Source organism: Solibacillus silvestris (assembly GCF_051967575.1).
GTDB lineage: Bacteria > Bacillota > Bacilli > Bacillales_A > Planococcaceae > Solibacillus > Solibacillus silvestris_B.
Genome location: NZ_JBQCJW010000033.1, coordinates 1 through 40941 on the forward strand (window position 1 = coordinate 1; position 40941 = coordinate 40941).

Annotated in this window: 41 protein-coding genes, 1 other RNA gene and 1 other annotated feature; of the genes, 8 read left to right on the forward strand and 34 right to left on the reverse strand. The window is 40.8% G+C overall.

The features are described from left to right. Positions 1-124: 124 nt before the first annotated feature. The 3 genes from ssrS to hisS form a co-directional block, all read right to left on the reverse strand. A non-coding RNA gene (ssrS, locus tag ACTHOQ_RS15650) (6S RNA) lies at positions 125-325 on the reverse strand. Positions 326-479: 154 nt separating this feature from the next. Beyond that, a complete protein-coding gene (gene aspS, locus ACTHOQ_RS15655; protein ID WP_440497080.1) occupies positions 480-2258 on the reverse strand; it encodes an aspartate--tRNA ligase in 1779 nt (592 codons plus the stop codon). A gap of 11 nt (positions 2259-2269) precedes the next feature. Next, a complete protein-coding gene (gene hisS, locus ACTHOQ_RS15660) occupies positions 2270-3541 on the reverse strand; it encodes a histidine--tRNA ligase (RefSeq protein WP_440497081.1) in 1272 nt (423 codons plus the stop codon). A 79-nt stretch (positions 3542-3620) separates the two neighbouring features. Further along, positions 3621-3853 (reverse strand) — a binding site (T-box leader). A gap of 228 nt (positions 3854-4081) precedes the next feature. Here hisS and ACTHOQ_RS15665 point away from each other — a divergent pair. Beyond that, a complete protein-coding gene (locus ACTHOQ_RS15665; protein ID WP_440497082.1) occupies positions 4082-5689 on the forward strand; it encodes an N-acetylmuramoyl-L-alanine amidase family protein in 1608 nt (535 codons plus the stop codon). A 61-nt stretch (positions 5690-5750) separates the two neighbouring features. Here ACTHOQ_RS15665 and ACTHOQ_RS15670 read toward each other — a convergent pair whose 3' ends face one another. The 3 genes from ACTHOQ_RS15670 to ACTHOQ_RS15680 all read right to left on the reverse strand — a co-directional run bounded on the left by ACTHOQ_RS15670 (position 5751) and on the right by ACTHOQ_RS15680 (position 8485). Beyond that, on the reverse strand, positions 5751-6950 hold the full coding sequence (locus ACTHOQ_RS15670) for an iron-containing alcohol dehydrogenase (RefSeq protein ID WP_440497083.1): 1200 nt from the start codon (positions 6948-6950) through the stop codon (positions 5751-5753). A 345-nt stretch (positions 6951-7295) separates the two neighbouring features. Continuing rightward, complete coding sequence (locus tag ACTHOQ_RS15675) at positions 7296-8081, reverse strand: vWA domain-containing protein (protein WP_440497084.1); 786 nt, start codon at positions 8079-8081, stop codon at positions 7296-7298. A 182-nt stretch (positions 8082-8263) separates the two neighbouring features. After that, positions 8264-8485 (reverse strand): phosphate-starvation-inducible protein PsiE, encoded by a 222-nt coding sequence (locus ACTHOQ_RS15680; protein ID WP_440497085.1) that lies wholly within the window; start codon positions 8483-8485, stop codon positions 8264-8266. A gap of 255 nt (positions 8486-8740) precedes the next feature. Between ACTHOQ_RS15680 and ACTHOQ_RS15685 the strand changes: the two genes are divergently transcribed. Continuing rightward, a complete protein-coding gene (locus tag ACTHOQ_RS15685) occupies positions 8741-9613 on the forward strand; it encodes a hypothetical protein (RefSeq protein ID WP_440497086.1) in 873 nt (290 codons plus the stop codon). A gap of 81 nt (positions 9614-9694) precedes the next feature. Here ACTHOQ_RS15685 and ACTHOQ_RS15690 read toward each other — a convergent pair whose 3' ends face one another. The 13 genes from ACTHOQ_RS15690 to ACTHOQ_RS15750 form a co-directional block, all read right to left on the reverse strand. After that, the gene (locus ACTHOQ_RS15690) at positions 9695-10258 is read right to left on the reverse strand and encodes an NUDIX hydrolase (protein WP_440497087.1); all 564 of its coding nucleotides are present in this window, start codon (positions 10256-10258) and stop codon (positions 9695-9697) included. Between the two features lie 210 nt (positions 10259-10468). Then, positions 10469-10897 carry a GatB/YqeY domain-containing protein gene (locus tag ACTHOQ_RS15695; protein ID WP_440497088.1) on the reverse strand — a complete coding sequence of 143 codons (429 nt, stop codon included), beginning with the start codon at positions 10895-10897 and terminating at the stop codon, positions 10469-10471. A gap of 79 nt (positions 10898-10976) precedes the next feature. Then, a complete protein-coding gene (locus tag ACTHOQ_RS15700; RefSeq protein ID WP_440497089.1) occupies positions 10977-12203 on the reverse strand; it encodes a hypothetical protein in 1227 nt (408 codons plus the stop codon). Beyond that, complete coding sequence (locus ACTHOQ_RS15705; protein WP_440497090.1) at positions 12196-12693, reverse strand: sigma-70 family RNA polymerase sigma factor; 498 nt, start codon at positions 12691-12693, stop codon at positions 12196-12198. Before ACTHOQ_RS15705 ends, ACTHOQ_RS15700 begins: the two co-directional genes overlap by 8 nt. Positions 12694-12843: 150 nt before the next feature. Continuing rightward, positions 12844-13497 carry a phosphate signaling complex protein PhoU gene (gene phoU / locus ACTHOQ_RS15710; protein WP_440497117.1) on the reverse strand — a complete coding sequence of 218 codons (654 nt, stop codon included), beginning with the start codon at positions 13495-13497 and terminating at the stop codon, positions 12844-12846. Positions 13498-13516: 19 nt separating this feature from the next. Continuing rightward, complete coding sequence (pstB, locus tag ACTHOQ_RS15715; protein ID WP_440497118.1) at positions 13517-14260, reverse strand: phosphate ABC transporter ATP-binding protein PstB; 744 nt, start codon at positions 14258-14260, stop codon at positions 13517-13519. Between the two features lie 81 nt (positions 14261-14341). Further along, positions 14342-15220 (reverse strand): phosphate ABC transporter permease PstA, encoded by an 879-nt coding sequence (pstA, locus tag ACTHOQ_RS15720; protein ID WP_440497091.1) that lies wholly within the window; start codon positions 15218-15220, stop codon positions 14342-14344. Between the two features lies 1 nt (position 15221). Next, positions 15222-16166 carry a phosphate ABC transporter permease subunit PstC gene (gene pstC, locus ACTHOQ_RS15725; protein ID WP_440497092.1) on the reverse strand — a complete coding sequence of 315 codons (945 nt, stop codon included), beginning with the start codon at positions 16164-16166 and terminating at the stop codon, positions 15222-15224. Between the two features lie 138 nt (positions 16167-16304). After that, complete coding sequence (locus tag ACTHOQ_RS15730) at positions 16305-17276, reverse strand: PstS family phosphate ABC transporter substrate-binding protein (protein WP_440497093.1); 972 nt, start codon at positions 17274-17276, stop codon at positions 16305-16307. A gap of 160 nt (positions 17277-17436) precedes the next feature. Then, positions 17437-17850 (reverse strand): response regulator, encoded by a 414-nt coding sequence (locus ACTHOQ_RS15735; protein WP_440497094.1) that lies wholly within the window; start codon positions 17848-17850, stop codon positions 17437-17439. A gap of 54 nt (positions 17851-17904) precedes the next feature. Further along, entirely contained in the window at positions 17905-20115 is a 2211-nt protein-coding gene (locus tag ACTHOQ_RS15740; protein ID WP_440497095.1) for a peptidoglycan D,D-transpeptidase FtsI family protein, read from the reverse strand. 188 nt (positions 20116-20303) lie between these two features. After that, entirely contained in the window at positions 20304-20747 is a 444-nt protein-coding gene (locus ACTHOQ_RS15745; protein ID WP_440497096.1) for a universal stress protein, read from the reverse strand. A 129-nt stretch (positions 20748-20876) separates the two neighbouring features. After that, the gene (locus ACTHOQ_RS15750; RefSeq protein WP_440497097.1) at positions 20877-21635 is read right to left on the reverse strand and encodes an SDR family oxidoreductase; all 759 of its coding nucleotides are present in this window, start codon (positions 21633-21635) and stop codon (positions 20877-20879) included. Between the two features lie 152 nt (positions 21636-21787). Between ACTHOQ_RS15750 and ACTHOQ_RS15755 the strand changes: the two genes are divergently transcribed. Beyond that, positions 21788-22354, forward strand: a complete 567-nt coding sequence (locus ACTHOQ_RS15755) for a TetR/AcrR family transcriptional regulator (RefSeq protein WP_440497098.1) — start codon at positions 21788-21790, stop codon at positions 22352-22354. Positions 22355-22396: 42 nt separating this feature from the next. On the opposite strand, the gene ACTHOQ_RS15760 is transcribed toward ACTHOQ_RS15755, so the two are convergent. From ACTHOQ_RS15760 to ACTHOQ_RS15770, 3 genes are all read right to left on the reverse strand, one after another. After that, positions 22397-22834 carry a DUF1801 domain-containing protein gene (locus tag ACTHOQ_RS15760; RefSeq protein ID WP_440497099.1) on the reverse strand — a complete coding sequence of 146 codons (438 nt, stop codon included), beginning with the start codon at positions 22832-22834 and terminating at the stop codon, positions 22397-22399. 184 nt (positions 22835-23018) lie between these two features. After that, a complete protein-coding gene (locus ACTHOQ_RS15765; protein WP_440497100.1) occupies positions 23019-23624 on the reverse strand; it encodes a superoxide dismutase in 606 nt (201 codons plus the stop codon). Between the two features lie 214 nt (positions 23625-23838). Then, positions 23839-24318: a DUF456 domain-containing protein gene (locus tag ACTHOQ_RS15770; protein ID WP_440497119.1), complete on the reverse strand. Its 480-nt coding sequence runs from the start codon at positions 24316-24318 to the stop codon at positions 23839-23841. A gap of 132 nt (positions 24319-24450) precedes the next feature. Between ACTHOQ_RS15770 and ACTHOQ_RS15775 the strand changes: the two genes are divergently transcribed. From ACTHOQ_RS15775 to ACTHOQ_RS15790, 4 genes are all read left to right on the forward strand, one after another. Next, on the forward strand, positions 24451-24957 hold the full coding sequence (locus ACTHOQ_RS15775; protein ID WP_440497101.1) for a DUF1189 family protein: 507 nt from the start codon (positions 24451-24453) through the stop codon (positions 24955-24957). Positions 24958-25031: 74 nt separating this feature from the next. Further along, entirely contained in the window at positions 25032-25367 is a 336-nt protein-coding gene (gene yqfZ / locus ACTHOQ_RS15780; RefSeq protein ID WP_440497102.1) for a protein YqfZ, read from the forward strand. Between the two features lie 131 nt (positions 25368-25498). Next, complete coding sequence (ispG, locus tag ACTHOQ_RS15785; protein ID WP_440497103.1) at positions 25499-26602, forward strand: flavodoxin-dependent (E)-4-hydroxy-3-methylbut-2-enyl-diphosphate synthase; 1104 nt, start codon at positions 25499-25501, stop codon at positions 26600-26602. An 18-nt stretch (positions 26603-26620) separates the two neighbouring features. Next, positions 26621-27196, forward strand: a complete 576-nt coding sequence (locus ACTHOQ_RS15790; RefSeq protein WP_440497104.1) for a hypothetical protein — start codon at positions 26621-26623, stop codon at positions 27194-27196. A gap of 62 nt (positions 27197-27258) precedes the next feature. Here the strand turns inward: ACTHOQ_RS15790 and ACTHOQ_RS15795 are convergent, their stop codons facing one another. From ACTHOQ_RS15795 to ACTHOQ_RS15850, 12 genes are all read right to left on the reverse strand, one after another. Continuing rightward, the gene (locus ACTHOQ_RS15795; protein ID WP_440497105.1) at positions 27259-28080 is read right to left on the reverse strand and encodes a C40 family peptidase; all 822 of its coding nucleotides are present in this window, start codon (positions 28078-28080) and stop codon (positions 27259-27261) included. 6 nt (positions 28081-28086) lie between these two features. Further along, positions 28087-28854 (reverse strand): serine hydrolase, encoded by a 768-nt coding sequence (locus tag ACTHOQ_RS15800; protein ID WP_440497106.1) that lies wholly within the window; start codon positions 28852-28854, stop codon positions 28087-28089. Between the two features lie 4 nt (positions 28855-28858). Then, positions 28859-29797: a S66 peptidase family protein gene (locus tag ACTHOQ_RS15805; protein WP_440497107.1), complete on the reverse strand. Its 939-nt coding sequence runs from the start codon at positions 29795-29797 to the stop codon at positions 28859-28861. 3 nt (positions 29798-29800) lie between these two features. Further along, on the reverse strand, positions 29801-30751 hold the full coding sequence (locus ACTHOQ_RS15810; RefSeq protein ID WP_440497120.1) for an oligopeptide/dipeptide ABC transporter ATP-binding protein: 951 nt from the start codon (positions 30749-30751) through the stop codon (positions 29801-29803). Continuing rightward, positions 30744-31790 carry an ABC transporter ATP-binding protein gene (locus ACTHOQ_RS15815; protein WP_440497108.1) on the reverse strand — a complete coding sequence of 349 codons (1047 nt, stop codon included), beginning with the start codon at positions 31788-31790 and terminating at the stop codon, positions 30744-30746. Before ACTHOQ_RS15815 ends, ACTHOQ_RS15810 begins: the two co-directional genes overlap by 8 nt. 15 nt (positions 31791-31805) lie before the next feature. Next, on the reverse strand, positions 31806-32792 hold the full coding sequence (locus tag ACTHOQ_RS15820; protein WP_440497109.1) for an ABC transporter permease: 987 nt from the start codon (positions 32790-32792) through the stop codon (positions 31806-31808). After that, complete coding sequence (locus ACTHOQ_RS15825) at positions 32792-33736, reverse strand: ABC transporter permease (RefSeq protein ID WP_440497110.1); 945 nt, start codon at positions 33734-33736, stop codon at positions 32792-32794. Before ACTHOQ_RS15825 ends, ACTHOQ_RS15820 begins: the two co-directional genes overlap by 1 nt. 99 nt (positions 33737-33835) lie before the next feature. After that, positions 33836-35644 carry a peptide ABC transporter substrate-binding protein gene (locus ACTHOQ_RS15830; RefSeq protein WP_440497111.1) on the reverse strand — a complete coding sequence of 603 codons (1809 nt, stop codon included), beginning with the start codon at positions 35642-35644 and terminating at the stop codon, positions 33836-33838. A gap of 23 nt (positions 35645-35667) precedes the next feature. Continuing rightward, positions 35668-36753 carry a dipeptide epimerase gene (locus tag ACTHOQ_RS15835; RefSeq protein WP_440497112.1) on the reverse strand — a complete coding sequence of 362 codons (1086 nt, stop codon included), beginning with the start codon at positions 36751-36753 and terminating at the stop codon, positions 35668-35670. A gap of 13 nt (positions 36754-36766) precedes the next feature. After that, on the reverse strand, positions 36767-37561 hold the full coding sequence (locus ACTHOQ_RS15840; RefSeq protein WP_440497113.1) for a M55 family metallopeptidase: 795 nt from the start codon (positions 37559-37561) through the stop codon (positions 36767-36769). After that, positions 37558-38289 carry a M15 family metallopeptidase gene (locus ACTHOQ_RS15845; RefSeq protein ID WP_440497114.1) on the reverse strand — a complete coding sequence of 244 codons (732 nt, stop codon included), beginning with the start codon at positions 38287-38289 and terminating at the stop codon, positions 37558-37560. Before ACTHOQ_RS15845 ends, ACTHOQ_RS15840 begins: the two co-directional genes overlap by 4 nt. 311 nt (positions 38290-38600) lie before the next feature. Further along, positions 38601-39647: a DmpA family aminopeptidase gene (locus tag ACTHOQ_RS15850; RefSeq protein ID WP_440497115.1), complete on the reverse strand. Its 1047-nt coding sequence runs from the start codon at positions 39645-39647 to the stop codon at positions 38601-38603. Between the two features lie 611 nt (positions 39648-40258). Here ACTHOQ_RS15850 and ACTHOQ_RS15855 point away from each other — a divergent pair. Further along, complete coding sequence (locus ACTHOQ_RS15855) at positions 40259-40750, forward strand: 23S rRNA methyltransferase (protein ID WP_440497116.1); 492 nt, start codon at positions 40259-40261, stop codon at positions 40748-40750. The last annotated feature ends 191 nt before the right edge of the window (positions 40751-40941 follow it).

Here is a 40941-nt window from a genome sequence, read left to right on the forward strand (position 1 = left end):
ACGACTGGAGTATTTTTTTTGTCCATAGCTAAAAGCTTTTTAGAACCCCCCGCATAGCAGGGGGTTTTCGTTTTCAAAAAATACCCTTCTACTTCATTAAGTAGAAGAGTAAGTCAAGGAAAAGACGAATCCCAACTATGCCGTCTTGCTAACAACATCGTTTTGATCCCGCATTCTTAGCAAGGGGGTGCACTAATCGCAGCGTTAAACGTCCCGCTCCAAATAGGGGCATGTTTGCTTCTGCGGTAATAAGTAGCTCCCAACGATTTAATGTTCGGTCAAAAGTGTTAAGTAACAAATATAGCGACGAACATGTCAGGATTCGTGTTAAACATATACTAACATCAAATTTCTGATAATTCAATCAAAAAACATATATTACATTAAATTATTAGAATTGCACTAGTTTAATTGAAATAAATAGAAAAAATTAAGAAAGCTGCCTTAAAAGTTGTTCACTTTCAAGACAGCCGTCAATCCTAATTGCTTTCTTGTTTCGCCACGGCTACACGCAAGCTTAATTCTTCAAGCTGCGCATCGGAAACCGCTGATGGTGCATCTGTTAATAAGCAGCTGGCTGTTGCCGTTTTCGGGAATGCAATTGTATCGCGCAAGTTTGTACGCCCTGCAAGCAGCATGACTAAACGGTCAAGACCCATCGCCAAGCCACCATGTGGAGGAACACCGTAGTCAAACGCTTCTAGTAGGAAACCGAATTGGGCACGTGCCTCTTCTTCAGAGAAGCCAAGCAATTCAAACATTTTCGCTTGTAATTCCGGTTCGTAAATACGCAGTGAGCCGCCGCCTAGTTCGTAGCCGTTTAATACGATGTCATATGCTTGAGCACGAACTTCTTTAGGATTTGTGTTCATTAACTCCAAATCATCATCGAAAGGACGGGTGAACGGGTGATGGGCTGCATAATAACGACCTTCCGCTTCATCATATTCGAACAATGGCCAATCTACAATCCATAAAAATTCGAATTTCGACTCATCGATCAAACCTAATTCTTTTCCTAATTTCAAACGTAATGCACCTAACGCATCCGCAACAACGGAGGATTTATCCGCTACGAATAATAATAAGTCGCCAGCTTCCGCTTCAGTTGCAGCGATGATGCCGCTTGCCGAATCCCCTTCAAAGAACTTCGCAATCGGACCATTTAAGCCTTCTTCAGTTACTTTCAACCAAGCTAAGCCTTTTGCCCCGTAGCGACTAGCAAACTCGCCTAAAGCATCAATATCTTTACGGGAGTAATTTGCTGCTGCTTGCTTCACATTGATTGCTTTTACTTCACCGCCATTGGCAACGGCATTTGCGAATACGCCGAATGCTGAGTCTTTTACGATGCCCGAAAGCTGCTTTAGCTCTAAACCGAAACGAACGTCTGGTTTATCTGAACCGAAACGCTCCATCGCCTCTTTATAGCTCATGCGCGGGAATGGAGCAACAATGTCAATTCCTTTTACCTCTTTCATCACTTGTGTAAGCAGACGCTCGTTCATTTCGATAATTTCATCCATTGATAAAAATGATGTTTCAATATCGACCTGAGTGAACTCTGGTTGACGGTCTGCACGTAAATCTTCATCACGGAAACAACGAGCAATCTGGAAATACTTTTCAAAGCCGCCGACCATTAGCAGCTGCTTAAATAGCTGTGGTGATTGAGGCAATGCGTAAAATTCACCGTCATGTACACGGGAAGGCACTAAATAGTCGCGTGCGCCTTCTGGAGTGGATTTCGTTAAAATCGGTGTCTCCACTTCCAAAAAGCCTTCATTTTGCAGGAAGTTACGGATTGTGCGCGTTACATCCGAGCGCATTTTAAATGTGTCGTACATGACAGGACGGCGCAGATCCAAATAACGGTATTTTAAACGTAATTCTTCAGAAACTTCCACATTATTGTCAATGGCAAACGGTGGATTTTTCGCTTCGTTAATAATTGTCAGCTTCAAAGCAGCAACTTCAATTTCGCCTGTTTTCATATTTTTGTTTACTTGTGAAGCATCGCGTAAAACGACTTTCCCCACAACTTCAATCACATATTCATTGCGAATTTTTTCGGCTGTTGCCAATGCGTCTTTTGCTTGGTCGCCAAACACGACTTGTACGATGCCTTCACGGTCACGCATATCCACGAAAATCAATCCGCCTAAATCGCGGCGTTTTTGCACCCACCCTTTTAATACAACTTCCTGTCCTTCATGTGCAGCGGTTACTGAGCCGCATGCATGTGTTCTTTGTGCCATTGTCATTCCTCCTAAGCTTTTTTGTCCAATACATATTGTACGAGCTGACCAAATTCCACTTTTGCTTGGTCCCCTGTTTCCATTGTTTTTACGTTTACTGCTTGCTCTTCCAGCTCTGTCTCGCCTAGCACGATGACAAATTTCGCATTTGCGCGGTCTGCCGCTTTCATTTGCGCTTTCATTTTACGATCTAAATAATCCATATCAGCTGAAATGCCTTTAGCGCGGAATGAACTAACGAGCTCCACTGCTTTTAGTTTTGCTTCCTCACCGATCGCAACAACATACAGATCTAGACCATCCTCAATGTTTAATACCACACTTTCTGCTTCAACCGCTAAAAGAAGTCGCTCAATTGATAAAGCGAAACCAATGCCCGGCATATCCGGACCGCCGACTTCCTCTACTAAACCATTGTAGCGACCGCCGCCGCAAAGTGTCGTAATTGCCCCAAAACCTGATGAAGTCGACATAATTTCAAATGCGGTATGGTTGTAATAATCCAAGCCTCGCACTAAGTTTGGATCAACTTCATAAGAAAGGCCTAAAACATCCAAATAGCTTTTTACTTGGGCAAAATATGCCGCTGAATCTTCCGTCAAATAATCAGTTAAAGCAGGAGCTGAAGTCATTAACGGATGTTCGCGGTCTACTTTGCAATCTAAAATACGCAATGGATTTTTCTTTAGACGCTTCTGGCAATCTGAGCAAAATTCCCCGATCGATGGCTCGAAATGATTGATCAATGCTGTACGGTGTGCATCACGAGTTTCTTTATCCCCTAAAGAATTGATGACTAATTTTAAATCTTTTAATCCGACCGATGCGTACACATCCATCGCAAGCGCAATTACTTCCGCGTCAATTGCAGGGTCAGCCGAGCCGATCGCTTCCACTCCGAATTGCACGAATTGACGGTAGCGCCCTGCTTGCTGACGCTCATAGCGAAACATTGGGCCTGTATAATAGAGCTTTACAGGTTGATCAGCCTGACCGAACATTTTATGCTCGACATATGAGCGCACTGCTGATGCTGTACCTTCTGGACGCAATGTTAAAGAACGTCCACCGCGATCTTCAAATGTATACATTTCTTTTTGTACTACATCTGTCGTTTCGCCTACACTGCGCTGAAATAATTCTGTTGATTCGAATATCGGTGTACGAAGCTCTTTATAGCGATATACATGGCATAAATCACGAATCGTTTGCTCTACTTTTTGCCATTTTTCCGATTGACCCGGTAAAATGTCCTGTGTTCCTCTAGGTACTTTAAAATTCATGTAAAGCACTCCTTTCATATTTGACCAAAAGTTTCCGTATATAGAAAAATTAAAAAGCTTCCGCCCCTTGCAAATAAATGCAAGGGACGAAAGCTTATATATTCTTCCGCGGTTCCACCCTAATTGATGTATTTCTACATCCTCTCGTGCTCGGATAACGGCCGATTCCGTTTTCCCCTACTAAAAATTTTTTCGAGGAAACGCCTCTCAAGTGTTGTTCACATGCTACATGCTGCAGGAAAGATTTCAGCCGGTGTCTTTCCCTCTCTTGTCAGCCTAGGTAACCGCTACTTATTTGGTCATTGGCAATGTTGCTTTTGTTAAATTAACACTAATCTTAATGATGTCATGACAAGTTGTCAACCATTTTCAAAAAAACGCTATATTTTTTGTCATAATTACTTTTATAATGTAGAGGTATATAGTTAAAATCATGACAAATTTAAATTTTTCCGGAAAAGCATATTTCCCGCTATACTTGCTCGAAATACTGTCTTTTCCTATGCGGATTTTTTTTATCCGTCTAAAAAGGAGGCTACTATGGACAAAAATAAAATAGTAATCGGATTAACATTTTTATTATTATTCACTGTTATTTTTCCTTACAATTTACCCACCCGGCACGCATCGGCAAACGGTGAGCAATTGTATGTAAACGCTGAAATTTTATATTTACGCGAGGGCCCTGGTCTTTCATATCCGATTCTTGATACATTGAAAGAAGGAACAGAACTTATATCAATCGAAAAAGAAGGCGATTGGCACCATGTCAAAATCGGTCAGCAAAAAGGCTGGGTCGCGTCTTGGCTCGTCAAATCTGCTGAAAGTAAATCGGCCGCTAAATCTGAAAAAACGGTCATAGCCCAAGTGAATGCTCTAAATCTTCGCGCTGCACCTTCATTGTCGGCTGCTGTGCTGGCGAAAATTTCTTCCGGTACAGAAAGTGAATTTTTGCGTCAGGAGCAAGATTGGATTCAAATTCAATATGGCGAAACGACAGGCTGGGTATTTGCGGAGTATGTGACGATTAAAGAGGCGACGATATTGGAAGCTCCTTCTTCTCCCGCGGAAGAGGAAAAAAATGAAAGCCCATCTGTACAGTCTCCACAAAATGATCCAAACATATTCACAATTAATGTAAATGCCGTAAATATTCGAAAAAAAGCCGATTTAACTTCAAAGAAACTGGGGGTTGCAACGAATGGACAGCAATTTAAAGTTGTAAGCCGGAACCATAATTGGGTTGAAATCGAATACAAAAAAGGAAAAAAAGGCTGGATTTACAGCTTTTACGGAACTTTTGCTAAGCAGGAACAACATGTCGACTCCAATGAAAAGGAAGAAGAAAATAACTTTGTAACGATTATTTACAATGGGACAAATTTAAGGGAATCGGCTTCCACTTCCTCAAATGTTGTGACACGTGCAGATGCTGGCCATACATATCCAATCGTTGAAAGTGAAGATGACTGGTTTAAAATCGAATTAAATGACGGGAAAACAGCTTATGTAGCAAACTGGGTTGTAACCGAAAATAATACAGATGGGTATGCGGCACAAAACCAAGCCGATCAATTAGCTGAACGAAAGCAAGGTACGCTTAAGGGTGTGACGATTGTACTCGATGCAGGACATGGCGGAAATGATCGCGGCACTACTGGAGCCCGCGGGACAGACGAAAAAGACATTAATATAATTACAGCGGAATTGCTCCGCTCAAAACTTCAAGCTGCCGGAGCGAATGTTGTAATGACACGTGAATCCGATATATTCGTCGACTTGCGAAAGCGTGTCGCTATTTCCCATCAGGCCAATGCGGATGCGTTCATCAGTATTCACTACGATGCACTAGAGGACAGCTCTGTTCATGGGTTTACGACATATTATACAAATGGCTATCAGCAAGAACTAGCCGAATATGTACATGCAGGGCTTGCAGCTAAAATCAGCTTAAAAGACCGCGGTGCACGCTTCGGGGATTATTTGGTGCTGCGCGAAAACCGTCAAAATGCTATTTTACTTGAGCTCGGTTATTTAAGTAACCCTGCTGAGGAACGTGCGATAACGACAGATTACTATCGAGAACAAGCAACCCTCGGAATTTATCAAGGGCTATTAAATTATTTCGATGCACAACTTGAACAGTAAAAGCATTTTGGCAAAAGGCAGTGAGAAAAAGTCGATTTGACTGTCCTCACTGCCTTTTACTTTACTCCTGGATTATTTGATATAAATAAAACATTTCATCTTTATTCAAAATTTGCGGCACGGGGTACAACGGATTGGCCTCCTGCAAAGCGCGTTCCACCATTAACGGCACGTCCCGGTTAACGATCCCTTTAATTTTTGAAGGTATGCTCATTTTTTTATTAAGCTCCTCAATTGCCTCGATAAATAACTCTGCCTTTTTTTCGTCGCTGTCTGTAATCTTCCCGATTCCGACTAAATTTGCAAGCTCTGCCAATGGCTTTGCCGCACTTTTTCCGTAAAAGCGAAGCACATGCGGTAATATGACGGCATTTGCCAAGCCATGCGGAACTTGATAAAAACCGCCAAGTGTATGTGCAATTGCATGAACATAGCCAACATATGCGCGTGTAAACGCCAATCCAGCTAAATATGCCGCACGTTGCATTTCGGTGCGCGCTTTCATGTCAGAGCCATCTTCATATGCACGGGCCAAGTATTTAAAAATTATTATAACAGCCTCACGGGCATATTTTCTCGTTTCCTCGGTATTGCTTTTTCCAATATATGCTTCCACTGCATGTGTCAACGCGTCCATGCCTGTCGTTGATGTAATATGTCGCGGCAGATTAACGGTTAATAGCGGGTCGAGCACTGCATAATGCGGCACGAGCACAGAGTCCATCATGGCAAACTTCTCATGTGTCTCACTGTTTGATACAACTGCTGCAATCGTCCCTTCACTTCCTGTACCAGCTGTTGTCGGGACTGCGAAGAGCGGCGGAACTTCTTTGCGTATTTTGAAAATGCCTTTAAGCTGGGCAAGCGATTTCTCTGGACGCGCGATACGTGCTGCCACAGCTTTTGCACAGTCAATTGGCGATCCCCCGCCAAAAGCGATAATTCCCTCACAATTATATGCATGATAAAGCTCCAACGCTTCGGCAATATTCGTAAAAGTCGGATTCGGTACAGTTTTGCTGTAAACAACGAATGTAATATCCAACTGTTGCAATCCTTCCAATAAGGGAGCCGTTAGTTGAAGCTTATTAATCCCTTCATCGGTAATGATCAATAGTTTATTTAAATTCAAGCTCTTTACAAGCCCAGGCAATTTTAATAAACTATTCTCCCCTTGCAATAATTCAGGTTGTCTCCAATTCATCAGCTTCATACCTACGCGCATGGAACTTTGAAATGTTCTGCAATAAGCTGTATACATCGTAACACTCCATTTCTCTCTAATTATCTTCTCTACAATTAAATATTCCGCATGCCGATTGCTAATTCCTTGTTATTGCTCGATAAGTTTTCCAGGACGGCAATACTAAAGCATATAAGGATTTATCCTTCTGTATATATTTAAAAGAAATCTCTAATTTAGCGCATAATTAAGTTAAGTTGTTTTTTTTGGCCGAACCGCATAGCTACAATAAAAGCACGCAACGTACAATGCAGCTTTATTTTCTTCTTTGCTAACATCCCCATCATTCAAAGTGGTTCGCAATGCCAGTATCTGTAGTTTCCTATACAACAAAAAAACGAACCCGTTTTGGATTCGTCCACATTATTCATTGGCAAAAAACACTTTATCCGCAAATGGTATTGGCTGCACCTGGAAATCGGCCTCACTCATCGCAATGACTGATACATCCAATGAAAGATCACATATCCGTTCAGTAAATTCTTGCTCAATAAGCTCATGGAAATCAGTAAATTGATTATCCGTTATAATCATCAAATCACGCTGATTGCTAATTTTATCTTGTTCAAATATTTCAAACCCCATCTTCAATGCCGGGACAAGTTGCGCTTCCCCTTTTAAGTGGTTTTGCAAAAATTTATCAAACATAGCTACATGTAGTGTGCCATTTTTGAAAAGGAAAGGCTTTTCGGCTTTGTCACTAAAAGGTATGATGATCAAATCACGCTTTTGCACCGCGCATAAGTTAAACAACGGGAATATCGTCCCTTTGCAAAACGCTTCAAACTCATGCATCGAATCAGATTGCTGTACGATAACAACCATCGGGGAAAATAAATTTTCAAGCTCCTCAAAAGGTATATGCAATACATTGTCAGAAACGACTGTCCGATTTTTCAGAAGCTGCTTTTGCCGTTCCTGAGGAAATAGAAAATCTTTATGCTGGATTTTTGGCATCGTCGCCTCTACTTCGACAATCACTTCTTCAAGAGCGATGGAAATTTCAATCATTTCCTTAAATAACCGGTGTTGCTTGAATTGGCCCAAAAACTGTTGCTGCTCCGTTTCCTTCAACGCCTGAAACGATGTATTACGATATAAAAAATGAAGAATTTCATCTGTAAAAAAAGTCTTGTATTCATTAGTCATGCGAAACCCCTCCATCTGTTTTCAAATCAATATCGCTAGTATAGCGAAAATCAAAATTAAAAAGTAGTAATTTAAACTGAATATGTAGAACAAATTTGTGGCAACCATTCGTTTAGCAGCATTTAGGCATGAAAAAGCGGCACCCAAAACCCGGATGCCGCACCATACGTGAAAGTATGCAATTATAGTTTTTGAGTTAAGCCATGCAAAGTGTCTTTCAAATCCCGGTCATGGTTTGATAGCTCAATTAAGTTTGCTAGGCGTTCATGCAAAATCGGGCGCTCGATTACTAATTGCTCATCTAAAACTTGTACTAATAACTCAAGAAGCATACGATTTTGAACGATTAACGCTTCTTCCACACGCTCTTGGTTAATTGTATATTCTTTCACTTTCTTTGCCATTTAAAAACAGCCTCCCTTTTGTTTATACAACGTTATTTTAGCACACGACCATTTATTTTTGTGAAATTATTTCAAATTCATCGAGGCTTTCGTATATTTTTATGCAAATTACTCATTCAAATTTTTTGAGGCGCGAAACGATTCTCAAACAAAATATTCATTTTCAACATTATACATATGCTATAATTATTTATACCTATTTTTGAATATGTATTTCTATTTAATGAGTACCGCCTTTATGAAAGGAAGATTTATTTGCTGCCAAAGATTTCTCAAGTGGATTATGAAATTCGTTTAGTGACACATTTGCTCTCTATCCGATTTTTGCGCCCATTTAACGGAAAATTAGCGACATCTCGTGCCATTTCAGATGATACGTATGGCTTTGAAACAGAAGATAGCTTATGCAGGGAATGGCTATTGTCCATATATAATAGTTATTCATTTTACGAAGGTTTTGAGACATTGGAAAGTTGTTTATCCTATATTCATTCAACGAACTATGATAATGATATATACCGAATTGTCAAATTCTCCGATCAATATTATGCGGTCGTTTACGAAAATTCGCAACATCAGCAAGTAATCGGGAAGGAAGTCTCATACTTTACAAGAAACAATCTATTTTTAAGCGCGAAACGTCCCCCATCAAACTTAATGATAAAAGATCGCCATAAATTACCGCCTATTCCACTCATTTATTATGAATTGAATGCATTTGACCCTGCACTAACAATTTATAAGTTAGTAAAAAAAAATTCCATTGATTATATGGAATTGCCGGTGGAAGAGGCAATCGAATATGCCGTTTTGCTCGGTGTATCCTTTAAGGATATTTGGTATAAATGCGATTCACCACATGCCATTGCACATAATCGGGCCATCTTGAATTTATATTTCGCGAAAGGTCATAATTTAACATTGTTCGGAAAATATTCGAAAGCTATCGCGATCAATCCTTTTCAGCGTCTCGTCTATTTGCAGAAGGGACGGATTGAGCCATTTCAAATGGATGTGGAAGATATTCGCGCACAGCAGCGGTTATTGCCTTACCGGGAAGTGCGGCGCTTTCACGAAAATATTCGTACACGCCCTGTAAACTTCAGCATAAACGACAGCGATTCATAATGTTCTGACGTTGATGCTGCAAAATTTACTCAATAAAAAAGATGTGTTGATTAATAAAATTTTCAACACATCTTTTTACATTCAGCTTTCGATTTTCTTTACTTTTTCAATTATTTTTTCATAGATCGGAATCATATGCTGCTCTGTGCATTTTCGGGCGATTTCGCTGATTGGAATCCAGCCGACCGCGCTATTCTCATCGAGTTTCGCTTTCAATGATGCATCGTTCGCAACTTCAAACAAATACGTCACATTAAAATGTAAATGTGCTGCTACATATTTCCCGTTTTTCATATGGCCAATCACCGGTAAAATGTCAACGGATGCAATATCCTCGTGTATCGCCTTCACTTCTGTAAGACCCGCTTCTTCCAGCAGCTCTTTTTTCGCTACTTCGAACAAATTCGGATTGCCGTCCGCGTGCCCGCCTGTCCAGCTCCACGAGTTGTATATATTATGATAGACCATTAATATATGTGTGCGACCAGGATTCAATGCAAAAGCCGAAGCGGTGAAATGCACTACTTCATTGTTCCGTGTCAGAACATCTGATAATGTCGCCATTGCACGTAAAATGATATCTTTGTCTTTTGCTTCTTGTTCATTATATGGTACGTATAATTTAATTTGGTCATGTAAATTCATCGTAATCCTCCCTATAATTATCCCTTTTCTCTATTGCAAGTATTGAAACTGTAAAAATATAGTGAAAGTCGTGTCCGAAAATCGAAGTCAGAACACGTCCTTTACAATGAGGACAACAGAAATCTATTCCGACTAACATAAAATCGATAGTTGGAGAGGGTGTGCAAAAAGCGGAAAACCTTTTTGCATATCCCCGTCATCCGGGCAAATTTACGCAATCAGCATTTTTGCGATTTTTGAAATTGTTGCCCCATCTGCCTTGCCATCCAATAAAGGCTTCGCGATTTTCATAGCGTCTCCCATATTCATGCCTGATGTAATTCCAGCTGCTTTCAGCTCTGCAATAATCTCTTCTTCCGTTAATTGTTTCGGCAAAAACGATTTTAAAATAACTAATTTAGCTTCCTCTTTTTCGATTAAATCGCTTCGTTCCGCTTGCTTTGCGCCTTCCAGCGATTGATTTGTTTGTTTAATTTCACGATTGATGACTGCAGTTTCTTCCTGCGGCGTCAATTCTGCGCCTTTTTCCTTTTCGGCAGAATCAAGTGCCGACTTTACTAGCGTCAATACCCCTTTTGCCAATGCGTCTTTATTTTTCATCGCTTGTTTTAATTGTTCAAATACGGTTGTTTTTAACATAGTCCAAACTCCTTTATATTGAATAAGCTTTGTTATTCAAGTTTCCCCTATTGTACCATGTATACAAACAATGCATGAATTATTTAGTCACGAATTGCTGTAAAAACGCTTCGACTTTTTCTGTTCGACCTTGTGTTAATTTCGCGATTTTTGATTCTCCATAGGGAACGATTAAATAATTTTTATAATCATTTTTGAATATTGTATACTTTTGATTTTCCACATTGACTATATAAAGTGGCTTAGAAAAGTTATTCACCACTTCCTGTGATTCCCAGCTTACATCTTTAATAAGTTCGAGCCACTGTGCCACGTCCGAACCCGCCACGTCAATAGATTGTATTGCATCTGTATGTGCAGCTGGCAACATCACTTCCAATCCTTCACTTAAAGCATTGGCATAGCTGGAAGAGTCATTTCGATACGTCCCGCTAATTGAAACTTTCACATAATCCCCTACCGCTACGGGAATTTCATCGATATTTACGATCCATGCTTTGATTTTGCCGTCTTCAGGGCGAAACTTTTCCTCATCGGATATATATTGAAGTTCCTCACGCGTCATATTTTGAATGAAAAACAGCATATTTCCTTCAATCGCTGCAATGACACCCGACTTCGGCACGCCGATTGAATGATTGGACGCTGTTTCATGTCTTTTCTGCAATGCGAAATATTCTTCTTCAAAATGCTCCAATAAATATTTATGCGCTAACTGATACGTATAGCCAGTCGCAAATTCAGAAAGCATTCGAGGATTTTGTTCTAACCAGATCGCATTTAATTTATCCAAATATATTGTATGTCTGATTAATTGCGGTTGCACATATTTTTCATATTGAGCTATGGACAAATTCGCCAATGACAGCAATTGCTGCCTCACTTCCTCATTCACTACATTATCTGAAAGCTTTTTTTGTTTCTCGTACTCCGCTTCGGAAATTTGAAGGTGATGGCTTTCGGCCAATTGCTCCACCCCGATAATTTCCGCATAATATGAAAATGCCGCATCTTTTTCAGACTGGCTCACTTCAAGATCAGGTGTGAACATCTTTTGTCGTCCGATGAAATAATCATATAAATAATCATTATTGAACAGACTGTCTGCCTGCCTATCATCCGCCTGATTTGGAAGGAGCCACAGTGTAAAGCCAATGAAGCATAAAACCATCACAAATGCCGGTATAATAAAGATTTCTCTCCCTTTTCTTCTGCGCTTTTTATATAAAACGGCATTTTTTACAGCACTTTCGCTGGCGGACATATCACCTGCAACATCGATTAATGCCTTTTTGAGTTCATTCATGACGAAGCACCTCCCATTCTTCTTCAAGTACAGGCCGCAACTGTTCACGCCCACGCTTTAGTCTCGTCTTTACTGTGTTTTCGTTTATCTGCAAAATATGCGCGACTTGTATAACTGACATTTCTTCATAGTAGTACAATATAATCGGCTCCCGATATTTTAAAGGCAGTTTTAAAATCGCCGCCCCAATGTTTGAACGTTCCTCCTGTTGTACGATATGGTCACGGTCCGTCGTTTTCATCCACCATTTCGATTCAAATTGCATTTTCCGATATGCCCAGCTTTTCAAATAGTCTTTGCTGCGATTTACCGTCATTTTCGCCAAATAAGCACGAAGTTGACCGCGTTCCGAATAGTTTGACTGGATAAACTTAATAAATACATCTTGCACAATATCCTCTGCAGCATAACGATTTTTCGTATAAAAATAGGCGATTCGCAATAAATGCGTACTGTATTCATCTACAATTTGTTCGATTTCACTATTCATATTACGCCTGCCCCCTTTCCTACATTGTAAACGATTGCCAAATAGAGCGCGTTTCAAAATTAAAAAATAATCTTCGCATACAGCTACCTTTAAAGCTCCTTTTTCCCACTAAAAAAAGTATAAGAAGTTTCCTCCCTATACTTTGAATAATCAGTTATTCAATTCATAATGTTTTCCTTTTACAAGATAGAATAAATGTTCGGCGATGTTTGTCGCATGGTCTGCCGAACGCTCAATACAACGGCAGACGAAGGATAGGTTCGTGACCTGGGCCACTTGCTCATTTGATACCGTTAGCTTCATTAAATTGCTGATTGTATTTCCTGTTAGCTCATCGACCACATCATCCATCTTGGCAATCTCTTTTGCCTTTGTAGTGTTTTCCTCCAAAAATGCATCAACAATTTGACGCAGCATCGAAATCGTTTTATGGAACATTTCTTCAATTGGCTCAATGCTCGTCACGAAAGGCTCTTTGCCAATGCGAATCGTTTCCTTTGCGATGTTTACTGCATGGTCGCCAATGCGCTCCATATCTGTTGCAGCTTTAATGACGACGATTAACCGCCGCAAATCGGTCGCAACAGGCTGCTGTTTTGCGATGAGTAAAATGACACGATCATTAATCGTTTCCTCTAAGCGATTAATTTTCAAATCGGTTCCGATTACTTGGAGTGCCAAATCGATATCCTTTTTAGTAAAAGCTTTAAATGCCAGCTGCAAAGAGTCGATGCTTAAGTCGCAAAGCTCCATTAGATCCTGCTGTACTGCAATTAAATCATGCTCAAAACGTTCACGAATCATATTAGCCATTTTTTGCTCCTTATCCGAATCGACCTGAAATATAATCTTCTGTTCGCTGATCTGATGGTGTAGAGAAAATCGTATCTGTCTTATCATATTCTACAACTTCGCCATTTAGGAAAAAGGCTGTTTTGTCGGAAATACGTGCAGCTTGCTGCATATTATGTGTAACGATAACGATGGAATATCGCTCCTTCATCTGTTGAACAAGCTCCTCTACTTTCAATGTTGAAATTGGATCAAGTGCTGAAGTCGGCTCGTCCATTAAAATGACATCCGGCTCAATTGCTAAACAACGTGCGATACAAATACGCTGCTGCTGGCCACCTGATAAACCATACGCATTTTGATTAAGGCGGTCTTTCACTTCATCCCAAATTGCAGCACCGCGCAGTGACTTTTCCACAATCTCATCTAAAATCTTTTTATTCTTTATGCCGTGAATACGCGGCCCGTACGCGATATTATCGTAAATCGATTTCGGGAAAGGATTTGGTTTTTGAAAAACCATGCCGACTTTCGTGCGCAGTTCTTCCACTTCGTATCCGTTTGCGAAAATATTGCGTCCCCGGTAATTGATTTCACCTGTCGTCCTCACAATTGGCACAAGCTCGACCATACGATTTAATGCTTTAATATATGTTGATTTTCCGCAGCCTGAAGGCCCAATAATCGCCGTTACTTCATTTTCCTTCATATCCAGATTAATATCTTTCAATGCATGATGATCACCATACCATAAATTAAAATGATTCGACTGCATTACGACCGACTTCTGATCTTCTATATGAATTGCCTGCACTGTATTGTCTTTCGTTAAAACTTGAACCATTCCACTTCACTCCTAATAACGTTTTTGGAATTTATTCCGAATAAAAATTGCGATCGAATTCATCGTTAACAGCACGATCATTAATACGATGATTCCTGCGGATGCCACATACTGGAACGCTTCTTGCGGACGTTTTGCCCAGTCGAAAATTTGCATCGGCAATGCTGTAAACGTATCTAAATAACCAGTAGGCAAAAATTGCAAAATTACAGGTATACCAATTACGACTAATGGTGCTGTTTCACCGATTGCACGTGATAACGCTAAAATACTGCCTGTCAAAATCCCTGGAATTGCTGCTGGCAATACAACACGGACAATCGTTTGCCATTTTGTCGCACCCATTCCGTATGATGCTTCGCGCTGCTCTTTCGGTACCGAGCGGATCGCTTCTTGAGCAGCTACAATAATGACCGGCAAAATTAATAAACTCATCGTCAGCCCGGCTGCTAAAATACTTTTTTCAAACCCGAATAACCGGACGAAAATCGTCAGCCCTAGTAAACCGAATACAATCGAGGGAACGCCCGCCAAGTTTGAAATATTCATGCGGATAAAATCATTCATTTTATTTTGCTTCGCATATTCCTCCAAATAAATCGCAGTGCTGACACCTAAAATAATGGAAACAGGCGCAACGACCGACATTAGCCATAAGGAGCCGACTAAAGCTGCTTTTATCCCGGCATTTTCAGGTATGCGTGAAGCGAAATTCATTATGAAATCCAAATCCAAATAACCTGATCCTTGCGATAAAATCCGGTATAACAGCATCCCCAATGAAACAAGGGCAAAGCTTGTGGCAATGATAAACACCCATTTCCACATTTTATTTGAAACGAGTCGTTTGTTCATTCGCTTCATGACTAAATCGTCTTGAATATAGCGCATATTAATACTCCTCTCTGAAGCGTTTTGAAATGTATGTTGCGAGCAGATTCATCGTTAATGTAAAAATAAACAATGTGAACCCCACTGCATAAATAGAGTAATAGATTGTCGTTCCATAACCCGCATCACCTGTCGTTACTTGGACAATATATGCAGTCATCGTCTGAATCGAATCCGTAAACCCAAAATCAAACTTCGGTGTAGAGCCGCCTGCCAAAGAGACGATCATCGTTTCGCCTATTGCGCGGGAAATACCTAATACGACAGAAGCAATAATGCCTGATAATGCAGCAGGCAATACAATTTTAACCGCCACTTCAAATTTTGTGGCACCCAATCCTAAAGCCCCTTCACGAATCGAACGAGGAACTGAGCTCATCGCATCTTCAGACATTGAAGTGATCATCGGCAAAATCATTATTCCTACGACAATACCCGGACTGATCGCATTGAAAATTTTCAGATTCGGAATAATCGCCTGGAAAATCGGTGTAATAAACGTTAATGCAAAGAAACCGTAAACAATCGTCGGGACACCCGCAAGTACTTCCAAAATCGGTTTAATAATTTTCCGTGCACGATCCGAAGCATATTCGCTTAAATATATCGCTGCTCCTAAACCGAATGGCACGGCAACAATAATCGCAATTAGCGTAACTTTAAATGTCCCTAATATTAATGGCAGTATTCCATACAAAGGTTCCTTTCCAGAGAACGGCAGCCATTCCGTACCGAATAAATAATCCGTAATCGACACCCGCGTAAAAAATTCTATCGTTTCAAATATTAATGTGAACACAATCCCAAACGTCGTAAGAACCGAAATCGTCGCTGCTAGAAATAAACCAATAGGTACTAACTTTTCGATTACTTTCTTTCCTTTGCGATTGCGCGAGCGCTCGATTAACTGCTGGACGCTTACTTGCTCATGTTGTTTAAGAGCCATGAACGAAAACTCCTTCCACTATTCGTCTATACTGATCAAGGTTAATCAGGCACTTTTTCATTGCACGATTTCACCTTAGTTACTCTCACTAAAAAATGTGCGGGGCATGAGAGCCACCCCACACTATTGATCCTGCACCTATTTTAAGCCTTCCAAAACTTCCAAACTTGCTTCATACTTCTCTGATGGTAAGCTTACATAACCTACAACTTCCGCCATTTCACCGGCATTTTCCAATGTGAATTTAATGAAGTCATATGTTGCTTCATTATCTTTTATCGCACTGTTTTTCACATAGACGAATAATGGACGGGATAATGGAGAGTATTCCCCTGACTCGATCGTATCGTTCGTAGGTTCCACACCATTTACAGTCACGACTTGCAGCTTGTCTTTGTTTTCTAAGTAGTAAGCATAGCCAAAGTAGCCGATCGCATTTTTGTCCGCTGTTACACCTTGCACCAATACATTGTCATCCTCAGATAGTGTTGCTGATTTCACGATGTCTTCGCCGTCTAAAATTACTTCATCAAAGTAATCATAAGTACCTGAATCGGAGCCTGGTGAGTAGAAGACGATTTCTTCAGCCGGCCATGATGGGTCGATATCAGACCATTTTTTTGTAGAGCCGTCTTCCACCCAAATTTGTTTTAATTGATCGACTGTTAAATCTTTTGCCCATGTGTTTTCTGGGTGTACGACTACCGATAACCCATCGTATGCTAATTCAAATTCTGTGTATTCTACGCCTGCATTTTTTAGCTCTTCAACTTCCGAATCTTTAATTGGACGTGAAGCGTTTGAGAAATCCGTCTCACCATTGATGAATTTTTCGAATCCGCCGCCTGTACCGGATACACCAACTGCTACACGTACATCTTTTTGTACCGCTGCGTATTCTTCAACCAATGCTTCTGTAATCGGAGCAACTGTTGACGAACCATCGCCTACTACGTTACCTGTTAATTGTGCGCTGCCAGTTTCAGCTTGTTCAGTTGGAGTTTCGGCAGATGTTGACACCTCTTCTTCATTCTCTTCTCCGCCGCATGCTCCTAAAAATAATGCTGAACCTAGTAAAGCTGTTGATGTGAAGTACTGCCACTTTTTCATTTGTAATTCCTCCGCTTGTTTAAAAAATGTTTTTTCTTACAATTTCAACTATAAGGACAATTTATTGAGCACATATATTCCGCTCGTTAATAGACTGTAAAGGTTTGTAAAGAAAAAAGACAATTTGCGTGCATCTTTCGCAAATTGTCTCAATTTCTTATTATTGAACTTTTTTTACACTCTTTATGTTAATTAGTTTAACCGCATGTTCAGTAAAAGTTGGTTTCTCTTTCTTTGTCTTTACAGTATGTACATGCAACAAAATCGATTTCGCATCTTTTGTATGCGCATAGCCTTCAAATGTTGCATTGTAGAGCACAGTACCATCGCGCAATGTTACTGTAGCTTTTTTCGCGTCGACCAATTCCCGCAAAAACGGGTATGCCTTTACATTCCGCTCCCGTTCTGCACGTACAAGCCGCGGCTCCAATACTAAAAGCAGCCCTTCGAAAATTACGATGTAAATAACGGACATTAAAATAATCAGCCATGGCGGCATATCCATTACTGCTAAAATAACCGCATTGCTTAATGCCCCGATTATTACAACAGTATGCAGAATTTTCTTTTTCATTGAATATTTCTCCTTTAAAAAAATCCCGCAGCATGAAACTACGGGACTTTTATTTTATTCATTTACAGTTTTGACTTCTTCATCCTCATCCAGCTTTTCATCGGAATGATTAATGATCGGTTTTTCCACCTTGCTTGCAGATAGGCCTTCTTCTGCATATTTATCTTTCAGTTCAAAGTAGGAATCCAGTAATTCACGCGCTGTCAAATTCGCCTGAGCTAAATAATTGTTCTTGAAGATTGTTGTCGCCCATGGGTAAATAATTGCATAGGCAATTTCCGGATCATCAAACGGTGCATAGCCTACATGCACAATATTGATCGTGTTTGTTTTCCATTTATCGCGTTGCGGACCATAGTAAACTACCTCTGCCGTACCTGTTTTGCCGGCCGCCGTATAGTCAGCTGTTGCAAATTGTTTTTTTGCTGAACCATTCGTCCCGAAGTATACGCGGCGCAGCCCTTCCTGCACATGCTCAATTTCTTCTTTACTATTTTCGATTTTATTTAAAATTGTCGGTGAAACTTCATCAACAATTTGCCCTAAATGTTCGCCATCTTTGGACGGTTTGCGGATTTCCTTGAGCATGCGCGGCTGGATGCGGTATCCGCCGTTTGCAATCGTTGAAATATATTGTGCCAGCTGCATTGTCGTATACGTATCAAACTGCCCGATCGCCAAGTTGAGCAATTTCACATCCGTATCCGGATCAGCTTGGTAGCCGACTGTTTCACCTGGTAAATCAAGTCCTGTCGGAACCCCAAGTCCGAATTGGGCATATTCATTACGCATCGTCTGCAGCGTGCCTTGCGCCAAGCTGAAGCGCATTCCCGGTGAGTATGTACGCCCGCCGATTCCCATTGCAATCTTAAACATGTAGACATTTGATGAACGCTCCAACGCCGTTAAATCATCCAACATGACACTGCCATGCTGGTTGAATAATGTATTCAGCGTAATATTCCCGATGCGCATCGGAGCATCAAGCATGACAGTTCTCGGCTTAATAACACCCTCGTTATACCCCATTAAAACAGTTGCGGCTTTTACTGTAGAACCAGCTTCATATGCTGTCGTAAATGTGCCGTAGGAATAATCGACAATATATGGCTCCCCTGTTTCTTCATCCTTTTCGATTTTTTTCCCTACAACCGATAATAGCTCGCCCGTTTTTGGGTTCATCGCTACTAAAAACGCACGATCCAGCAATTCCGAGCCACGAAGGGACTTTAAATCAAGCAATTGACGCTCAACAATTTCATCGGCCTTTTGCTGAAGCTCAACATCCAATGTCGTTACTAAATCTTTTCCTGGCTCGCCATCAAAGGTCGTCATCGTTTCCACTACTTGGCCTTTTTTATTCGTGATGTTTTTAACGACGGATTTCTCGCCTTGCAGAATTTCTTCATACTGTGCTTCAAAATAACTTTCCCCTACACGATCATTACGAGAATAATCGCGCGCTAAATAAAAGTTCAATTTCGATTTAGGCACACCTTTACTCGGTACAGTCGTACGCCCTATAATGGCTAAAGGCGACAAACGCACACGCTTCCAGTCTGTCGTTGTGTTCACACCCGGCAATTCGGCCAATTGTTCAGAAACCCGCGCAAATTCCTCATGTGTGACATTTTCTCCTTTAATAATTTGCGGCGATAGGCTGTACCCCGTCATCATTTCGCGGTAAATGGCGAGCACTTCCAAATCAAAGTCGGAAAGCTGCTCAAGTTCTTCATCCGTTATCCGCTCACGAATACGGCGGTCATATTCCTGATTGATTTCCTTTGTCTCTAACTCTTCATTTTCGTTTCGGTACTTCGTCATTTCCTCTTGTGTCACTTTTTCTTTTGCATCGTTAGGATTACGTAAAATCCAAAAATCCAATTTATCCCGATGTGTCACCTTTTCTGTAGGCTGTTCGATTAAGTGTGCTAGCTTTTCGGCTATTTCCAGCATTTCAGAAGATTTTGTCGTTTGCATTTTCGTGTATGTAATCGCATTTTCAGGCTGATTATCCACTAAAATTCGACCATAGCGGTCAAAAATCCGCCCGCGCGGCACACTCGTATTCACCCGGACTTCCTCTGTACGTTCCAATTCGCGCACATAATCCTCGCCTTTTACAATTTGTATATATCCTAGACGGAAAATAAGTACAGAAAACAGAACAAATATGGAAAAGAAAAGGACGTTCATCCGAAACGTTAAACTTGCCCGCTGCTTTGCCTTCGGATTTTGCTGACGGTTTTGCGTAATTTTGCGCAAATGAAATTCCCCTTTCTTACTTTATGTATGCTGTACATGAATGCTTAGTCATGCCCTCTAGTATAACACTGAAAACCCGTTGAAAAAAGAGTTCAGATTTATATTGTTCATCTTTTAGACGGCTTGGCTCTCGTAAAGTTTCACAAAAAAGAAGCTGCACGGTAATTACGTGGAGCTTCTTGGATTATTTATCGATTTCTTGCAACAAGGACGTCACAACGTGCTGTACGTAAAATCCCTTCGGATACAGAGCCAAGGAATAAACGTGCAACTTCCCCTTTTCCTGTGACACCGCAAACAATTAAATCAATTTGTTTTTGCTTCGGAATGTCGCGCGCTATAATATGTTTTGGTGTTCCGTATTCAATTATTTTACCAACCTGCCCGACGCCTGATTGTTGCGCAATTTTTTCATATTCATCCAGCATATCCTTCCTGCTATTAGCCAACTTATCCGCTGAATCAAAATTATAGCCTTCTGAAAATGCAAAGGAGCGAGTATCAATTACGTGGACAATATACAGCCTGCTCCCGACATTATTGAGTGCAACTTGCACTGCTCTCCTAAAAGCGATCATCGATTCTTTTGATTGGTCCACTGCGACTAATATATTTTTGTACGTCATGCTCATTTATTCCTCACCTCTTTATACTTTATTCAATAAACGTTTATTTTATATGTATTTACCTCTTCAATTGGATGGTTAAAACAAAAAACAGCTTTGCAACCGAAGTTACGAAACTGTTTTGAAATTAAAATATTAGTAAGTTGTCCAACCTGCATCTGCTGTAATAATTTGACCGTTGATGAAGCTTGAATCTTCCGAGCCTAAAAATACAGCCAATTTTGCGATTTCCTCAGGGCTCCCAACTCGCGGAATTAATGCAGAGCCTTTTTGTTGTTGAGCTGCACCATATTGACTTACATTTTGCATTGATTGCTGGATGTTCGTCATAACAGCACCTGGTGCGATACCGTTTACACGAATGCCTGATTGAGAGAACATGAATGCCGTATTTTTCGTCAAGCCAACGACCGCATGCTTAGATGCTGTATATGCTGCTCCTGCGCGGCCCCCGTTTAAACCGCCCGCAGAAATATTATTTACGATGACACCATGGCCCTGTTTTAGGAACATGTCTGTTGCAATACGCATTGATTTCATTACAGAAGTCGTATTTACTGCGAAAATCATATCCCAGTGTGCATCGGTAATTTCGTTTACCGGCTCAAAACCGTCCATAATCCCCGCATTGTTTACTAAAATGTCTAATTGACCGTATTTTTCAACTGTAGTATCGAATAATTTTTGCAAATCCTCGTCTTTTGCTACATTCGTTGCGATGGCAATTGCCGTGCCGCCATTTGCATTAATTTCATCAGCAACTGTTTTTGCCCCTTCTCCATTTAAATCCGATACGATTACTTTTGCCCCTTCTTTTGCATAAGCTTCCGCGATTGCTTTCCCCATTCCTGAAGCCGCACCTGTAACGATTGCCACTTTGTCCTGTAATTTCATTGAAAATCTCTCCTTTAATATAGAAGTTATTGTACAACTGTTCAATAAAAATTATAATCTAAACAATAAGAGTGCACAAACAACGGAATATTGTTTTCTGTTTATTATTCAACATTTTTAAAAATACTGTTCAGTAAAGGAGAAAATTTTCCATGGATTTACGTGTAAAAAAGACGCATGAAAGCATACAGCGCGCTTTGCTTATATTGCTGAAAGAAAAATCGCTTGAAAATATTTCGATTGCGGAGCTTTGCCGGATCGCAGAAATTAACCGCGGCACCTTTTACTTGCATTATAAAAATGTACATGGAGTTTTTGAGCGCTATTTTAATGAGATTGTCAAAGATTTAAAAACATCGTACGAAATTCCATACGATTTGACGCGCGATAATATTTCTGATTTAACACCGGAAATGATACAAATTTTTCATCATGTAAAAAAGTACGAACCATTTTATCGGATCGTACTCGACGATAGAATTCCGATCAACTATTATAAAATGCTGTTTGAAACAATTCGATCATTTATCCACTCATGCCATAACCGGCATTTAATTGATATGAATGATGAGCAATTGAGCTTCTTTATAAGCTATTCCGCAAATGCGATCATTGGTTTAATATTGCAATGGCATAACGATGATTATAGACAATCACCGGAAAAGCTGAATAACTATTTAATGACCATCATTCGTGTGAAGCAGTTTGATGTGCTTTAAAAAAGGCAAGTTGCCCAATTCAAGACAACTTACCTCTTATTATTACCGGGCAATTCCGCGTTCATAAATTTCGATCCATTGCTCAGCGGTCATTTTTTTGCAAAGCTCGCCAATCAGTTCATATGGGATATGCTTCGTCGATGTCCAGCGAATACAGCTTTTTCCCAAATTCAGTTTTGTCGGAACCGCCTTTGCATAAGCTTCCTGGAACCACGCGAGCAGTTCCGGCTCACCATAAATGCCCATATGATACAACGCTAAATGCCGCTTTTGGGGCGCAATAGCCAAAAAAGGCAATGGTGTATTAGGTGTTACGTGATACCCCTTCGGATAAGCCGCTAAAGGTACACTATACGCCATCATATTCCGGTCCAATGACTTTTCAAACCCCGGTGGCAGATTTTCTTCGATTGTTACCATTAATTTAATAAAAGCATCATGCCATTTCCCATCAATTTGTGCGATAAACTCATCAAACATCCATTGCACCCCAATCCGATTTATTATAAACAAGCGTAGCAGAAATCCGTAATAAAATACATAAAAGAAGCATGAGAAATAATGAAACTTCTCATGCTTCTTGAAATTATGAATATGATGCATCTGCCGCTTCGCTTTCGATGCAAACTGGTTAATCGTTCAGTAAAAAGTTAATTCCTCGCAATTATTTAGCAGCTTGGAATTTAGCTTCTACTACGTCCCAGTTCACTACGTTCCAGAATGCCCCGATGTAGTCTGGGCGACGGTTTTGGTAGTTTAAGTAGTAAGCGTGCTCCCAAACGTCTAAGCCTAGGATTGGTGTTTTGCCTTCCATTACCGGAGAGTCTTGGTTTGGAGTTGAAGTTACAGCTACACCGTCGCCCTCAACGATTAGCCAAGCCCAGCCTGAACCGAAACGTGTAGTAGCAGCTTTCGCGAATTCTTCTTTGAAAGCGTCAAATGAACCGAATTTTGCATCGATTGCTTTAGCTACTTCACCTACTGGAGTGTTAGAACCGCCTGGAGCGATTACTTCCCAGAATAATGTGTGGTTGGCATGTCCGCCACCGTTGTTACGCACCGCTGTTTGTTTATCAGCTGGTAAAGCATCGATGTCAGCGATTAACTCGTTAATGTCTTTATCAGCGTATTCTGTACCTTCTACTGCTGCGTTTAAGTTCGTTACATAAGTATTGTGGTGTTTAGAGTGGTGAATTTCCATTGTTTTTGCATCGATATGCGGCTCTAATGCGTCGTAAGCGTAAGTTAATTCTGGTAATTTGAATGCCATGATAATATTCCTCCCTGGAACAAATGATTAATGTTGATTACAGTACTAGGTTATCAAAAACTGATCTGTCATTCAATGAAAAAAATAGTAAAACATACAATTCAGCCTTTTGACGGAAAAGCAATGCGTTTCCTGCCTCACCTAATGTTTTGTAATCATTTCCATTATTAGTGTAAGCTATTTCGCCCATTATTTACAACTAATTGCACTGCATTTAAATCGCTATAAAAAATAGAGCAATCATGACTGCCTGAACGATCCCTTTTGTTGCGACAGATGTGAGAAATCCCAAGACCGAACCAACTCCAACTTTGATCGCCTGCCGGAAATTGCTTCGTTCAACGATTAATTCACCAATGATCGCCCCGATGAATGGCCCGGCAATAATCCCGGCGAACGGAATGACGAATGGCCCGACTAATAATCCAATCGTGCTGCCCCACATACCCGCCTTTGAGCCGCCAAATTTTTTAACACCAATTAAGTTGGAAACAGTGTCTGCCGCAAACAGCAATGCAACGAACAATAATTGAATGAGCCAGAACCACCAGGGTAGATCGCTGAAGCTGTAAAATAGACCATATACGATAAAACCGCCTAATAAAAACAGGACGGATGGGATGATCGGGTACACTAAACCAATAAAAGCAACGATAAATAACGCTATAATAAGCACCCATGCAATAATGTCCAACATTGCCACTTCCTTTTATAAGTTCTTCACAAATTATACGAAATAACTGAAGAAAAGATTCAATTTTGTTTTCCCAAGTTTAAATAGGTTTTTTTTCATGTTACACTACTCGTTAAAGGAGCCGTTATACATATGAAAATTTCACACTTGCAATTGTTGATGCATAGCTTGACAAACCCTAAAAAACTAGGTGCTTATCGTATCCTTTCTATCGGAAAAGTAATGCAGTATGCGTTTTTGATGATCACACTATTAACTGCCTTTTCTTTCGGGCAATTTATCAATGGCGGGACGGAAAAGATTTTTAGCTATTCCGAAATCGAGCAATATGCACAAAATGTTCAGTGGATTGTTTATCCGATTGCGATACTTTTTTTATTCGTTTTAAACACTTCGATATACTTCATTAAAGTAAGCTTATATGCGCTTGCCGGACAGTTATTCATCAAGCCGATGAAACGTCGGGGGGAATATCGGCAAGTATGGCGGACAGCCGTATTTGCGAGCACTTGGGCAACATTTCTAACTATGTTCGGAAATTTGTTCCCTATTTCTCCAACTGTTACCACCATGATCAGTATTTTCATTACGATGTTATTCATTATCATTGCCTTAACAAAATATCCAGTTGAAAAATAATAAATCCCCTCTCCATATCATATAGTTTAACAATTCATTTACAAGTTTAATTGTATAGATAAGGAGGGATTTTTTTGCGCATTTTACTAGTTTCTATCGCGCTTTTATTACTCGCATTCGTCGTTAAAGTCGATTTGCAGGAAGGGTCATTGCCTTTAGCCTCTTTTTATGCGACCGAGCAGTCGTGTGATGAAGTGAAGGAACAGAGCTATGTTGTCGTAAAAATTCAGCAAGACGATACGATCTATAGTTTATTTTCAGCAACTCCCTCGCCCGTCAAAACAACTTTTCCGGAAAGACTTGCACAGTTTTACAAGCTCAATCCTCATTTGAATTTGCAGCCGCTCGTTCCCGGCGACACCGTTCTTGTACCGATCATCTCACATGTGAATGAAAATTGTACAAATTGAATTCACAACGTTTCTTCCTTGTTCTTCTTTTCATACACTGATAAAATAAGGAACAGTGACGGCTTACATATCGTTTATATCTGTGGAAAGATAAAACAACATTAACAAGCCTGAGAAGGAGAGAATTTTTCATGAGTGAAATCGTTCACCGTACGAAAACGCGTCCTGTGCGTGTCGGTAATTTAACAATTGGTGGGAACAACGAAGTCGTAATCCAAAGTATGTGCACGACGAAAACACATGATGTTGAAGCAACTGTTGCTGAAATTAAACGTTTAGAAGAGGCTGGATGTCAAATCGTGCGTGTAGCAGTGCCCGATGAGCGCGCTGCAGAAGCAATACCCGAAATAAAAAAACAAATCAATATCCCGTTAGTAGCGGATATTCATTTTGATTACAAATTAGCGCTAAAAGCCATTGAAGGCGGCATCGATAAAGTTCGTATCAACCCAGGCAATATCGGGCGACGCGAAAAAGTAGAGGCAGTGGTAAATGCCGCTAAAGCAAAAGGTATTCCGATTCGTATCGGTGTAAATGCCGGTTCCCTTGAGCGCCATATTCTTGAAAAATACGGCTACCCTACTGCAGACGGAATGGTAGAATCTGCATTGCACCATATTAAAATTTTAGAAGACTTGGATTTCCATGACATTATCGTGTCGATGAAAGCATCAGATGTCAATCTTGCCATTGAAGCATATGAAAAAGCGGCGAAAGCATTTGATTATCCGCTTCATTTAGGGATAACGGAATCAGGCACATTGTTCGCAGGCACTGTAAAATCCGCTGCTGGGTTAGGTGCAATTTTATCTAAAGGTATCGGGAATACATTACGCATTTCATTATCCGCGGATCCGGTTGAAGAGATTAAAGTAGCCCGGGAATTGCTGAAATCATTCGGCTTGGCATCAAATATGGCAACATTGATTTCCTGCCCGACTTGCGGCCGCATCGAAATCGACTTAATTTCAATTGCCAATGAAGTCGAAGAATATATTTCGAAGCTGAATGTCCCTTTAAAAGTTGCGGTGCTTGGCTGTGCGGTAAACGGTCCAGGTGAAGCGCGTGAGGCAGACATCGGGATTGCGGGTGCCCGCGGCGAAGGTCTGTTATTCATGAAAGGAAAAACAGTTCGCAAAGTGCCTGAGGAAACAATGGTGGAAGAGCTGAAAAAAGAAATTGATAAACTAGCTGCTGAAATGGCGGAAAAACGCGCCGCTGAAGCAAACGCATAAGGAATGGAGCATATTGAAATGACGAACTTAAAGCATCGATTTGGCATTGATATCGATGGGACGGTAACATGTCCTGCCACATTGATTCCACATATTAATAAGCAGTACAACATTAATATGACGCTACAGGATGTAACGGAATATGATTTTTTAAGCGGCTTTCCATATGCGGTCAATCGTACAGAATTTCAAAACTGGTTTAAGGAAAATGAGCCTCATATGTATGAAGTGAGCGAGCTTGCCCAAGACGCTAAATCCGTATTGACAGAATGGCAAAAACAATATGAACTTTATTATATTTCCGCTCGCGGCGAAAATGTTTTCGATGTCACAAAAAATTGGTTCGAATCCTTCAAAGTGCCATACGATCATATCGAATGCATTGGAAGCCATAATAAAATCGAAATAGCCAAAAGGCATGGAGTCGAGGCTTTTTTCGAAGACAAACATGATAACGCTGTTGATATTGCAGAACAACTGAATATTCCTGTTGTATTATTTGATACACCATATAATCGAATGCCTGTGCCAAACAACGTGATACGCGTAAACAATTGGCTGGAGGCAAACGAATGGATTCGAAAAAACTTTTAAATTTAAAGGGACTGCCCAGTAATGAAAATTTGCTGATCAGTCCCTTTTTCTCTTCTTCCAAATTAGAAAATAGTTCCGCACTCCGTAATCGTTGTCGCCAAATCTTCACGGTAATGCGCGTCCTGCAAATTTAAACTGTTTACACTCACTTCATTGCCGCCAAGCGATGAATGAATATACTGTTCATTGCCGATATACATTGCGACATGGCCCGGGAAGAAAATCAAATCCCCGATCTTCAAGTTTTCGCGTTCGATTTTGCGCAATGGAAAGCCTTCCAAAATTTTGGCATCGCGGTAAATATAAGCGCCATTCAACATATAGGCCATCGAGACAAGTCCTGAACAATCAATACCTAAAGCCGTCTTTCCGCCCCAGCGATATGGCGCCCCTAGATAACGGAATGCTGTTTCGACTACTTGCTTCCGGAATAGATCTTCATTTGCCGTATAGACTTTTACGCGCTCCTTAATCCAAGCCGAACGCAAATAGCCTATTTCCCCTGTCACAAGCCGCACTTTTGTCCATGCATGATCGAGTCCGGCTTCTAAAATAACTTGTATAAAAGCGCCGCGCGTCAATGTTATGATTTTATCACTCTGAATTTTTGGTCTTGAAAGCACATCCGCAAAGCTTTGCATCACTACATAATTCGCTTCCGCAATCCAGTCTGCCAGCATATCGCTTCCAAGCTGCAAATTCGATTTTAATGTATAACCTTCATAACGATAAAACGTCCGGATCATGGCCCATTCATCATCAATGTCCTCAACTATTTCCACCGGCATTCCGTATAGTGCCTCATCAACTAGCTCTGAATGTAGATCTGTTTTATTATGTAGATTTGCAATCATTACATTTACTACTGCATTCAAAGTATTCACTCCCTGTCATTTCGTATAATGCTCATATACAATTTTCGAGATCGCACCTATCATTTGCTTCGCTTTATCATTATCCGTTACTTCCGTAATAAAAACACCGATAAAATAGTCGCTTTGTTTCGTAAAAACAATTCCCGCGTCATGATCAACCGTATCAAGTCCGCCTGTTTTATGCGCCATTTTCACATCATCGACGATATAGCGTTTCAGTGATTCATAACTGCGCTGACGGCATAAAATATCGATCGCCACTCTATTCCAATCGCTTGAAAGCAGTTTCCCCTCATAAATGAGCCGGAATAAATGCTGCATATCGCTTGCGGTTGTCTCATTATCAAACCCTAGCTTTTGACGCTTAAAATCCATCATTTTGCGTTGTACCTGTGTATTTTGCAAGCCTATTTCCTTAAAGTAAAAATTCAGCGCTTCCATTCCCAATAAATCGATGCACGCATTTGTTGCTGTATTGTCGCTCGTGATTGTCATCCATAGCAGCAGTTCATGCAATGTTGCACTAGTTTGCTTTTGCTCTGTTATGACACTGAAATCCACGATATTTTCATCGGCGATTTCAAGAACTTGCTGCAAATCCCCGTTTGTTTTCTGCAGATGCGCCAAAATCGCAATTAAAATCGGGACTTTAATGACGCTTGCACTGCTGAACACTTCCTGCCCGCGAATTTCCAGAACCGCCTTACTCGTTTTGTAGTCTTGCACTGCAATATGCACTTTATATGGACACTGTTCTATCAACTGCTTTATTTGTTCTTGCATACTGTCACCCTACTACCCGGATTACTTTATTTGTTGCATCCAGCTCAATGGATCTGCCAAGCGGCAAAGACATTGTCGGCAAAATGTGGCCACATGTCACATTCTTTAAAATCGGAATATTCAATGGCACTAAAATTTCGCCGAACACTGTCTCCAAACTTAAGTTATTTTCTGGATTTTTCGTATCCATAGGACCACAATCCGTCCAACTGCCAAGCAAAATCCCCGATAGTTCATGCAGTTTTCCTGACAATGCAAGCTGTGTCAGCATACGGTCAATTCGCTGCACATTTTCGTCGATATCTTCCAAAAACAATATTTTGCCTTTTAGGTCAATTTCATATGGGGTGCCTAAAGAAGCGACAACAAGCGTTAAATTTCCGCCGACCAGTTCGCCTGCGGCAAAACCTTGCACAAGTGTCACAAACTCTTCCCCTTGAGCATTTTCAAGTATATACTTATGCTGCCCAGTATTTGTCACACTTTGCATGAAATAATTCCATGTGTAATCATCCATTTTGTCCTGGATGAATTCCGTCGACGGCATCGGTGTATGATATGTGACAAACCCGCATTGCTGATTAAAAACAATATGCAATGCCGTGACATCGCTATATCCTGCAAATACTTTCGGATTGTTTTTGATCATTTCCAAATCAAGCTTCGGCAAAATTCGTGTAGCTCCATAACCGCCTCTAATACAAAAAATTCCGGCGATTTCCGGGTTTCGGAACATTGCATTCAACTCATTTGCCCGCAAATCATCCGATCCACCGAAATATCCATGACGCACTTTACATGTTTCTCCAACGACCACATTAAATCCAAGCTTTTCAACAGCCTCAATCGCGGGCTGCAGCCGCTCTTTTGGGGTTGCGCCTGATGCGCTCACCAATGCAACCGTATCCCCTTTTTTTAGCGCTTTTGGAATAACCAACGCCATTGTTCACACCCCCACTTTTACGATATGCGCTTTGTATTGCTCCTGCTCTTCTTTGTTTGCCAGCACGAAATGCCCTTTCTCAATTTCCGCAAACTCCGGCGGGTCCATGTCGTATTGATGCACGGCCGGGTCATATACTTGTAGCTTCTTTAAGCGCTCCTTATACGGATTCGGCTCCGGTACTGCGGCTAATAAAGCTTTCGTATATGGGTGAAGCGGATTATTGAAAAGCTTTTCCGTTTCACCGAGTTCGACAATCTTCCCTTTGTAAATTACCGCTGTACGGTCTGTAATAAAGCGGACAATCGACAAGTCATGCGCGATAAATAAGTATGTCAGCTCTCGCTGTTCCTGCAAGCTTGATAAAAGGTTCAACACTTGTGCACGTATCGACACGTCCAACGCGGAAATCGGTTCGTCTGCTACGACAAATTCCGGCTCCATTACAAGTGCGCGCGCGATTCCGATACGTTGACGCTGGCCTCCCGAAAATTCATGAGGGAACCGGGAAGCGAATTCCGGCAGCAATCCGACTTCTAGCAACGCTTTTTTGACTTTTTCGATGCGTTCTTGCTCACTGCTGTATTTTTTATTATTTATCAATCCTTCTGAAACGATATAGTCCACTTTTGCGCGTTCATTTAAAGAAGCGCCAGGATCTTGGAAAATCATTTGAATTTTTTGCGTAATTTCCCGATCCCATGCACTTGAAATTCGGCCATTTATTTTTTCGCCGTGGAATAAAATTTCGCCGCTCGAAATCGGATTAATGCGCATAATGGCACGACCAATCGTTGTTTTGCCTGAGCCCGACTCGCCTACAAGACCAAATGTTTCGCCTTTGTATATATCAAAACTTACATCATCCACGGCTTTGAATTGCTTTTTTCCGCTTCCGAACACAATGTCGATATTTTTCACTTCAATCAGTTTTTCTTTTGCTGCATTATTCATTTGCATATTGTCTCCCCTCTTCAAAAAATGCTTGCAACACTTCGGGAGGCTCTACCTTTGGCGCCTTTGAATCAAGCAGCCATGTGCGTGCAAAATGGGTATCTGTCACTTTAAAAAAAGGCGGGCGTTCAACAAAGTCGATTTTCAGCGCATATTGATTTCTTGGCGCGAATGCATCCCCCTTGATTTCCTTAAATAAATTCGGGGGTGTTCCTTTAATCGAGTATAATTCTTCCCCTTTAACGCCCAGTTGCGGCAATGAAGAAATCAATGCCCATGTATAAGGATGCTTTGCGTTGAAAAATACCTCATCCGTCTGACCTACCTCGATAATATCCCCTGCATACATAACGGCAATCCGATCCGCAACTTTTGCGACCACCCCTAAATCATGCGTAATATAAATGGTCGTCAGTAAATACTTTTCCTGCAAGTTTGATAAAAGCTGCAAAATTTGCGCCTGTATCGTTACATCTAATGCGGTGGTAGGCTCATCGCATATTAATATTTGAGGGTTGCATGCAACTGCGATTGCGATGACAATCCGCTGGCGCATTCCTCCCGAAAATTCATGCGGATATTGCTTATAGCGGCGTGCTACATCATGTATCCCGACATCACGCAATAGCTGCAATGTTTTTTCATATGCATCACTTCCTTTTAAACCTTGGTGCAGCACGACACTTTCTTCGATTTGCTTGCCGATTGTTTTAAGCGGATTCAATGATGTCATCGGATCTTGAGTCACCATCGCTATTTTTTTGCCGCGTACTTTCAGCCAATCTGCCTCTGTTTTGAATTTTGACAAATCATGTCCATCGTAATTTATTTGGCCTGAATCAATATAGCCGTTTTTATCGAGCAAACCCATAATGGATTTCACTAAAACAGATTTCCCTGAACCTGATTCACCTACAATCGCAAGGCTTTCCCCTTTATACAAATCTAGTGAAATATCACGAATGGCCGTTAATGTTTGACCGCGCAATTTAAATTTAATGACCAAATTATCGATTGATAATATTTTTTCCTGTTCCATCCAACGCCATCCTCCTTATACGTGATTTTTCGGATCTGCCGCATCCGCAAATGCATTCCCAATAATATAAAAGGCGATCGTAATCACACTGAGCACAATACTCGGGAAAATAAGCTGGTAGCGTAAATCCGGCGACATCATCAGTACACGGCCTTCATTAATCAAGTTCCCCAATGACGGTTCGCTCACCGGGAGTCCTAATCCAATATACGTTAAAAATACTTCTGCGCCTATTGCTGCCGGGACCGCTAAACTCATACGCAGCATAATAACGGAAATTAAATACGGCAACAAGTTTTTGACGATGATTTTATAGCCCGGCGTCCCCAAAGTTTTTGACGCCAAATTATACTCCCGATCCCGTAAAATAACGATTTGATTCCGCAGAAACCGTGCCATTTCCACCCATCCTGTAATACACATCGCAATAATGATCGTCGATACTCCTGGTCGTAAAATATAGGCCATTAAAATCAAGACAATCGTTGTCGGAATATTGTCCACTATGTTGTAAAGCTGGGTGATCGGAACTTCAAGTTTACGTGAATAGCCCCATAATGCACCGACAGAAAAGCCGATCAGCACTTCGATTAACGCTACAGTAAAACCGATAAACAAAGACGTTCTCGTCCCTTCCCAAATCCGGGCCCATAAATCCTGGCCAATCGAGTTCGTGCCGAATATATATTCATCATTCGGCGCCACATTCCGGTCTTGCATCCCCGTTTCTGTATTCAGATAAATTTGGGTCGGCGATTTTTGGTCTGGTAAATATGGCTGGATAAATGTAAAAACAATTAACAGCACAACAAATGCCAATAAAAAAACCGCAATTTTGTTTTTTCTAAAGGATCGGAAAGTTGATCGCCAATAGGAATAATTTGAATATGCTGTTTCTTCCGCTCTTGCATCGTCAATATTCGCAAATTCAAATAATTCATCATGTAATTGTTCATTCGATTTTTCCGAAATATTCTGAATTTCATTCGTAAATAATCCCATTAGCGTACACTGTCCCCTTTCCCCAGCTTAATTCGCGGGTCGACAATCGCCATCAGCAAATCCCCCAAAATCAAACCAATAATTCCTAGCGAAGAAAATACAAGGACAAGGCCTTGTACGACATTATTATCCTGGCGCTGAATCGCATCAACCAATAATCCGCCCATGCCCGGAATCGAAAATAACGATTCAATATAAATCGAACCGGTAATCGTGAATAAAATAGTCGCCGGCAAATATTGCGCCATTGGGATAAAAGCATTTCTCATGACATGGCGGAACATGATTGTACGCTCTGCTACCCCTTTTGCGCGTGCAAGCTTAATATAATCTTTATTCAGCTCATCTACCATATAGCGTCTCATCCACATCGCATAAGAAGCAATCGGGCCGAGCGCCAAACAAATGAGCGGCAAAATAAAGCTCCGCGGATTGTATTCATCGAAAAGCATCGGCAAGTTAAACCAGTCCGAAATATACATTTGGATCAGCAAAAAATATACCATCGCCGGTACAGCCACAATGAAGACAATATAGCCCGTTCCTAAACGATCCAGCCAGCGTCCCTTGAATTGCGCCATTAAAATGCCTAAAGGAACACCAACTAAAAGTGATAAAGCGACTGCCCCTAAACCAAAAACTATAGAATACATCATTTTATCCTGAATAATATCCAAAACCGGAACATCTGTGCGATATGTAATCGATTTTCCTAAATCCCCTTGAAATAAATTCACATAGAAATTTTTCAGCTGTACTAATAGCGGATCACGCAAGCCTAAATTAGTTAAATACACTTCTTGCTGTTCAAGCGTCATTTTCTCCGCCGCTGCTCCTAAATAGCCCTCATCAGGCATTAAACGTAACAGGGAGAAAACAATCGTAATAATGATGAATAATGTCAAAACTGACTGCGCTATACGTTTTCCGAGGTATTTCAGCATGCGCGCATCCTCCTTCTCACTATCAAAATAAGAAAGGAGATGCAGAAAAAAATCCTGTCATCTCCTAATCTTGCTACATTTAAAAAGCGCCTAAATCAATTAATTAGAAGCGTTCGCCAAAGCTTCGGCACGCTCTTTCTCCCATGCCTCTTTAGCAGACTTGTATTCTTCATTATTCATTGGCTTTTCCAGGATAGACTGACCTTTAAATTTCTCTGATGTAACACCAAATGGCGAATATTGTGATTCAAATGGATTTAATTTTGAAGCGATATAGCCTCCTCCTCCAACAGCGTATGGAATGACAAATGCTTCTTCAATTAAAAATGCCTCTGCTTTTGCAAATAGTTCATAGCGCGCTGCCGGATCCACTTCCGCTTTTGCCGCTTCCACCAACTTGTCATACTCGCCGTTATAGCCTTCAGCAAGCTCTGGTTTGTTGTATGAACCGCCAGCAGCAAATGGATCTGTATACGTGGATGGATCTGCAAAGTCCGGTCCCCAGTTCGCTTCAAGCATAGAGAACTTCCCTGGACGGCGGATTTCGCCTAAGAAGCCTGTAGCAGGTCCCGCATATAGCTCTACATCAATGTAGTCGGCGCCTAATAGATTCTCAAGCTGTTGTTCAACGACTTGTGAGCGGTTTGCCCATTCAGGTGAGCCCGAGTTATATGGCAAGACTACTTTTACCGGGAATGTCGCTTTGCCGTTTAATGCTGCCAGTGCCGCTTCCTTATGCTTTAGCGCTAATTCTTTGTCGAAAGAATCTGTTTCCGTAATTGCCTTTAACGGCTCAAGCAGCGTGTAGTCCACGCCTTCAACATCAACGAAATTTTTCGGTGTAATTGTATTCGATATTAAATCTTGCGGATTGTACGGCTCGATTGTCAGCATTGCCGATACGCGATCAAGTGCATGGTACAGCGATTTACGGAAATCTTTGTTGTTGACTGCGACTTTCCAGTTTTCCGGTTCATATTCTGCATCATATTGCGGATCGAAGTTTAATGCATAAAAGTATGTGTAGAAGTTATTTGTATTTTGGCGCACTAAATCTTTTTTGTCCTCGCTGTTCAGCCATTCATCCAAAATGGATGTCGGAATGCTAGCCCCGTCAATTTCGCCGCGCATAAATAGCTCCGGCGCTACAGTAGCTGCCTCTTTATTGTACTTATAGCGGATACGGTCGATTTTAACTGTTTCTTTATCCCAGTAAGCGTCGTTTTTCACAAGTACCCGTTCATTTTGAGGCTCGAATTTATCTAAAATATATGCACCGTTATATAAAATATTTTCACGGGTAGTACCGAATGTTTCACCTTTTTCAGCCAAAAATTCGCCGCTTACTGGGAAGAAACATACATAGTTCAGCATGGATAAAAAGTATGGCGTTGAGCCTTCCAATGTGTATTCCAGTGTCTTTTCATCAAGCGCCTTTATTCCAACTTGCGTGAAATCCGTCACTTCACCGTTATAAAAAGCATCACCGTTTTTAACTACAGTGGCAATCCATGCAGTTGACGATTCATTTTTCGCATCAAGCACGTAATTCAAGCCGTCCACGAAGTCTTGAGCGACTACATCTGCCACTTTTTTACCTTCATGATCTACCCATTTCACGCCTTCACGAAGTTTGAATGTCCATACTGACGCATCCTCATTTGACTCCCAGCTTTCTGCCAAGCCTGGTTTTACTATGCCGTACTGATCATACTCGATTAGACCTTCCACCAAGTTTGCAGATAAGGCAAACTCATTAGTTTCCGCGGTTTTTAAATAGTTCAATGTTTTAATTTCACCTGAATATACAGTGCGGTATTCCGTGGTCTTACCTGAATCCGAAGAATCGCCGCAAGCGGCTAACACTAGTGCAAACATACATACTAAAGCTAATAAATACTTTTTCATACGAACTCCCCCATTTCCCTATCCTATTTGGCTAAATATGCCTCTATCAAAAATCCAATACCTGAAGCTTCGGTCATTTGAATATTTTCCCCTTCAAAGCTCGGTCCCCCTTCAATCGGATCTTCAACACATAAGCTCGGTCCATCCAGATCGACCATTGTGACATTTTTATTTGCGGCCGCGAAATGTGCTGCTGCACTGACACTGATTTTCGTTTCAAGCATGCAGCCAATCATGCATTCCACACCACTCGCTTCTGCAATATGGCAAATTTGCTGTGCTTTCGAAATACCGCCTGTTTTCATAAGCTTGATATTTATTAAATCTGCTGCACGCTTTTCGATGACTTCGATTGCCTGCTTCGGAGAAAATACACTTTCATCCGCTAATATATTTGTATGCGTATTGCCTGTCACATATTGCAAACCTGCTAAATCACTATAGTGTACCGGCTGTTCGACTAGCTCGATATCCGCTCCGCGATCCTCCAGCTGTACAATAATTTTGACCGCTTCCTTAGCTGTCCATCCTTGGTTTGCATCAACCCTTAATACGACATGGGGGCCGACTGCCTTCCGAATGGCCATTACACTTTCGACGTCATTTTGCGGACTTTTCCCTACCTTGATTTTTAAGATAGAAAAGCCTCGTTTCACAGCTGCTATACTGTCATTTACCATCTGTTGCTCATCATTGACGCTTATCGTAATATCTGTCGTTATTTTCTTTCGGTAGCCGCCCAGCAATTTATAAAGGGGAGCATTATACTTTTTTGCCCATAAATCATAAAGAGCTATTTCCACAGCTGCTTTTGCGCTCGTATTTTGATAAAGACATTTGTCTATTCGATCACAAAGTATTGCGATTTCATCTATATCAATTCCGCATATGGCAGGTGCAATCACTTCTTCAACAGCATAGCGTATGGATTGAAGTGTTTCCCCTGTAATGACATGTGTTGGCGCTGCTTCCCCTATTCCGATATGCCCTTCGTCGGTATAAACAGTTACGACAATATTTTTTATACTATGAACTGTGCGCAATGCCGTTTTAAAAGGTGTAATAAGCGGTGCCTCAACTATGCCGACCTTTACGTTTTTTATTTTCATGAATCCACCCGCCTTAAGTTAAAAATTGCAGCAAACGCAGCACTTCAAAATAATCGTTCGTTTCAAACTGCACTGTATTATGCGGCTTGAACGTTGCCCCAGGGTAGAACGAGTTACGGTATGCTTTAATATGATCCTTATAAATAATTTCGACTTTAAAATGCTTCGGCAATTGTATTTGAAGCTTTGTCCGTTCAATTTTCATCGCCTGCTCGATAAGACGTCTCGTTTCTTTCACAGTTGTTTGCGGACTTACACTTATCGTTGCATGACCGATTCCTTCTTTCGTCGCGAATGTTGCGATTTGGTCATTGTAGCTTGCTATATGCTCTGTCAATGCCTGATCCCCGCTGACAAATGCAACCGGTACTTGATGTAGCGCTGCCGCATACATGTTGATTAAAAATTCACTTGCATATTCTCCATTAATTTTAATATCCGCTAACAAGCTTAATGTATGGGCAAGGGGATTTTTTTCGCTGCCGCCTTCACTGTGGTATCCTATAAAAACCGCTCGATCAAAACTTTCATCTAAACCAGCTACCATACACATTGGTTCTTGTGTCCAACCGCGAATAATCTTCACATTTTCCGGTAGGTTTTCAATTAAAATATTGCGACCCGAGTCATGTGCGTCCTTCAATAATATTTCGGTTGCCCCGCCTGCAAACGCCCCTTCGATAGCAGCAAGCACTTCGTTAGTCATTTGCTTTTGAAATTGAGCATAGTCAGGGGCGTTTAATTCGGTTTCGCTCCATACCGTCGTTCCGGTAATGCCTTCGATATCCGCGCTTATGTATATTTTCATATGAATCGATACTCCTTTAATAGATGTTGTTGTATGACTGCAGCTATCGGTCCATAAATGGCATAGTCAGTCTGTTCTTTACTTGCCCAAGTTTTATTGCCGAAATCATAATGCCACCATTCTTCTTCATAGTTATGAAACCCTGCATTTGTCATGCAATGAAACAAAATGCGCCGATTGATGTATGCTTCTTCGTCTTCAGAAGGATGATTTTCAAAATATGAAGTAGCCGATTTTTTTTCGGTTTCATCAAAAGCAGTTCCTAAATTCAGTGGATTTCCTAAGTGATCCCCTAACGTCAGATCAATTGCCCCTCCTGTTAAATGCGGTGCATGATAACGCTCTTCCATACTTGGGAATGCGACATATTTCAACGTTTCCAGCTCTATTTGCTGTGGGCTCCATTGTGGGTATTTCCCTTCTATTTTTCTTTTTATCTCGTTATAGAGAAATGTTTGAACTTGTATAGGACGAAAACCATCATATAAAATAAAACTCAAATTTCCGGGTAGATGCTCCAGCGCTTTCAGCAAATTTAATGCCGCTTGCTGCCGTAAATAAATTTTTTGAAGACTATTCGGTATTCCTTCGATGAAATAGCGTGGCTCAACAAATAATTTATGCGCAATTGGCCTAATTTCCACTAAAGGCTCCTCGTTTTCTTTTACAACGGGAATAAAGCTGGTTGCAGCCTTTGCATAAATCGGAATTGAGTATTTTTCCAACATGGTTTAACCTCCCCTTACTATCCTCTTACTATATTATTAAATATTTTAAAAATTGGGAGTTTTCAGTCTTTTGTTTATAAAATATAAAATACCACAATTATTTCGTTAATGAAAGTATTTTCTTGCATTTTCATTACTATTTTAAAATATATTAGCAATTGCCTGAATTACTTTAAACAACAGTTATCCAAGAGAAATAATACATTTTATGCCAGAATTTATTATCTTTTTATAAGAAAAAAGTCTTTCACGCAAAATTAGCGCGAAAGACAGCCTCCTTTATGTAAATCCCCTCAGAAAGTTATATTTTATTATTTGCCAAAGACGTAATTTTGTACTGTATGATTATTTCTTCCCGTTGTCGTTTGTGCTTGGGACATAGAGTTGATGATCGCCTCTTCTGTCGCCTCTGCAGCAGCCATAAATAACGTATTCATCACAGTATGGTCATCCCGCAATTGCCGACGAGTATCAAAAATGTCCTCTGTTTGATGAGCAATTTTCCGGGCGGTTGTAAAGCCTATGACGATATCTCCGCTACCGTTTGAAAAATGACTGCCTGTACGCCCTAAACCAATTCCGCAGCGTTTAATCACCCGCTTTAATTGGCGGCTGCTTAGCGGGGCATCTGTCGCAAGCACAATGATAATGGAGCCATCAGTCGGGCTGATTGTCGATTCGATATTGTCCTCTGTCATGATATACCGCTCTTTTGAAAACTCATTTGCCTGGCCAAAATTGCTTAAAACGAGACAGCCTACCGTAAAGCGTTCATTTGATGTTCCATTTACAATGCGCGATGAGCTGCCAATCCCGCCTTTATAGCCGAAGCACATCATTCCTTTACCTGCTCCGATCGCGCCTTCTTGTGCAATTTCATTTGTCGCATTGCGAATAGCCTCTATTGCATGCTCAGGCTTAACAGCACAATGGCGAATCGAATTCAAATAGCTGTCATTGCATTCGCCGACAACGATATTCACTGTTCCTGTTGTTAGACCGATTTCTTCGTTCTGCTCAAGCATGTACTGGAGAACCCCTTGCGTAACAGCAGGCACACCAAAAGTATTTGTCAGCATAATGGGCGATTCAAGGACACCGAGTTCATCCACTTGAATAAGACCTGCAGTTTTGCCGAAGCCATTCAAAATATAACCGGCAGCTGTCACCTTTTCCCGAAATAAATTCCCGCCATGTGGCAGAATAGCCGTCACCCCTGTACACGCAGCATCCCCGAGGTCGTTTAATGAAAATTCCAATGTCACATGACCGACACATACCCCTTCTACATCTGTTATACAATTTTTTGCCCCAGTTTGCAGTTGTCCAATGCTTAAACCCATTCCTCGTATTTTCATCTTTTTTCCCCTTTGCAGTATGATTTTTACAATATAATCGTAATTAAATTTCCCGAAAAAGAACAGCTAAAAAAGAAGATACCCCTGCTGAATTGTTTCAGGTCGTATCTTCCTAAGTATTTTGAATCGGATTCATGTCATTTTTGAACATCATCTGCATATATGATATTTTCATGATTTAAATTTCGAGAATCCCTCTCGTCCACCGATCTACAAAGCTTTCAAATGTTATGCCATATCGGTTATACACTTCATGATAAACAAAATAAATGCCAAGTTTATCAAGCAATTCATCATTGATCCGCATTTTGACCACTCACTTTCCAATTTTTTCAGATGATGTCCTTCCATTTCCATGGAATCCTTTTCTATCTTTATACATACCCAACATTGTGCGCTGTTATACAGAAAAAGACATCCCGCTTATTGAAAGCGCATATTTTTTATATTTGGATTTTCTCTTTCCAGAACTAGAGGGATATTGAACGACTTTTTTTATTTGCCCAAGCAGCATTCTGTTACAAACATTTCACATTCTACATTAAATTGTATGCGTTTCCTTCTATACAATTTAGTAAGATGAAAGTAACAACAACATTGGAGGGACTCTAATGAGAAGTTTAATCTTATTATTTTTTACAGCAGTTTTATTAGCTGGATGCGGAGATGCGGTCGGTGATTTAAAGGAGGCAGCGGCTGGCATAAACTCAAAGGCTAATGAAGCGGCAAGTGCGATTTCGATTGATGTACATTCCATTCGTGCAGCCGAAATCGAATTCGGCAATCAGACTTTTACAATTAATGACTTATTTAAAACTATATTACGCGATGTTCAATGGTATTATGACGGAAGCGGTGATGAACAGCTGCTAAAAGTAACGGGTACATGGCAAAATAACGGACTGTTTGCCGAGCAAAAATTCTCTGAAGATCAAAAGCAGGAATTAAAGGAATCCGGGCAAATCGAAGTGAACCTTTCCTTCGATAATGGCATCATTGAAGAACAAAAAACGACCGTCCTTATGCAGCTAAATGGCAATACGCTTGTTGAACGACATGGCAGTGAAATCCTTCATCACTTTTATAATATATACATACAGTAAAAAAAATACGGTTTAACGTAACGACCATACACGTTAAACCGTATTTTTAATTTGCGGGAATTTAAATTTTCTTGGTAAAACTTTCAAGATCCTGGTTCATCACCATAACATGGGGTTGATTTCCATTGCGGGTCGGACGCTTTCCTTACCTCCAGTCAAGTGTTTTTAATTAAATTTATGCGAAGAAATTA

Excerpts from the sequence above, each read along its gene's own strand:
- aspS (WP_440497080.1), bottom strand. The coding sequence starts at position 2,258 with ATGGCACAAAGAACACATGCATGCGGCTCAGTAACCGCTGCACATGAA.
- hisS (WP_440497081.1), bottom strand. The coding sequence starts at position 3,541 with ATGAATTTTAAAGTACCTAGAGGAACACAGGACATTTTACCGGGTCAA.
- ACTHOQ_RS15665 (WP_440497082.1), top strand. The coding sequence starts at position 4,082 with ATGGACAAAAATAAAATAGTAATCGGATTAACATTTTTATTATTATTC.
- ACTHOQ_RS15670 (WP_440497083.1), bottom strand. The coding sequence starts at position 6,950 with ATGTATACAGCTTATTGCAGAACATTTCAAAGTTCCATGCGCGTAGGT.
- ACTHOQ_RS15675 (WP_440497084.1), bottom strand. The coding sequence starts at position 8,081 with ATGACTAATGAATACAAGACTTTTTTTACAGATGAAATTCTTCATTTT.
- ACTHOQ_RS15680 (WP_440497085.1), bottom strand. The coding sequence starts at position 8,485 with ATGGCAAAGAAAGTGAAAGAATATACAATTAACCAAGAGCGTGTGGAA.
- ACTHOQ_RS15690 (WP_440497087.1), bottom strand. The coding sequence starts at position 10,258 with ATGAATTTACATGACCAAATTAAATTATACGTACCATATAATGAACAA.
- ACTHOQ_RS15695 (WP_440497088.1), bottom strand. The coding sequence starts at position 10,897 with ATGTTAAAAACAACCGTATTTGAACAATTAAAACAAGCGATGAAAAAT.
- ACTHOQ_RS15700 (WP_440497089.1), bottom strand. The coding sequence starts at position 12,203 with ATGAATGAACTCAAAAAGGCATTAATCGATGTTGCAGGTGATATGTCC.
- ACTHOQ_RS15705 (WP_440497090.1), bottom strand. The coding sequence starts at position 12,693 with ATGAATAGTGAAATCGAACAAATTGTAGATGAATACAGTACGCATTTA.
- phoU (WP_440497117.1), bottom strand. The coding sequence starts at position 13,497 with ATGATTCGTGAACGTTTTGAGCATGATTTAATTGCAGTACAGCAGGAT.
- pstB (WP_440497118.1), bottom strand. The coding sequence starts at position 14,260 with ATGCAGTCGAATCATTTTAATTTATGGTATGGTGATCATCATGCATTG.
- pstA (WP_440497091.1), bottom strand. The coding sequence starts at position 15,220 with ATGCGCTATATTCAAGACGATTTAGTCATGAAGCGAATGAACAAACGA.
- pstC (WP_440497092.1), bottom strand. The coding sequence starts at position 16,166 with ATGGCTCTTAAACAACATGAGCAAGTAAGCGTCCAGCAGTTAATCGAG.
- ACTHOQ_RS15730 (WP_440497093.1), bottom strand. The coding sequence starts at position 17,276 with ATGAAAAAGTGGCAGTACTTCACATCAACAGCTTTACTAGGTTCAGCA.
- ACTHOQ_RS15735 (WP_440497094.1), bottom strand. The coding sequence starts at position 17,850 with ATGAAAAAGAAAATTCTGCATACTGTTGTAATAATCGGGGCATTAAGC.
- ACTHOQ_RS15745 (WP_440497096.1), bottom strand. The coding sequence starts at position 20,747 with ATGAGCATGACGTACAAAAATATATTAGTCGCAGTGGACCAATCAAAA.
- ACTHOQ_RS15750 (WP_440497097.1), bottom strand. The coding sequence starts at position 21,635 with ATGAAATTACAGGACAAAGTGGCAATCGTTACAGGTGCGGCTTCAGGA.
- ACTHOQ_RS15755 (WP_440497098.1), top strand. The coding sequence starts at position 21,788 with ATGGATTTACGTGTAAAAAAGACGCATGAAAGCATACAGCGCGCTTTG.
- ACTHOQ_RS15760 (WP_440497099.1), bottom strand. The coding sequence starts at position 22,834 with ATGTTTGATGAGTTTATCGCACAAATTGATGGGAAATGGCATGATGCT.
- ACTHOQ_RS15765 (WP_440497100.1), bottom strand. The coding sequence starts at position 23,624 with ATGGCATTCAAATTACCAGAATTAACTTACGCTTACGACGCATTAGAG.
- ACTHOQ_RS15775 (WP_440497101.1), top strand. The coding sequence starts at position 24,451 with ATGAAAATTTCACACTTGCAATTGTTGATGCATAGCTTGACAAACCCT.
- ispG (WP_440497103.1), top strand. The coding sequence starts at position 25,499 with ATGAGTGAAATCGTTCACCGTACGAAAACGCGTCCTGTGCGTGTCGGT.
- ACTHOQ_RS15790 (WP_440497104.1), top strand. The coding sequence starts at position 26,621 with ATGACGAACTTAAAGCATCGATTTGGCATTGATATCGATGGGACGGTA.
- ACTHOQ_RS15800 (WP_440497106.1), bottom strand. The coding sequence starts at position 28,854 with ATGCAAGAACAAATAAAGCAGTTGATAGAACAGTGTCCATATAAAGTG.
- ACTHOQ_RS15805 (WP_440497107.1), bottom strand. The coding sequence starts at position 29,797 with ATGGCGTTGGTTATTCCAAAAGCGCTAAAAAAAGGGGATACGGTTGCA.
- ACTHOQ_RS15810 (WP_440497120.1), bottom strand. The coding sequence starts at position 30,751 with ATGAATAATGCAGCAAAAGAAAAACTGATTGAAGTGAAAAATATCGAC.
- ACTHOQ_RS15815 (WP_440497108.1), bottom strand. The coding sequence starts at position 31,790 with ATGGAACAGGAAAAAATATTATCAATCGATAATTTGGTCATTAAATTT.
- ACTHOQ_RS15820 (WP_440497109.1), bottom strand. The coding sequence starts at position 32,792 with ATGGGATTATTTACGAATGAAATTCAGAATATTTCGGAAAAATCGAAT.
- ACTHOQ_RS15825 (WP_440497110.1), bottom strand. The coding sequence starts at position 33,736 with ATGCTGAAATACCTCGGAAAACGTATAGCGCAGTCAGTTTTGACATTA.
- ACTHOQ_RS15830 (WP_440497111.1), bottom strand. The coding sequence starts at position 35,644 with ATGAAAAAGTATTTATTAGCTTTAGTATGTATGTTTGCACTAGTGTTA.
- ACTHOQ_RS15835 (WP_440497112.1), bottom strand. The coding sequence starts at position 36,753 with ATGAAAATAAAAAACGTAAAGGTCGGCATAGTTGAGGCACCGCTTATT.
- ACTHOQ_RS15840 (WP_440497113.1), bottom strand. The coding sequence starts at position 37,561 with ATGAAAATATACATAAGCGCGGATATCGAAGGCATTACCGGAACGACG.
- ACTHOQ_RS15845 (WP_440497114.1), bottom strand. The coding sequence starts at position 38,289 with ATGTTGGAAAAATACTCAATTCCGATTTATGCAAAGGCTGCAACCAGC.
- ACTHOQ_RS15850 (WP_440497115.1), bottom strand. The coding sequence starts at position 39,647 with ATGAAAATACGAGGAATGGGTTTAAGCATTGGACAACTGCAAACTGGG.
- ACTHOQ_RS15855 (WP_440497116.1), top strand. The coding sequence starts at position 40,259 with ATGAGAAGTTTAATCTTATTATTTTTTACAGCAGTTTTATTAGCTGGA.